The following is a 57,671-nucleotide window of genomic DNA, read 5'->3' as shown; positions in this document are numbered from 1 at the left end:
AGGTTGACATTGATCACCGCATCCCATTGCTGCTCGCTCATCCGCATCATCAACCCGTCTTTAGTGATACCGGCATTGTTGATCAGGATATCTATACGGCCAAAATCCTGCATCACCTGATCCACCACCTTGTGTGTTTCTTCAAAATTAGCAGCATTGGAGGCATAGCCTTTACACTTCACTCCCAAAGAAGCGATTTCGTGCTCGGTAGCTGCACCGACCTCGTCTATAGTTAAATCCGTAAATGCGATATTCGCTCCTTCCAAAGCAAACTTCAATGCAATTGCTTTCCCAATACCACGGGCAGCTCCGGTAACTAACGCTGTTTTTCCTTCTAATAACTTCATTTTTAATTATAAATTATAAGTTATGAATTATGAATTGATTATCCTTCTTTTCACCTTCCCTTCTTCACTTCCCACTTCTAACTTCTTATTTCCCAATTTTTCACTTTTAGTTTTTCACTTTTCACTTCTCCTATACAATCCCTTAAAAAGAATATCAGAGATAATCTCCCTGTCTTCTTTTTTGTTATAGTCAAGTCCTAATGTCCCCCGGATGGAAGGTACTTCCAATCCTTTAAAAGCATAATGCAATATTACCGCAGTCTGTTTCACATTCTTCAACACGAAGATACCTTTATTACAACCATCCTGGATAATTCCTTCAAGGTAGCTGATCTCTTTCCTGTCGAACTCCTTGCGGACGTTTTCCACCTGCCAGATATCCCTAAAGAAATTGGCACGTAGCGTACCATTGCGTGTAACCACCTCCTTGACGGCACTCAAGCGTGTAAAAGCCAGCAGGATGAGTTTCTCATCAGCCGGAATATCACGTTTGATTACTTCCTCAAGCCTGTGGTACAGCACATTGAGTTCCGACTCAATAACTGCCTTATAAATATCGTATTTGCTATTGAAATAGGTATAGAGAGTGCGGCGGCCACGTTGCGATGCTTCGGCAATATCATTCATCGTTGTGTTCTCAACACCTTTTTTGGCGAAAAGCTGCTGCGCTACATCGATTAAATCTTTCTTTGTTTTGGAAATTGCAGAAACCATACTATTATGCACATTTTACTTATGTATGTGCAAAAATAGCACAAGATTCTAAATTGAGAAAGCAAATAGGATAAAAAATCAAGAAATTACTCCTCTCCTTTCAGCAATTTGGCGGCTTCACACACTTCATTATACCACTCTTCCCCAAATTTTCTGGTCAACGGTTCTCTCAGGAAGCGGTAAAGGGGTATTCCTTCTTTCCTCCCAAGTCTTACGGCCGGCTCACATATTGACCAACGGTGATAATTGACTGCAGTGAAATCGCTGTATTCTGTCAACCTTATTGGGTAAAGATGGCACGAGACCGGTTTACGGACAGATATCCGGCCTTCACGGTAAGCATTGTCAATGGCACATTTGCAAATTCCATCTGCATCGAAGTAGGTGAATACACACTCTTTTCCATTTACAAGTGAGGTAACCAGTTCCCCATCATAATCGGTATAGGCGATACCCTGCTTATTAATCACCTCCTGTGCCTTCGGGGAAAGATCATTCCAGATTTCAGACAGAATTCCTTCTATCTCCTGGAACTCCTCTTTTGTAATAGGTGCTCCCGACTCCCCCTCTACACAACATTCTCCCTTGCATTTGCAGAGGTCACAGATAAATCGTTCTTCGAATATATCGTCTGACAAAAGCGTATTTTGAATTTGTATCATTATTTCTAATTTTTCACTTTTAATGTTTCAATCCTAACTTCCCAACCACTCAGCCACTTCATCCACTTAAGCACCTAACCACTTCTTTCTATATCCCCGAAACAGCAGCACGGTACATAAGGCGCTCCCAACAGCGACAAAGGCAAACCACCTGTCGACCGGCATCTCGTCTAACTGCTGAATCCATTTACTGTCACCCCAGAAATAATGTAACACGACTATGAAAGCATTATTTATAAAGTGGAACAGGATGGGTACCCATAGATTCCGCGTGTAAAGGAACAGATATCCCAACAGGGCACCCAACAGGAGTCTGGGCAAAAATCCATAAAACTGGAAATGAACCAGACTGAATACCAGTGCCGTGATCCAGACAGCCACATGTCCGTTCGGAAACTTCTCCTGAATAAATTGTTGTAAGGCTCCACGGAAAAACATCTCTTCCGACACTGCTGCAAACCCTGCTACAATAATCAGGTTCAGGATAAGACTTCCGATGGTCTTACCCGATAGCAACAAACCGGTGGTCTCGAGTGCAGCATCTTCCATGGAGCGTAATACCTGCTCCACTTCATGCATAGATGCGGGGAGTTCCATCCCTTTGTTCCATTGTGACAGAAACGAAGCTAAACAGTAAGAGAAAATAAAAGCCAGGACGGCGAATATCATTTTTTCTCCCATCCGGCCGTTGGCGGTCATCTTCAGGTAGCGTACCGGGGCAGTGTGAGTCAAAACAGCAATAAAATATGCCGGCAAAGCAGTGCCCAACACCGATTGCATTACCGAGCCCACATAAATTGCAGTCACTCCGTCTCCGCCGTCCACTCCCGGTATCATCAGAATAAGATTTGTCAGGATACCGGCTGTGATTACACCAATCAGCAGAAACAAAAAAAGCCAGGCTATCTTATAGCCGGGTGTGAAGGACGAAAAAAAAGGTTTCATTGCTGCTGTCATTTAAAGTGCAAAGGTAGTACAATAATCCGGTAACAGAATTGCAGCGGGTTCAATAAAATATTTTTTGCAGATTAAAAGAATAACACTAATTTTGCAATCTTATTTTTAAAAATGTTTCAAACGGTTGAATTTTACGCACTTTCAACAAAAAACAATCATTTTCATATATTATAATGAAGTCAACACTGAACAAAACGAACGATGTGAATGGAACCATCGTCATTGAACTGGAAAAAGCAGATTATCAGGAAAAGGTAGATAAATCACTGAATCAATACCGTCAAAGGGCCAATATTCCCGGATTCCGTCAGGGAAAAGTACCCAAAAGCCTGATCCGGAAATTATATGGAAAAGCTATATTGGTCGACGAAATCAATAAAATTGTTTCCGACGAAATAGGGAATTTCATTCGTGACAATAAACTTAAAGTACTGGGAGAACCTCTGCCGGCTGATAACCTGGACGAAGAAATTGATCTGGAAAAAGATGAGATACTCAAATTCTCGTTCGATGTGGCGCTTACTCCCGAATTCGACCTGAAGCTCGACAAAAGTGTTGAACTGACCTCCTACAAGATACAACTGGAACCGGAACTGTTCGAACGGCAGATGGATGCCTACAAACAGAATTACGGCACTTATGCATCTGTGGAAGAGGAAGCAAAAGATACCGATCTGATCAAAGGCACCCTTGTCGAAATGGATGGTGACAAGGAAAAAGAGAACGGCCAGGTAATAGAAAACGCTATCCTGATGCCGTCCTATATTAAGGATGAAGAGACTAAAAACAGCTTTATCGGAGCCAAAGTAGGTGACAGCGTGGTACTCAATCCCAGAAAAGCCTACGACAATAACGAAGCCGAAATAGCATCGCTGCTGCAAACCACTAAAGAAAACGTAGCGGAGATAAATTCTGATTTCCGGTTCGACATTAAAGAGGTGACCCGCTATAAAGAAGCAGAAATGAACCAGGAACTTTTCGACAAAGTATTGGGTGAAGGAGTAGCCACTACGGAAGAAGAGTTCAGAACAAAGGTGGGAGAAGAACTGGTGAAACAATTTAAACCGGACGTCGATCATCTGTTCATTCATGAAGCACGGGATCTCATTGTAAAGATGATGGAAGAAGTAACATTCCCCGACGAACTGTTGAAACGTTGGCTACTCGAAGCGGATGAAAAACGTACAGCCGAAGAGATAGAAGAAGATTTTCCAAAAATTCTGGAAGACCTGAAATTCCATGTGGCAAGACAGAAAATCGTGGAAGAAAATGAGATCAAAGTCGACTTCACAGATATTGAAGCGCTTGCAACAGAAGTGGCAAGAGCACAGTTTGCCCAATATGGAATGACCAACCTGCCGGCAGATGTGCTGCAAAATTATACCAAGAGCCTGCTCGAAAAAGAAGAAACAGTCCGTAACCTGTTCGACAGGGCTACCGAAAACAAACTTATCGACTGGCTAAAAGAAAATGTGACCGTAATTGAAAAAGAGATCTCATCGAAAGATTTCAGCGAATTAATGAGCGGACATATGCATCAACACGGTGAACATACAGAAGAGCACGGTCATGATGAAGATATTGTAGAAGAAATCGTTTCCGACAATAGCGTAACAGAAGAGGCGGCCGACACAGAGCAACCTGTTTCTAACGACACACCTGACACGGAAGAGGGGATGGAGTCAACCGAAAAACCGGCAAAAAAAAGAAAAACATCGACAAAAAAATAAATATCTGCTGAGCAACCTATCGATTGTTTATCAGGATTTTATTTTGTAATTCGATAATTCGTTATAAATTTGTTGTATAATTCTAACACCGGTAAGTGTAGCTGACTGTAAATTTGGCACTCTGTTTGCAGTTGCTTTATTGGTAATAATTAGAATTATAAACATCAAACCAAATTTTATGCATAACGATTTTAGAAAATATGCGGTGAAACATCTGGGCATGAACGGCTCCAGATTGGACAGTTACATGAATATCACCAGCCAGGGAGGATACATCTCCCCCACCATCATCGAGGAACGCCAGCTCAACGTAGCACAGATGGATGTTTTTTCCCGTTTGATGATGGATCGTATTATCTTCCTCGGTACCGCAGTCGACGATTATACAGCCAATGTGATCCAGGCTCAGTTACTCTATCTCGATTCTTCCGACCCGGGAAAAGATATCTCTATCTACATTAACTCACCCGGCGGGTCAGTCTATGCAGGATTGGGTATCTACGACACCATGCAATTCATCTCAAGCGATATATCTACCATTTGTACCGGTATTGCGGCTTCAATGTCAGCCGTATTACTGGTAGCCGGTACCGAGAAAAAACGGTTCGCCCTCAACCATTCACGCGTGATGATCCATCAACCGTTGGGAGGTGTGCAGGGACAAGCCTCGGACATAGAAATTACCGCCCGTGAAATAGCAAAGATCAAACAGGAACTCTACGGCATCATATCTACTCATTCGGGTAAACCTATTGAAGATGTGGCCAGAGACTCCGACCGCGATTTCTGGATGACGGCATCCGAAGCCAAAGAGTATGGTATGGTAGATGACGTCCTGACAAAAAAGAAATAAACAATGGCAAAAAAGGCGAATAGCAGCAATCATTGCAGTTTTTGTGGAAGAAGTGAACAGGAAGTAAATCTGCTCATTTCGGGTATGACCGGCTTTATCTGTGACATGTGCGCCGAACAGGCACACGAAATTGTGAACGACTCGTTCCAAAGCAACAAGAAATCAGACATCGGACTTTCCCTCTCCTCGCTCCCCAAACCGGCACAGATCAAGGAGTTTTTAGATCAGTATGTGATCAAACAGGAGAGTGCAAAGCGTTTTCTGTCGGTATCGGTCTATAACCACTATAAACGAATCCTGCAGAAGAATACCAAAGATGAGGTGGAGATTGAAAAATCGAACATCATTATGGTAGGAGCAACAGGTACAGGAAAAACATTGCTGGCCAGAACCATTGCAAAGATGCTGCAGGTTCCCTTTACTATTGTGGATGCAACTGTGCTTACTGAAGCCGGCTACGTGGGAGAGGATATAGAGAGTATTCTCACCCGTCTGCTTCAGGTCGCTGACTATAACGTAAACGCCGCGGAAAGAGGGATTGTTTTTATCGATGAAATCGATAAGATTGCCCGTAAGAGCGACAACCCCTCTATCACCCGCGATGTGAGTGGTGAAGGAGTACAGCAGGGATTACTGAAATTACTCGAGGGCTCGGTGGTAAATGTCCCGCCCCAGGGTGGCAGAAAACATCCGGAACAGAGGATGATCGCCGTAAATACCAAAAATATATTGTTTATTTGCGGAGGTGCCTTCGACGGGATAGAGAAAAAAATCGCCCAACGCCTCAACACACGTGTGGTAGGTTATGCCGCCAGCAATCAAAGTTCGGTAATCGACCGGAATAACCTGATGAAATATATCACTCCGCTCGACCTGAAATCATTCGGGCTGATCCCGGAGATCATCGGGCGACTTCCAGTCCTCACCTATTTAGAGCCGCTCGACCGGGATGCACTGCTGCGCATATTGGTGGAGCCTAAAAATTCGATCATCAAACAATATCAGAAGTTATTTGAGATGGATAACGTAACACTCACTTTCGACCATGAAGCTTACGAATATATCGTCGATAAGGCGATTGAATTTAAACTGGGAGCGCGCGGATTGCGTTCTATCGTAGAAGCAATCATGATCGAAGCTATGTTCACTCTCCCCTCTTCAGGTGAGAAGAAAAAAATGCACGTTACCCGCGAATATGCTGCTCAACAGTTGGAGAATTCAGATCTCCACCATTTAAGAGTCGCCTGAAACATATTCCATTCACGACATATAGGAATCCCCGGCCGGTGAAAGCCGGTTGCGTGTGAATCAAAAAAAACGCATGTTCAGCTTGCGTTTTTTTTAATGCAGTCACTTATCCGTTTATCACTGAATATGCACGGGTTGATAACACAATTGAATATATTCGTTTTGTATTACAAATCTTATTTGGAAATATAAAATACTTTCTTAATTTTGTGTTTGCCTTTCGGAAAAGGCAGATTTGATTACAGAGTGATTTGCTCAATGGAAAAACAAGATTTATTATACAAAGGGTTAAAGAAATATTTCGGATTCGATACTTTTAAAGGTAACCAGGAGGCTATAATCAGAAGTATCTTGTCCGGAAAAGACACTTTTGTATTAATGCCAACCGGTGGCGGAAAATCACTCTGCTACCAACTCCCTGCGCTACTGATGGAGGGAACGGCGATTGTCATTTCTCCGCTTATCGCACTGATGAAAAATCAGGTGGACGCCATGCGTAACCACAGTGAAGAAAACGGTATTGCCCACTTTCTCAACTCCTCCCTCAATAAGCAGGAAATAGAAGAGGTAAAAAGAGATGTGCTCTCCGGCAGGACAAAGATGCTGTATGTAGCGCCCGAGTCGCTCACCAAAACTGAAAACGTGGAATTCCTCCGGAATATCCCTATATCATTTTATGCTGTGGATGAGGCGCATTGTATTTCGGAATGGGGTCATGATTTCCGACCGGAATACCGGCGCATCAGGCCAATCATCAGTGAGATCAGCGTACGCCCTATCATCACTTTAACTGCAACAGCCACACCAAAGGTACAGCACGATATCCAGAAGAATCTCGGGATGACTGACGCGGTGGTATTTAAATCATCTTTTAACCGCCCCAACCTCTATTACGAGATTCGTAATAAGACTGAACAAATAGACAGGGAGATCATTAAGTATATTCTCTCCCAGGGCAAAAAATCAGGAATTATCTATTGTCTGAGCCGAAAGAAAGTGGACGATTTTGCAGAGATCCTGCAAGCAAACGATATCAGGGCATTACCTTACCACGCCGGAATGGATGCCGCCACGCGCAGCAATAATCAGGATGCTTTCCTTATGGAGAAGGTGGATGTAATTGTAGCGACTATTGCCTTTGGTATGGGAATCGATAAACCTGATGTACGTTATGTGATCCATTATGATATTCCCAAGAGCCTTGAAGGTTATTATCAGGAAACCGGCCGTGCCGGACGCGATGGGGGTGAGGGAAAATGCATCGCATTCTATTCAGAAAAAGACCTGCAGAAACTGGAGCGTTTCATGCAGGGTAAACCGGTCTCGGAACAGGAGATCGGAAAACAACTGCTGCTGGAAACAGCCGCTTATGCAGAAACATCCGTATGCCGGAGGAAAGTGCTGCTGCACTACTTTGGCGAAGAGTATAACGAACCGAATTGTGAACATTGTGACAATTGTTTAAATCCCAAGAAGAAAGTGGAAGCGAAAGAGTTACTTATTACTGTGTTGGAAGCGATTACCGCTCTCAAAGAAAAACAAAAGGCCGATTATCTTATAAATTTCCTTATAGGAAAAGAATCATCTGATATAGAGACGTACGGGCATAATGAATTGGAGGAATTCGGATCGGGTGCCGATGAAGAAGAAAGCACCTGGGAAGTAGTTATCCGTCAGGCACTACTCGATAACTATCTGAAAAAAGATATCGAAAACTACGGTATTCTCAAGATTACCAAGAAGGGGAAAGACTTCTTGAAAAGTCCTGTCTCATTTAAGATAACGAAAGATGATGAAGATGAGGACAACATGACCGATCCGGAAAGTGATGATTCAGATGTGATCTCTGCCGGTGGAAGCGGTGGTGCTGCCGACCCCGTGCTTTTCTCCATGATGAAGGACCTGAGGAAAAAACTGTCGAAAAAACTGAACGTTCCTCCTTATGTTATTTTCCAGCCTTCGTCACTCGAAGCCATGGCCACCTCCTATCCCATTACACTTGAGGAATTGCAAAATATTCCCGGAGTGGGTGCCGGAAAAGCAAAACGTTATGGCAAAGAATTCGTCGATCTGATAAAGAAACACGTGGAGGAAAACGACATTACCCGTCCCGAAGATCTCCGTGTGAAGACGGTCGCCAATAAATCGAAACTCAAAGTATCTATCGTACAGGCCATTGACAGAAAGGTGGCACTTGACGATTTAGCGGAATCAAAAGGTATTGATTTTAACGAAATGCTGTCGGAAGTAGAAGCCATTGTATATTCGGGTACCAAGATCAATATCGATTATTTCCTCAATGAAGTGATGGATCAGGATGTACTGCAGGATATTTACTCCTACTTCAAAGAGACCGAGACAGATGATCTGGAGAAGGCACAGGAAGAATTGTCAGATTATACAGAAACCGAAATACGCCTGGTTCGCATCAAGTTCTTCTCCGATATGGCGAATTAAGGTAGAAAAGTGGGAAGGTGGAAAAATGGAAAGGTCTATGAATGATTAGGATAATTATAAACTATTTTATACCTAAACCCGTTATTAAAGAAGAAAACTATGTGCAGAATTATGAAGCGAGCAGTAAATCTAAACATTGTCTTTTCTCTTTATTCTTTACCCCTTATTCTAAATAAAACAAGCGTATGCAATATTTACAACATATAAACAGCCCCGACGATCTGAAAAAACTCAGCATAGAACAACTGGAAACAGTTTGCAGCGAACTGAGGGAATTCATCATCGAGCAGCTTTCCAATAACCCCGGACATTTTGGATCGAGCCTGGGAACTGTAGAGTTGACTGTGGCGCTCCATTACCTCTATAATACTCCCTACGACCGACTCGTATGGGATGTAGGGCATCAGGCCTATAGCCATAAGATACTGACCGGCCGCCGCGACCGGTTTTCAACCAATCGTAAGCTGGGAGGGCTTTCCGGGTTCACCAACCCCAATGAGAGCGAATACGATACTTTTGCCGCCGGCCATGCGTCCACCTCCATCTCGGCGGCGTTGGGTATGGCTGTGGCAGCCAATCTCAGGAAGGAAATGAACCGGCATATCGTTGCCATCATCGGCGATGGATCCATGACCGGCGGATTGGCCTACGAAGGGATCAACAACGCCTGCTCGCAACCCAATAACCTGTTGATCATCCTTAACGACAATGATATGTCGATCGACAACAACGTGGGTGGAATGCAGGATTACCTGGTGAAACTGACCACTTCTGCAAAATACAATAAGGTACGGAACAATATCTACCAGGGTTTCAAAAAACGAAATCTGATTTCGGAAAAAGAAAAGAACCTCGTCTTGCGGTTCAATAACAGCGTCAAATCCCTGATAACCAAAGAGCAAAATCTGTTCGAAGGATTTAATATACGATATTTCGGGCCGGTCGATGGGCATGACCTGCCGGGATTGATCCGTATACTCCGCAATATCAAAGATATGCAGGGGCCGAAGTTACTTCACATCAAAACCGTCAAAGGCAAAGGATTCAGGCCGGCTGAAAAATCGGCCACCATCTGGCATTCACCGGGTCTTTTCAATAAAGAGACCGGCGAGCGGATCCTGAAGGATAATGCAAACCAACCCCAGCTTTATCAGGATGTGTTCGGACATACCCTTGTGGCGATGGCTGAGAAAAATGAGAAAATCGTGGGAGTGACTCCGGCCATGCCCACCGGCTGTTCCATGACTTTTATGGCAGACAGATTCCCCGACAGGTCATTCGATGTGGGCATTGCCGAAGCACATGCCGTAACCTTTTCCGCCGGCATGGCAAAAGAAGGATTGATCCCGTTTTGTAATATTTACTCATCGTTTATGCAACGGGCATACGACCAGGTAATCCACGATGTGGCACTACAAAAACTGAAAGTGATCTTCTGTCTTGACAGGGCAGGTTTAGTGGGTCCCGATGGCCCTACGCATCATGGTGTATTTGACCTTGCCTATCTTCGTCCCATACCCAACCTGATTATCTCATCGCCCTACAACGAACATGAACTGCGCAACCTGATGCACACAGCCGTATATGGAAACGAAGGACCTTTCGCGATCAGGTACCCCCGTGGCCAGGGTGAGATGACCGAATGGAAAAACGAACCCCATATCCTTCCTATCGGTAAAGGGAGGAAACTAAGAAAAGGGAAAGATATAGCCCTCCTCTCCATTGGTGCTATCGGCAATAATGCAGCAAGAGCAATCGACGAAGCGGAGAAATCGGGCATCAGCGTAGCCCATTATGATATGGTCTTCCTGAAGCCCGTCGATGAGGAGTTGCTGCATAAGGTGGCAAGGAAATTCAGATATATCATCACCGTGGAAGATGGGGTCATTAAAGGAGGTTTGGGGAGCGCCGTCCTCGAGTTCCTTGCGGAAAACGACTATACTGATGTTCATCTGCTCCGCGTAGGTATCCCCGATGAATTTGTTACCCACGGATCAGTCAGAGAACTTCAGCAGATCACCGGAATCGATGAAAAGGGTATTCTGGAACATATTACGCGTATGTATAAGGAAACCCGGGGAATTCATGCACATCTACAGCCACCGCATAACAGGATAAACCCTGTTGTACAGATACATAACCGTTGAGATAGAGAATCATTAACTGCAAAGGATGCAATGAAGATTTTAATAGCAGGTGCGGGCGCCGTCGGAACCCATCTGGCGAAACTTCTCGGACAGGAAAATCACGACATAACACTTATCGATGCCGATAAAGATCGGCTTGCCATCATACGTGACAACACCGATATACTCACCTATATCGGCAACTGCATGTCGCTCAAAGATCTTACGGAAGTAGGTGCTGCCAATACCGACCTCTATATCGGCGTAACTCCCGAAGAGTCCAAAAACATCACCTCCTGTATGCTTGCCTCCAATTTAGGGGCGAAGAGGACACTTGCCCGTATAGATAATTACGAATACCTGTTACCCAAGAACAAAGAATTCTTTGAAAAGTTGGGGATTCATTCCATGATCTATCCCGAACTGATCGCGGCCCGGGAGATCGCAATGTCGCTTAAAACGCCGTGGGCACGCTTCTGGTGGGAATTATGCAACGGAACCGTAATCCTTGCCGCCGCCAAAGTAAGGGAGAATGCCCCCATTGTGAATACATACCTGTACGACCTTCCACAGACAAACAAACGGTTCCACATGGTGGCCATCAAGCGCAATTCGCACACCCTGATACCTAAAGGGAGCGATCAGATCCTTCCTGATGATATTCTTTATTTCACCACCCTCAGAAAACATATCGATTCATTGCCCGAACTGTTCGGTAAAAAATCGTTCGAGACCAGAAAAATCATGTTTATGGGTGGCAGCCGCATCACCATGCGTACCATACAACAACTCCCGTCGAACATCAATATAAAGATCATTGAACAGGACAGGGAACGTGCGGAAAAGCTGGTGGAGATGGCCCCGCCCAACGTCACCGTTTTTGTGGAAGACGGCCGGAACGCTGAATTTCTCCTGCGGGAGGGTATCACTGAGTCCGATGCATTTCTTGCCCTTACCGGTAACTCCGAAGCCAATATCCTGGGATGTATGATGGCAAAACAGTATGGCGTGAAGAGGACGGTGGCAGAAGTCGAGAATATCGATTACATCTCGATGGCAGAACGTTTCAATATTGGAACTGTGATCAACAAAAAACTGATCGCCGCCAGCAAGATCTACGAACTGTTGCTGAAAGCCGATGCTTCCAATATAAAGAGCCTTACCATTGCCGATGCCAATGTAGGGGAAGTCATCGCCAAACCCAACTCCAAAGTGACGAAAAAGCTGATCAGGAACCTGAATCTACCGCCCGACATCACTTTCGGGGCTATCATCCGAAACGGGGAACCCATGCTGGTGGACGGAGACACATTGATTGAGCCCTATGATCAGGTAGTGGTATTTTTCCTCAATAAATCACTGAAAAGTATCGAAAAACTATTTAATTAAATTTGTGCCAGGGCAGATTTTGCATACCGTACATGCATATGCCTCCGGACAAACTACGACGCATGCAGAGATTTAACTATCAGTTTGTATTGAATACCATAGGTCTGCTCCTGATAATTGAAGCGATCTTCATGCTCTTTTCCGCATTCGTAGGTGAGTATTACAACGAAACGGCCGTAAGGAGTATTTATCTTTCGGCACTCGCTAGCTTCGGTTCCGGAGTGCTTCTCTCATTTCTGGGAAGAAAACGGAAGCGTGCAGCGGGTAACCTTACCAAACGGGAAGTTTTCTTTACCGTCACGCTCTCATGGTTGATGATGACGCTGTTCGGCACATTCCCTTACTTGTTCAGCGGCGCCATTCCCTCTTTTACAAACGCATTTTTTGAGAGCATGTGTGGTTTCACCACTACCGGCAGTTCTACCCTGGTCAATATTGAAGCATTTCCCAAATCACTCCATTTCTGGCGCAGTTTCACGCAATGGATCGGAGGGATCGGGATCATCATCTTCGTCCTCTCGTTTATGCCTATTTTCGGAGGAATCTCAAGCCAGTTCTATGAGGCGGAAGCCACCGGTATAGCCGAAGACCAGTTCCGTCCCCGCATCAGAGAGATTACCAAACAGATGGCACTTACTTATCTCGGCCTTACGATCCTTGGATTTTTCTTTCTTTGGGCAGGCCCGATGGATGCGTTCGATGCAGCTTGCCATACACTCACAGCCATTTCCACAGGGGGCTTTTCCACCAAGCAGACAAGCATCGCCTTTTTCAATTCTCCCTATACAGAATATGTGATCACCCTGCTTATGTTCTTGGGTGCTACCAATTTCCTTCTCATATCGGTACTTGTCACCCGGTTCAAGGCCACTATCTTCAGGGATGAAGAGTTCAAATGGTATCTGTTGATTACCGTCCTTTTCACCTTGGGGATCACAGTGGCTCTTTTGGCCTCAGGACGGATGAACGATACAGAACAAACTTTCCGGATAGTGCTTTTCCAGGTCGTGGCGGCAATCACCACCACAGGATTTGCCACAACTGATTTCCAGTTGTGGGGTTCCGGCTACTGGCTTCTTTTCCTCACGATGATCCTCTTCTGTGGCAGTGAAGGGTCCACTTCGGGCGGGATGAAAATCTCGCGCTTGATAGTGCTTTCCAAAAATGCACTGTTGGTTTTCAAGCGCCAGGTACATCCCAACGCACTTTATGTGGTGAAGATGAATCGGAAAGTGATCACTGGTGAAACCCTGTCACGGCTATTCGCCTTTGTCTTCCTGTATGTCACCCTCACGGTGGTTAGTGCCGTAATATTGGGTCTTACGGGGATGAATTTCGAAGAATCAATCGGTGTTTCCCTTTCGTCCATCAGCAACTACGGCTTCGGATTAGGCTCTTACGGGCCCAGCGGCACGTTCGAATCAGCGACGCCTTTCATGAAATATTATCTCTGTTTCCTTATGCTGGTGGGGCGCCTTGAGATATTTACCGTACTCTCGTTGTTCATCCCCGGATTCTGGAAAAGGTGAAACTTCAATTTCGAATTTCCAATTACTAATTACTAATTACTAATTACCACATCATCACATTAGCACATTGCATATCCTTTCCACCTTTCCACTTTACAATTCAATTCCTGAAAAAGACCGTATCGTCGATGGCGTCGATAATGACCGGTTTTGTCTTATCCACCTTTCCTGCCAACAGGTCTTTCGAAAGCTGGTTCAGCACCTTGCGCTGGATCAACCGTTTCACGGGACGTGCTCCGAACTCAGGATCAAAACCGGCTACAGAAATGCTTCTGACCGCTTCGTCGGTGTACCTCAGTTCGATACCGTTCTCCGACAACATTTTTCCTACAGCACCGAGTTGGATACGGACAATCTGTTCGATTTCATCCTCCTTTAGCGGAGCAAACATAATAATATCGTCGATCCGGTTCAAAAATTCCGGGCGGATAGTTCTTTTCAGCATATCCATCACCAGATTCCGGGTATTTTCGATAATCTCTTCACGGTTCGAAGGAGTGATCCTTTCAAAATTCTCACGGATCAGGTTCGACCCCATGTTAGAGGTCATGATGATAATGGTATTTTTGAAATTCACCACCCTACCCTTGTTATCGGTCAACCGGCCGTCATCCAGCACCTGCAACAGGATATTGAACACATCCGGATGGGCCTTTTCAATCTCATCAAACAATACCACTGAATAGGGTTTACGACGGATCGCTTCAGTGAGTTGTCCACCTTCATCATACCCCACATATCCCGGAGGTGCTCCAATCAGCCGGGTAGCACTGAATTTCTCCTGATACTCGCTCATATCGATACGGGTCATCATATTCTCATCATCGAAGAGGTATTCTGCCAGCGCTTTCGCCAACTCCGTCTTACCAACACCCGTTGTACCCAAGAAGATGAAAGAACCGACAGGACGTTTCGGGTCGCTCAATCCGGCACGGTTACGCCGCACTGCGTCAGCTACGGCAGAGATAGCTTCCTCCTGGCCGACAACACGTTTATGAAGTTCTTCTTCGAGATGAAGCAGTTTCTCTCGTTCGCTCTGCAGCATCTTACTCACCGGAATACCGGTCCACCGCGATACTACATCGGCAATATCTTCAGCATCCACCTCTTCTTTAATCATCGCACGTCCACCCTGGCGTTCATGCAACTGTTTTTGCAGTTCTTCGATCTCAGTCTCTTTCTCCTTGATCGTACCATAACGTAATTCAGCGACCTTACCGTAATCACCTTCGCGCTCGGCCCGTTCTGCTTCAAACTTGGCATTTTCAATGTCGATCTTGTCCTGCTGGATCTTGTTGATAATTTCTTTTTCAGACTGCCATTTGGCTTTATATTCCGACTCTTCGGCACGTAAATCTTCAATCTGCCTGGTAAGTAACTCCTCTTTCTGGGTATCATTTTCACGACGTATTGCTTCACGTTCGATCTCCAACTGCTTGATTTTCCGCATGATCTCGTCCAGCTCTTCAGGAACAGAATCGACTTCCATACGCAGTTTGGCGGCCGCCTCGTCCATCAGGTCGATCGCCTTGTCAGGCAGGAAACGATCCGTAATATAGCGGCTCGACAGTTGTACGGCAGCAATAATCGCTTCGTCTTTGATACGTACCTTATGATGGTTTTCGTACCTTTCTTTCAACCCACGGAGGATCGAGATTGTATCCGATTCACTCGGTTCGTCCACCATCACTGTCTGGAAACGACGTTCCAATGCTTTATCCTTTTCAAAATACTTCTGGTATTCATCCAGCGTAGTAGCTCCGATAGCACGCAATTCACCACGCGCCAGGGCAGGTTTCAGGATATTGGCGGCATCCATTGCGCCTTCACTCTTTCCGGCACCGACCAGCGTATGAATTTCATCAATGAAAAGGATGATCTCTCCATCCGACTTCACCACTTCGTTGATTACTGACTTCAACCGTTCCTCGAACTCACCCTTATATTTTGCACCGGCAATCAGCGCTCCCATATCCAGAGAATATATCTGTTTGCTCTTGAGGTTCTCCGGTACATCACCCCGCACGATACGGTATGCCAATCCTTCGGCAATCGCAGTCTTCCCTGTTCCCGGTTCACCGATCAGGATAGGATTGTTCTTTGTGCGCCGGCTCAGGATCTGCAAAACACGACGGATCTCTTCATCACGTCCGATAACAGGGTCAAGTTTACCGTTACGGGCACGTTCGGTCAGATTCACAGCATATTTGCCCAGCGACTGGTAAGTATCTTCGGCCGACTGGCTTGTCACCTTTTGTCCTTTACGTAAATCCTGAATAGCTGCCTGCAACTGGTTCAGTGAAATGCCCGCATCTTTCATCATCTGAGATGCACTGTTCTTTTCATCCAGGATTGCTAACAGCAGATGTTCCAGCGATACGAACTGGTCACCCATCTTGCTGGTGAAATCGTTCGCTTTCTGGAAAACGGCATTAGTCTCCCGGCTTAACATCGGGTCGCCACCTGATACACGGGGAAAAGACTCAATTTCCTTGTCGAGCACTCTCTCCAGATTTTGAGGATTTACACCCAGTTTCTGAAACAGAAAACTGGTTATATTTTCGCCTACCAGCATCACCCCTTTGAGCAGGTGTGCCGGCTCAATCATCTGCTGATTGTTTCCCTGTGCCAGTTCGATAGCCTTCTGTACCGCCTCCTGGGCTTTTATTGTAAAATTATTAAAGTTCATATATTTTCTCCTTTCTTCAAATCGTGTCATGCAAGTGCTCCGGACTATATTAAAAACAAACGTCAAGAGACAAAGTTCTTACAATGGAGCCATTCAAGACTATGAGTATTAGAAAGTATACTCACGCCTGAATGCACAACACCAATCGGTCAAAATCTTTGCCAAAGCATAGTATCTGACTTTTTGGCAGGAATTTTCTGATCGGTCACTCACATGTGTATAGATTTCGCGGTTGTCTTGTAGGAATCAACTGTCTCAAAACGAGGGAGACTTATTTTAATTGAATGATCATCCGTAAAACGTCAGATTCACATAATATGGTCATTACATTTGCAAACCTAACGCAAGCTGGATTCACATAAAAAAACAGACATTTAGGAGTATTTACGGATCATCTTAATTTATATTGCAATTTTCAAATATTCTATTCATAGAATTGCGTATATTTGTGCGTTACCGGCAATGGTAACATAACTATCGCAATTCCCTCGCCACCCGACCTAAAAATAATCCGCACATTGCTTTCAAGGTCGAAAATCTAATGACAGCAATTCAAGGTCAGGAAACCCTTTTAGGTCCTTACGAGCCCATTGAAGGATATGAAGTTGCCATTATAAACGATGGAGGAATGCCCATTGAATTGGTCGAGACCAATCTTACAGATGAAGAACTTTGGGGAAAAGCTAAAGAACAAAACGATTTAAATACAGACGGACTAAATCAACCGGGCAGCAGATAAAGTAGATGAAGATAATGAGGGCAAAATCTGCGAAGCCGTTAGAGCAGAGAAAAACAAAAAAAATGATAAGTTTAAAAAATAACTCCATATGTGGAATAAAGTTTTGGAGTTGCAGGAAAAATAGTATTATGCTTGGTAATTATTTTGAGTATGACTACTTGGCGTCATGCCATCGATTTTTTTGTATCTTTACCACGGCAAAAAAGGAATTTGTCCATACCGTTTTTCATCTGTTTGTGTTACTCGGTCTGGCAAGCCATATTTATGCAGCCTGGCTTATTCCGCTATAAATATTCTTACAAGGAATCGAGCGGACTTTTTATTTTTGACTTCGACAGATCGGTAACGTGTGTATAGATTTCGGTCGTTTTAACGGATTGGTGCCCAAGCAAATCCTTGATAAAACGTATATCAGTACCGGTTTCCAACAGGTGTGTGGCATAACTGTGGCGCAGCCCATGTATGCCGATTTGTTTTTTGATTCCAGCCTTTTTTAATCCCGATTTAAAAACTTGTTGGGCACTCCGGATGGAATATTGCCCTTCATGCTGTCCTTCGAAGAGATATATTTTAGGACGATAGTCCTTGTAATAACTTCGCATATCTTCAAGTCGTACTGATTCCGGGAGGGGAACTACACGGTCTTTTTTTCCTTTACCCTGTTCTATACGGACTAACATGGCGGTACTGTCGATATCCGAAATTTTCAGGCTGACCAGTTCGCTGACACGTAATCCCATACCATAAGCAAGTTTCAACATCAGTCTATGTTTCGGATTTTGGGTAACTTCAATAATTTTTTGCACTTCCTTCTTATTGAGCATTTTTGGAAGTGTCTGCGGTTTTTTGGGACGTGGAATATCAAAGAACATTTTCTCACGGTGTAACACTTGTTCATAGTAGAATTTTATTGCGTTGATACGGCTATGGATTTCACTTTCCGACAACTTCAGCGTCCGGTGGCAATAAAGAAAATAACCACGTAACCGATCAGGAGTAAGCTCATCAACCGGATACGATTTAAGGATGTACAGCAATTGAGCAAATTCCAGCGTATAGGTTCGAAGCGTATTTTCGCTGTACCCTTTCAGTATTATCTGTTCCTGAAACCGTTTTAGAGCTGGTAGGTTTTTAGCATGAATTTTTCTCAGGACTTCTTTACCGGCAATCACCGGCTTCAAACCAAACAACTCACGATAATATCGGTTATCGGTAATATACCATGATTTCTCCGATGCTGACCATCTTGCTTTTGTATGATTGCGCAGATAGGAAATAAGTTGGTTGTCTTTTTCGAACCTAATCCAAATCACCCGCTTGCCATTATATTCACCCGGCTCAAAATGATATCTTTTATCTCTAAAATCCATAACTGCGTATTTCAGATATGTTAAATATGTACTCTCAAACCTCTTTTGGAGTCGAAAGATAGTATAATAATTCGAAATACGCAACAAAATATCTGTTTTCAATCAACTGATTCACATAGAGGTATGACTTATTTTAATTTTTATTGAAACAAATGATTGTTTTTTAATATTATTGCGTATATTTGTGCGTTAGGGCACATAATAGAAAAAGAAACCGACAGCATTTAACTGAATAAATATGAGAAAAATAGTATTAGGACTTTTACTTTTAATTTCGCTAACTGGATTTAGCCAAAAGAATCAAATTAATGTATTGAGTAATGAGAAAACATTAGGCAAAAGCCTTATCGATAGCTCTGAAATAAAAGGTTTAGAATACGTATTTCCTGAAAGAATTCATGAAACATTTATTGATACAACAAATGGATTTTTAACTGTTCAATTGCGTGGACTTAGAAAAGAAAAATGGCTTAGCAATACTGGAAATATTATCCAATATGACATTAAAAATCAAAAAGTATTATGGAGTAAAAAGATTGCTTACCAGTCAAGCAATCTACAGCAATTCAGTAACACAATGATTTATACCGTTGCTAATAAAAGTTATTGTCTTGATATTATTACTGGAAATGAACTTTGGGAAGTTAAAAACAACATATACTTTGTTGACCCAATTGATAATATTGGCATCGGATACAAATTCAAAAGCTCAACTGGATATTCCAATGAACTTGAAGGAATTGATTTAAAAAATGGCAATGTACTTTGGAAAAGAGATTTAAATAGAGAATATGGTTGGAATGATGTTTTTTACACAAATGATTCAACAATGATTGTTGTTGCTGCTGGATTACATTCAATAGATATAAAAACGGGAAAAGGCTGGGATTACAACACGATTACAGGAAAAAAAGATTACACAGGAACAGCTGCTGCAAATGCGGTTGGAGTTGGTTTAGGTTTGCTTACAGGCACATTCGTTATGTCTACTGGACATGATTTAGTAAGAGATTTGGTATCTAATACTATAACTGACAGTTCCAGTATATATTTGGCTTCAAAAGAACAACTTGTAAAAATCGACAAACAATCAGGTGAAACAATATGGAAGTTCCCATTTTCAAACGACTTAGCAAGTAAATCTTCTATCTTCATGAATGATAGCGTAATATTTATGATTAATAAGGGAATGGCATTTATGGGTTACAGACAATTAGATTTTGGTAAGCCCTTCTTTGCGGCATTTGATAGACAGACTGGTAAACAGAAATACTTATCATTAATAAATGTAAAAGACGACCCTATTCTCAGTTATCAGATACAAAACAGAGAAATCTTTTTAGTATTTAAAAACAGAATTTCAAAGTATTCAATGGAAACTGGGAATTTGATTGCTGAAAAAGACTTTCCGAAAGACAATGTTGGAGAACTAAAATATTTTGTAGGTAATCAAGTATTTATTACAAATCAAAATGGAGATTTAATGAGTCTTCCACAATCTGATTCCACCAAAGTATTTGTTTTTACAAGTCAAGGTAAAACATTATCCATTGACAGCGAATTAAATATTTCAAAAACAATAGAATACGATGATTTAAGTATTTATTATTTGAGAACAAAGAATTTTAAGTTTATTGCAAAAGATAAAAAGACTTTGGTTATTAATAATACTGGACAAAGAATTGCTGAAATTGATGCGACCTCAAATGCCTTCCTGATTGGTAATACTTTATATGACACACAAGACAAGAGTTTTGTAACAATTGATTTGAGTGAAATGATTAAAAATGAATAAATTACGTGCCCTAACACGCGGTATAAAAAATTGCCGGGACAGTAGGTTATTCAAGGGTTGTAGCCCGCTTCAACTTTTGTGTAGCTTGATAGGTAATCGCCCGCAATCGGCAACTTTTCATACCGCCAACGTTGGCAGCAATATGAAAAAAGAAGTAACTAAATGAAAATATCACCTTACGCTATTGAAAAAATAGCTCCATTCATTGTAAGTAACTTAACCGGGCGAGAGATTGTGAACCTATTCAATAATTATGGAATAAGGGATATTTACGATGAACTAGGATTACCAGATATAGGAAAAAGAAATGGACAGAGACCATCAAAAACAGAATATGTTAAAAAGAGATTGTCTGAGCTAAATGACAGCAACAATTTAAGAGAACTATTGAATAAAGTTGTGAATGACAATCCTGAAATAGTGGACAATTTGACTGAAATACTTGATCCAGAAAGCTTTGGAATCGAAAATTTGAACGGAAATCTAAAAGTGCAGGGAGGAATAGTTCATAACGCACAACCAGTATTTAATGAAGCTCATTTTCAAGATATTCAAAATAGAATATTAAAAGCTCTTGATGCCGCAGAAGTTTCAATAATAGTTGTAATGGCTTGGTTTACAAATAACGTTCTATTTGAAAAATTGGTTGAAAAACACCAACAAGGTCTTGATGTGAAGCTTGCAATTTATTATGACGGAATAAACAAAAAACACGGGGTGGATATTACACAATTACCACATGTTAAAATAAAAAAAGGACAACGAGGCGGACTAATGCATAATAAATTCTGTGTAGTTGACAATCAAATTGTAATTACAGGTTCTTATAACTGGTCTGATAATGCTGAATTTCGAAATGATGAAAATATAACCGTTGAGAACGATCCAAAACAAGCAACTAAGTATTCAATAGAATATAGGAGATTAACGAAGTAAAAAATTCCTCACCAGGTTTAATTAGCAGGAATACATAGCGAATGGAGACAGAACAACAAAAAATAGACAAACTAAGACAAGAATGCTGGAATGGTGCTTTACATACGTTCGGCAAAGGCTACATTTTTGACAACAGATCTAAGAAATATGGGAGGTGGGTAAACCTATTGAAAGCTTCAGGAATTGTTGTCCCAACAGCAATTGGTGGAACTGCTCTCGCCTATGGGTATAACTCGGATTATTTAGCTTTAGCAATTTCTTTAGCCGTACCATTGACGATTGCCCAGTTAATTATCTCAGTTTTTGCAGTAGTTTTTAAATGGGATGATGAATTTGCTTATTCAATTGAAGCTTCTCAGCAATACAGCGTTTTAGCGGACAACTTTAAAAAATTGGGACAGTTCCCTCCCAGCACATTCGATGAACTTGAAAAAGAGTACAACATTGAGAACACAAAACATAAGTCAAGAATAGAGCAAGACTCTAAGCATTACCTCAAGGAGTGGGAATTAAGAAAAGGAATGCGATATGCACTAAGAGAATTTAAACGAGAGTGTTACGGTTGTGAAGAAGTCCCTAAATCAATGAAATCCACGGACTGCGACATTTGCGGGCAATTTAAATGGTATAACTTAAAATAATCAAAATGGACAAAAAGACATTTAAAGTAATCAAGGGATATTCCGAGCTTGGATATTCTGAACGTAAGGAAGTAAGAGAGTTTATCGAAAAATTCGAAAAGGAAGAATTTGGAAGTAGAAAGCCTTTGGTTGAAAATCTAAGCAAGAGTTTGGGACCAACAAGTGATAACAATTGCCCTTGTTGCGGAAAATAAAAAGTACTGCTGCCAACATTGGCTAAGAAAACATAGGGCAGACAAGGGTTTCCGAAGGGCTTATGCATTTAGCAAGCTACGGTTCCGGTGGACAGTAAATCGCTTTGAAACGCCCTACGTTTCTTAGCCGAGACCGTTAGCGTTCATTGTAAAAAGACGACAGCATGAATAAAACTTACAATTTCCCATTTGGACAAGAACTCAAAAAAGTTGAGCAAAAGGACAAAACTCCCAAAAAAGCTTTTGTTTTGGGAGTTTATGCCAGTGCTGTTCATGCCCGTTGGTTAGACAAAGACGGTAAGCAAAAAGTATCAGCTTTAGCAGTAGCAAGTGAACCCGAAATATTTTGGACAGGAAATTATGCTGAAGAAATTATTTCAAAAATATGGGTTCCAGAGCAATTAGGTCAACTGACAATTCCAAAAGACAAAAGATTAAATGGTCCATCAGGTAGGGCACTTGACAATCTGTTTTTAGAACCGCTTGGACTAGATAGAAACACTTCGTGGCTATGCGACTTGCTTCCTGAATCAAGAGTTAACGAACATCAGCGAAATGCCATCAACAAACACTATTCTGACAGCATCATAAGTGAGTACGGACTTTCTAAAGCTTCAATTCCAGACTTTGACAAATCGGAGTTAAATTCTAAATCCAGACGAGATGAGATATTAGAAGAACTTGAAACTTCGCAAGCCGAAAACTTAATATTATTAGGAGATTTGCCTATTTATTGGTTTCTGCGTTTCTATGACAATCGCTTTTCTAGATTAGCGCAATTTGGTGAGAGTGAAAATACTTATGGTGGACAGCATGAGATTAAAATAAACGACAAAATTTATAATGTAATTCCTCTTTGTCATCCAAGACAGGCAGACAGGTTGGGAAGTTCAACTGACAAATGGGGAAATTTACATGACGCTTGGATAAAGAAAAAAACAACGAAACGCTAACAAAAACTATATGTCAATTGGGGTTTCGGTGCGGACAATAAAGTTCGCAGCCCGCAACAACGGCATCGGGGTTCGACAGGAAAGCAACCCGCAATCCCCAACTGCATATAGTTCCATCCGTTGGCGGTAATTTTTTCGGAACATCTCGTTATAAAATGAACATATAAAAACAGAATTAATATGAAGTTTGTAGAAAAAAAGATACCGATTGATAAATTATTCCTTTGGGATGAAAATGCTCGGTTTCCAGACCAATATTATAATTCCGATGAGAAAGAACTTATAAGATACTTTCTATCCAAACCAAACTTCAAGATTAAAGAATTTATAGAAGAAATTGCAAATGACATTGACCTGCCACATTTAGAGAAAGTTGTAGTTTGGGATACATCTGATAAGTTAATCGTTTTAGAGGGTAACAGAAGGCTGGCAGGATATAAATTATTAGTTAATCCTGAAATTGTACAAGATATTGATAAGAAACTTCATTCATTTCTTATTGAAAAAAAAGCTGTTGTAAATATAGATAGTGGATTTTTACTTGATTGCTTAGTATCAGAAGATAAAGACCAGTGTTATCGTTATATTGACAGAAAACATGCAAAAGGAAATAATCAAGTTAATTGGCTTGTAATTAGCAAATTTACAATGTACAAAAAATGGCAATGTTGAGTGTACAACTTTTGGCAATATCCAATGTACAGGTTTAACATTACATTAACTATCTCTTTTTTATTGTATTCAACTGTTTTTTTATTCTTTCTCAAGGAAAGTTTTCCGGTTGTCCATACGGTAACCGTTTCCCTCGAACCTGATCACCTCGCAACGATATAGCAGTCGATCCAGGATGGCTGTGGCTAACACTTCATCATCCAGTGTCTCCGCCCACTGGCTGGGTGACTTGTTAGTGGTGATGATGATCGAGCACTGCTCATGCAGGTGATTGATCAGATTGAACAGAGCCACCGCTTCACTCTTTTGCACCGGGAACATCATGATGTCATCTATGGCAATCAGGTGTGCCTTGGTGTATCGCTTGTAGGTGCTCATTGCCGATGAGATGATTTCTTTCCTGTTGAGCACGCCTATCAGGTCAGCCATGGTGGTAAAATAGGCCCTATAACCTTTCTTGATGGCATCATTGACCAGTCCCCCGGCCAGGTATGTTTTGCCCGTACCGCTTGGCCCCATCAGCACCAGGTTGTATAGCTGATCGACCCAGAGCAGCTCCCTGAGCTGTGTCATCTGCCTTATGCCGATGCTGCTCGAGGCCTTGTAATCGTACTCGTCAAGCTCGTGTGCACGTGGCAGACGGGCCAGTTTAGTCCTGCGCCGGTAATCATTCAGCTGTCGCTGCTCTAGCTCTTTTATAAGCATGTTCTCCAGGAAGTCCGCGTATCCCGGTGTATCTATGCTCGCCTGGTGAAGCATCGGCTGCAAGTTTTTGCTCAGGTATCCCAAACGAAGTATGCCGGCATATTGCTTCATGTTTTCTATCTGCTTCATAGCTCCATGATTTGATCGTACCGGTTTATCTTGCTTCTCTCGGGGATGTATGCATCCGTGTCATACTGACTTGTTTGAACACCGTCATGCAACACGCTTACAACAGGCAAGGGCTTCTTCTCCCGGCGTTTTAACTCCCGGTAATGTGATGCGGCTTCTTTCAGGTAAAGGGCGTTGTAGAGCCCATTGTCGAGGCAGTAATCAAGTGCACTGCCAACGATCTCCTCACCATATTCGCCCATCACCTCCCTTATCATTTTCAGATTGTCTCTCAGATAACGGGGCTTATACTTGTGTATCTCCTCTTACCTTGCCTTTTTCAAGACTGACGGGGTGCTCGGCCAGAAGGATGCCTTGCCGGTTGGAAAGCGAAAGGGTGCCATCCTTGACCTTGAGTAATACCTCCGGTCCCTTCCCGTTATAGGTGCCATATGGGACCCTGTAGAAGTTCCCCTTGTAACTGATTGTGTTATCTTTTCTCACCGTGTAGGTGGGAATCTCATCCCGGGGGATTGCCGGTGAGGGGCGAAAAAAGGAGAGATGCTCCTTTTCAATCAACCACACGTCATGGGGCAGGCGCTTCGTCGTGGCATGTTTGGTGCCGTTCGCCTTGCGCTCCAACCAGCTCAGGACTTCCTCGTTGAGGCGATCTATATCGTGAAAGGTACGCGCGCGAAGAAAGTTGTTTTTCACGTATCCTACCACGTTCTCGACCCGGCCTTTGCTCTGGGGATCGGCCTTGCGGCAGAACTCAACGCTGATACCGCGTTCATCCCTGTAGCGACGAAAATCATCAGCCAGGAGATAATCGCCAAGGTTCTCACTTTTCAGAAACACCGAGTCCTGATCATAGAGAAGCTTCCCGGGGATACCCTCTATATACTTGAAGGCCTGCTCGTGAGCCTGGACGGCTGTTTTCCCGGTGAAGGGAGTTGTTTGGAAAAACACATATTTGTAGCGACTGCGTGACAGGACAAGGGCAAAAAAATAAACCCTGCGCCTACTGCCGTCCAAACGTCGCATCTGTGCTGTACCGAAGTCAACCTGCGCCTGGCTGCCATATGCAAACTCTTCCAGGGCTTCCGTCTGGCGGATCTTCTCCGGTACAGGGATCTTCTCCTGACGCCGCACGTGCTGGACAAAGTTGTATACAGTCTTGCTGTTCACCTTCGGCAAGTCGGCGTATTTCTCCTTCAGCCGGTCTTCTATCACTGCCGCCGGCAAACCATTGTCTATACTCAATAAGGAAAGAACGTCCGGGTAATATGGCGACAAAACAAGTTCGTATACACGTTGTTTCATTGAAAACTCATGAAACTCATCTTCACTCATCTTCTTGTACCTGGAAACTGTTCTGCGATCAATACCCAACTTTTTTGCAATTTTACTATCCGAATTGCCCGGATTACTGGAAAGTTCTTTAACTTCGTACCACATACGTACCTTTCTAAGGTCATGTATCTGAGTCTTCATAGTGTTTGTATTTTCGTGAATTACAAATATATGAAGACTCTTCTTTAACCCTTTTTATGTACATTGCATATTGCCAATTTCTGTACATTCAATCTTGCCGAAAATTGTACATGCGAAGTTACTGATTACATTTTTCCAATATTGCGATTAAACCACAATCGTTTGATGATAAATACATATTGAATTATGTAGAAGAATGTATTGTTATGGAAATACCCAATATAAATGGACATATTTACAATCTAAAATCAAGGGCTTCAACTAAAAATTTTAGCAAAAATAAAATTTTCTGGTGAATTTCCTTTATTCGAACATAGCAAATATCTGAAATAGAATGAAAAGTTCTTATCCGAAGGATTAAATTAACAAACAATAAACAAAATGCCAGCGCACAACAAGCGGTTTGGCGCAAGGCGGGGTGTACGCCCGCAGAAAGTTTTGTCGGAATTTGAAAGTTTTGCGCCCGCGCGAACATTTGTGAAACCCCGCCCTGTCGCCAAGCGCCCACTCGTTTGCGGCAACCATAAAGAACCGTGCGATGAAGAAATTGACGACTATAATATTGAATGAATTGAAAGAATTCAACCATTTCTTTAAAGAGCAGGAAATTCCAGCCAAGACTATCCTTCTACATGAAGGACAAATCTCAAAAACAATGTTTTTTATTGAAAAAGGTTGTTTGCGGACTTGGATAAATAATGACGGTAAAGAAATTACAACTCAATTTTTCTTCGAAGGAGACGGGGTTTCTTCAATTGAGAGTTTTAGGACAAATCAACCGAGTTTATACAGTATCGAAAGTTTAGAACCTTGTATTTTAAAAACTTTATCACAAAAGGATTTTCAGATTATTTTGGAGAGTTCCCCTGAATTAAGAAAGAAATTAGAAGACCACTTATTCAGACGGCTTTTTCAATCTCAACAACTTTTACATTCATTTCTAAAAAACAAACCAAAAAAACGATACGAAGAGTTAATAAAACAACATCCTCTTATTATTCAGCGAGTTCCGCAACATTATATTGCTTCCTATTTAGGCATTACACCTGTTTCACTAAGCAGAATACGAAACAGACAATAAAACTCATTTCTTTACAATTGTTATCGTTCAATGGTTTACAACTTCTTAACTTTGCACTAAATTTAAACAGTAAAAGATGAGAACCGTAATAGTATTCAATCATCCCTACGAGGGAAGTTATTGCAACGCAATCCTAAACGCAGTAACAAAAGGACTTCAAAAGGCTGGTCACGAAGTGGATCTTATGCACCTTGACAATGACAGGTTTAATCCCGTAATGACACAATACGACTTACAAGCTTTCGTTGCACATCAACCCATCGACCCACAGGTAATTGATTACAACGAGCGTTTAAAAAAAGCTGACCACTTAATTTTCATTTTTCCTATTTGGTGGGATATTATGCCTGCAACTACCAAAGGTTTTATAGACCGTGTACTATTCCCTGGCGTGGTATATGACCATCATCCCCGAGGCTTCGGCTTAGTGCCACTTTTAAAAAAAATGAGAAGTGTAACAATTATCACTACAATGAATAAGCCCCAAATAATGTATTCCTTACTAATAGGTAATTTGATTAGAAAAGTGATGTTACGAAGCGTTTTTAAGACAATGGGATATAAGCGACTGAAATGGATTAGTTTTACTTCTGTTAAATCTGTAAGTCAAGATAAAAGGAAAAATTGGCTTAGCAACCTTGAAACACGATTTTCGTCATTCAATTAAATAAGATGTATTATGAAGTTGAGCAGAAGTTTTATCACCCCATTAATAACTATAATTTTCCTAGCTGTTGCCCTCTCAGGTTTACTAATGTTTTTTCATATATTTGATGGATATACAGAGGTTGTACATGAAATTCTGGGTGTTTTCTTTGTCGTGTTTTCAGTATTACATGTCATACTCAACTGGAAAGCCTTGAAAATTCATTTCAAAAAGCGTGTTTTTATTCTATCGACAATAGTTGTTGCTGTTATATCAATTTTATTAGTCATTCAGCAACAAAAGAGTCCAAAATTTGACACCATCCTTATTGAAAGAATAACTAATGCTCCAATTGAGGATGTTCTAAAAGTATTACAGGTTGATTCTATTGTAGTTGTCAAAAGGCTGGAAGCAAACGGAATTTCCTTTATAGAAGGGGCGTCGATGGAAGAAATCTGGATTAACAATAAAGTAAACCCCAAAAAATTATTTGATTTGATAATGGAATAATTGATTATTTTTGGTAGGAAAAAATGGCAGCCGCTAACACGCGGTATAGTTAATTGCCGGGGCAGTGCGTATTCGAGCGGCACAGCCCGTATCAAAAGTAGTTGTAACTTGATAGGAAAGAGCTTCGAAATCGGCAACTAACCATACCGCCATCCGTTATCGCTCAGTGTAAAAAGACAGCCAACGCACATTCAAGCACATTTGGTTTTGCCCGACACACAAAGCCGACCCTTCGCAAAACCAAAAGAGCTTGAAATAAGCGAAGCGATTCACGAACACCAATAAAATAATAGAAGTAACGTGAGTAATTTTCCCCACCGCACGGACGACAACTTTAAAAAAAAATCGTACTTTTGACGAATTAGTCCAAACAAATACGACAAGATGAATTCTTTTGGAGAATATTTGAGAAACAGGCGAGAACAACTGGGACTTCCATTAAGGAAAGTTGCAGCCGAACTCGACATTGACACTTCCATTCTAAGCAAAATTGAAAGAAGTGAACGTGCAGCGACAAAAGAAATGCTGCCGACACTGGCTAAGACTTTGCAAGTGCAAGAGAAAGAAATAGAAATTGAATTTATCAAAGCATTTATCTTATCGGACTTAGGAGAATTAAAATTTTTGAAAAGCGGCTTGGAAGAAACGCTGAACACCATTAAAAGCCGCAAGTAAATATGACTATAGACAATAAAATAGACCAAACAGACTTGACTTTCTTCACCAATGAAGAAGGACATACTTTATTAAGTAGGTTCAAATCAACGCTTAAAGACACGCAACTTTTTGACGTGTTGGTTGGGTATTTCAGAGCAAGTGGTTTTCATCAACTCTATGATGCACTTGAACCCGTTGAGAAAATCAGAATTCTTGTTGGGCTAAGTGTTGACAGAGACTCTTATGATATGATGCAATACCATCAACAAAATGGTACAATTGACTTTGAATCGCATCAACGAACCAAGAAACGCTACCAACAAAACTTAAAAGAAGAAATTGAAAACAGTGATGAAAACGACAACCGACTTGAAATAGGAATACGCAAGTTTATTGAGTTTCTGAAAGCCGATTGCCAAGACCCTGCAATGGACAAAGCATATAACGGCAATGGAAAGAAACTTGAAATACGTGCCTATCCTTCAAAAAACATTCACGCAAAGGTTTACATCGGAAAATTCAAACCCGAAGACCGAGATTATGGATTTGTAATTACGGGTTCGAGTAATTTTTCAGAATCAGGATTTATAGCAAACCGTGAATTTAACGTTGAGTTGCGAAATAAAAGAGATGTTCTTTTTGCTGAAGACCAATTCAATGCCCTTTGGAAAGAATCGGTTGACATTTCAGAAGACTTTGTTGATACCATCCAAAACAAGACTTGGCTCAATGACCAAATTAAACCCTACGAACTATATCTAAAACTGATTTACGAGTATTTGGAAGAAGATATTAATTTGGCTGATGAATTCGAGCCATTTCTTCCAGATGGATTTATGAAATTGAAATACCAAAATCAGGCAGCCATTCAAGCAAAAAAGATTTTGGAAACCTACAACGGTGTTTTCTTGGCAGACGTGGTTGGTCTTGGCAAAACCTTCATCACGGCTTTATTACTTCAACAATTGCAAGGCAGAACCTTGGTGATTTGTCCGCCAGTATTGAAAGACTACTGGAAAGATTCACTTTTTGATTTTGGTATCAGAAGTTTTGAAGTGGAATCGTTGGGAAAACTCGAACACATCATCAAAAAAGGCTTAGAGCGCTACGATTATATTGTGGTGGACGAAGCTCACCGCTTCCGTAATGAAAACACACAATCTTACGCCAACTTATTGGACATATGCCGTGGCAAGAAAGTGATTTTGGTAACGGCAACGCCGCTGAACAATACCGTTGATGATATTTTCGCTCAATTAAAATTGTTTCAAGCTCCAAAGAATTCAACAATTCCTGGCATTCCGAATTTAGAAAAGTACTTTTCCAATTTTAGAACACGATTATCCAAACTGGAAAAGACCGACCCTGAGTACAAAAAACTCATTAAGGAAATTTCAGACGACATTAGAAATAGTATCCTTCGTTATGTGATGGTTCGCAGAACCCGAACAGACGTAATGACCTATTTCAAACAGGATATGAAAATGCAGGGATTGACTTTCCCCAACTTAGACAATCCGCAAAAAATCGTCTACAAATACGAAGGTGAGTTAGAAACCATTTTCAACAACACCATCAAAAAACTGCAAGAGTTTACCTATGCCCGATACACGCCTTTGCTTTACTACATTGGAAATAAAGCTTTGAGCGAATTTGAAATGCAGCAACAACGGAACGTTGGTGGCTTTATGAAAGGTATTTTGGTAAAACGACTGGAAAGTAGTTTTCACGCCTTTCGCCAGAGTGTTGACCGCTTCATTACTTCCTATGAGAAGTTCATTGCTATGTACAAAAACGGCACGGTGTACATCAGTAAAAAAGTGGATGTGTACGACCTGATTGAAAGCGATAATATTGAACGTCTTGAAGAATTTGTTGATGAAGAAAAGGCTCACAAATACGATTCACAGGATTTCAAAAAAGAATTCATTGACAAACTGGAGTTTGACCTTGCCATTTTGAAAGAAGTGAAAAAGCTTTGGCAAACAGTAAACTCAGACCCCAAATTAGAAACCTTCATAAAGGAGCTTAAATCCAAAGCAGCACTAAAAAGCAACAAATTGGTCATCTTCACGGAATCTAAAGAAACGGGAGATTACATCTACGAAGCTCTGCAAGATGAATTTAAAGGCAAAGTGATGTTCTATTCCAGCACGGGCGGACGACACACAGACAACAAACTCACTTCAAATCATACGGTTTCAAGAGACATCATTACATCAAATTTTGACCCGAAACACAAAGAGAAAAGAGACGACCTGAAAATATTAATTGCTACAGATGTGTTGGCGGAAGGTATCAACTTACACCGTTCCAATGTGCTTATCAATTACGATTTGCCTTGGAACCCGACACGGGTCTTGCAGCGTGCTGGACGTGTAAATCGTTTGGGTAGCAACTTCCCGAAGATCCATATTTTCAACTTCTTCCCTACTACCCAATCAGATGAACATCTAGGTTTGGAAGTAAACATCACCAACAAAATCCAGATGTTTCACGACATTTTGGGAGAAGATGCTAAATATTTGAGTGATGGAGAAGAGTTTGGAAGTCAGGAACTATTCAACACTTTGAACAGCAAAACCGCTTACACGGGTGAAGATGGCGAAGGTGATTCGGAATTGAAGTATCTGGAGCTAATGCGAAAAATACGTGATGACAATCCCGACTTGTTTGAAAAAATCAAAAACCTACCGAAGAAAGCCCGTTCAGGTTTCAAAAAAGAAAATTTGGAAGATGATGCCTTGGTCACCTTTTTCCGCATTGGTAAACTCAAAAAGTTCTACATCAACCAAAGTGGCAAATCAGGTGAGATTACCTTTTTTGATGCCGTGAAAGAATTGGAATGTAAGCCCGAAACACCACGTGCTAACATTCCAAACGATTACTTTCATTTATTGCAAACCAACAAAACACGTTTTGAATTAGACACCACCGTTGGTGATGAACCCACAAAAGGCAGTGGCGGACGCTCAAACGCCAAATACATTGAAACCCGATTGAAAGACAAGTCTTTCAAAAACTTCAAAGGTTTTACCGATTCCAATGACGAATTTTTGAATGGTGTCCGTGAAATGTTGGCTCAGGGAACCATTGCCAAGAAAACAGCACAATTAATCAAAACAGAATTGGAGAAAACCACCGACCCGCTTCAAATATTGCACATCCTGGAAAAGCATATCCGATATGTAGCAATTGAAGGAGCACAGAACGCTAAGAAATTTCAAAAACGTGAAGTTATCCTTTCAGGGTACTTAATCAAGTAAGCAGTATGGATAAGAAAACAGCACAAGAACTAATAGAAAAAACGTTTAACAATGCTTTCAGCGAAGAGCAGTTCACTGTTTTTGCTAAAAACCTGTTGAATGACCTTGAAGACAAGGACAATAGATATAGCGGCAATTTGATTTGGGACGACTACAAAGAACATATCAATACCTACAAACGCATTGGTAAATATATTGACCCTGATGGCGAAGCATTAGACGTATTGATTGTAGAAATAAAAAGCGTTACCAAATTAGAACGTGCAAGAACCGCGCTACGAAATTTCGTCATCAAGCACCTGAGCAAGTTTGAGAAAGACTATGCCTTGGTGGCTTTTTACAGTAAGGAAGATAATGGAAACGATTGGCGATTTTCCTTCATCAAATTAGAATACCGTTCTGAACTGGACGAAGAAAAAGGCAAAGTAAAAACCAAGAAAGAATTTACCCCTGCCAAACGCTATTCGTTTTTGGTGGGCAAATACGAAAAAGCCCATACCGCCAAAAATCAGTTGTTGCCCCTGCTACAAAACATTTCTAACAACCCCACCATTGAAGAATTAGAAGCCGCCTTTAGCATTGAAAAAGTAACGGACGAATTCTTCAATCAATACAAAGACCTGTACATCAAACTGTATGAGCATTTTGAAAACGATAACAAGGTAAAAGCAGCAATTAATGATGCAGGAATAGACAATGCCCGATTTACCAAAAAACTTTTGGGGCAAATTGTTTTCTTGTATTTTTTACAGAAAAAAGGTTGGTTGGGTGTAGCTCAAAATGCAAGATGGGGAACGGGTAAAAAGCGATTTGTGCAAGAACTGTTTGAGCAGGCACAAAACCAGAAAATCAACTTCTTTAAAGACAAACTGCAATACTTGTTTTATGAAGCTCTTGCCAAAGAACGTGATAATGTAAACTCTTACTACAAACGCTTCGATTGCCGTATTCCATTTTTGAATGGTGGATTGTTTGAAGCCGATTACAACTGGCAGGAAGCCAATATCAGCATTCCTTCTACCCTGTTTAGAAACGAAGAAAAAAACAAAGCGGGTGATGTAGGCACTGGCATTTTAGATGTGTTTGACCGCTACAACTTTACCATTAAGGAAGATGAGCCGCTGGATAAGGAAGTAGCCGTTGACCCTGAAATGTTGGGAAAAGTATTTGAAAATATGCTCGACATCACGGAGCGTAAAAGCAAAGGTGCTTTTTATACGCCCCGTGAAATTGTGCATTATATGTGTCAGGAAAGTTTGATTCATTATTTGGACAATGCCTTAGAAGGAAAGGTAGAGAAAGAAGATATTGAAGTCTTTATACGTGAAGGGCATTTTGCCTTAGAAAATGATGAACGGGTAGCCAACAAAGGCGAAACCAAAACCTACCAATACCAACTTCCCGAAAGCATCCGCAAAAATGCTGACCTGATAGACCAAAAACTGAGCAGCATCAAAATTTGTGACCCTGCTATTGGTTCGGGGGCTTTCCCTGTGGGGTTGTTGCACGAATTGGTAAACGCTATGCTGGTGCTAAAACCGCATTTGAGTTACGATTACCTGACTGAAAAACTGAAAGGCTTTGGTTTTACCCACCGTGAAAGCATCAGCGACAGCCGCTATATCTACCGACTGAAACGCCACATCATACAGGAAAGTATTTATGGCGTGGATATAGACAGCTCTGCCATAGACATTGCCCGACTACGGTTGTGGCTCTCCTTAGTGGTGGATGAAGACGACCTCGACCCGATTGAAACACTACCTAACTTGGATTACAAGATTGTATGTGGCAATTCATTGATTGGATTGCCTGAAACCGCAATGAAAAGCTACGAGGTAGAAGCTGAATTAGAAAAGCTGAAAGAAAAATTTTATGGTATTACAGACGAAAAAGAAAAGAAAGCCCTACGCCAACAGATAAACACCAAAATCAGGGAACTCTTAGACTCTGCCGAACAATTTGCAGGCTACACAATCGACTTCGATTTTAAGCTATTTTTCTCAGAAGTATGGCGAGAAAAAGCCGGTTTTGATGTGGTGATTGGGAATCCACCTTATGATGTTTATGAAGGAAAGAAATCTGATGAAATACCTACAATAAAGAAAATTGATATTTATGATATTGCCAAGTCGGGAAAACTCAATGCATATAAACTCTTTCTAGCTAAATCGATAAAGATTTTAAACAAAGGGGGAATTTTTAATCAAATCTTTCAAAATTCATTCTTAGGTGACAATTCCGCAAAACTTCTACGCAAACACTTTTTAACCGAACAAAAAATCATCAGAATTGACTCGTTTCCTGAACGAGACGATTTAAATAAAAGGGTCTTCGTCTCTGCAAAAATGAGTGTTTGTATTCTATTCTCTCAGAACAAAAAAAGTAGTGAATATGACTTCCCATTATTTGTTTGGAGTGAAAGATGGATGGAGACTTCATATTCCTCAATATTTAGCAATACAGAACTACTAGCTTTTGATAAAGAATCATATGTTATCCCTTCAGTTTCTCAACCTGAAAAAGATATTTTGAACAAAGTTTCTAAATTAAAAAGATTTGGAAGTGCTGTAAACTGCTATCAAGGTGAAATAAATCTCTCGACAAACAAGTCTATAATTGTTCAAGAGCCTAACTCAAATACAATGCCTTTAATAAAAGGAGCCGGGGTTCAAAAATGGTACTTACCTGAAAAAATGAGCCAAGGTGTAGTTGAGTATTTAATTCACAATGAATATTTAGGCCAAAACAAAGGAGAAAAGAGTACTCATTTTAATTTTCCAAGAATTGTTATGCAAGGAATCACAGGAGTGGATGAAAAGCATAGAATTAAATCAACAGTTTTAGAAAAGGGATTCTTTTGTGGGCACTCAATCAATTACATCTCACTAAAGGATGTTTCAGATTTATTAGCAAAATATTACTTATCAATTTTAAATTCAGAATTTTCAAATTGGTTTTTCAAAAGGTTTAGCACTAACAGCAATGTAAATAGCTATGAAATTCATAATCTCCCATTGCCAACTTACTCTGCTAATCTTTTACCTCTTTCAATTGTTGCATCATATTTATTGAACAATAAAAAGCGTATTAACGAAGTAATATTTAATTTTTACGAGCACCTAATTAATTCTATAGTATATGAATTGGTGTTTCCCGAAGAAATCAAATCGGCAGGCAAAGAAATCCTCAAGCATTTGGGCGACCTGAAACCCATAACAGATGATATGAGTGAAGAAAAGAAGCTGGCCATCATCCAAAGTGAGTTTGAGCGTTTGTACGACCCCAACCACCCTGTTCGCTTTGCCATAGAAACGCTGGATAGTGTGGAAGAAGTAAGGATTATTAAGGAAGCGTTGAAATAATTTATTAAGTATGACAGCAGATGGAAAAATAGAAGTGATGGTAGCATCTTCGGTGATTGGCTATGAAGACCAGGTGGAACGGGTTTGCGGTCTGTTTGAACAAATGGGCTATCATCCCATCAGTTCTCATTACAAAACAATGCCTGTTGACCCATCCAAATCAAATCTTGAAAATTGCCTGACTGCTGTTGAAAATTGTGATGTGTTCTTCGGTATAATACGGCCCTTCTATGGAACAGGTGTTATTGGTGCCACATCTATTACACACGAAGAAATGAAAAAAGCCATTGAGCTGAAAAAGCCGAGATGGTTTGTTGCCCATCGGGATATTCGGGTAGCTCGTGTCCTTTTGAAACAATACAGGTACTTAGCAGATGGAAGTTTAAATCCTGACTTTACCTATCGAGAAACCAAATTACTGGATGACATTCGGGTTATTGATATGTACAACGATACTATTTTGAATGATGTTCCGCCCGAAGAGCGGGTTGGGCATTGGACAGATGAATATTTCAATATCAAAGACATTGAAAAGGTCATCGAAACACAATTTGGTAAAATGGACAGAATTTTTGACATCATCGAAAAAATGAAAACAGTATGAAAACAGGTGATGTAAACTATATACAAGACATATTGCAGAAAAAGGAATCTGCCACTTTGGAGTTTAAGGCTCGCTTTGATAAAGTAGAATGTGCCAAAGTGATTTGCTCATTTCTTAATCGTGATGGTGGGCAATTGGTTATTGGAGCAGAAGAATCTGAAAAGATTACAGGAGTTCAAAATGCGGAGAAGCTAGCCGTAGAATTTCAAAATTTTCTGATTTCTGAGATTGTGCCTGAGCCTGCAATTTCGGTGGACATTCAAAAAGTTGGCAACAATAAATTAATTGTTGTTTCGGTTTGGAAAGGAACAAATCAGCCTTACATATTCAATGGAGGTGTTTATTACCGTGTTGGTTCTTCAACCGTACAAGCCAATTCCAAACAATTGGCTGAGTTAATTCATAAAGAAACAGATCGCAATCAACGTTGGGAAACAAAATCTGCCATTGAGGTAGAAGTTGAGGATATTGACTTGAATGAAGTTTTAGACTGCATTAAGGATGCAAATAAATCAGGGCGTGAACAAAGTTTGCCAGATAATCCGCTTCAATTCTTAAATAAATACGGGTTGTACAAAAACGGTGATTTCACCAATGCAGCTGTAGTTTTATTTGGGAAAAATCCCGTGAAGTTTTTTCCGCAAGTTCGGGTTCGACTATCTGTTTTCAAAACCGACAAAACGGGTGAAAAGCTTTTGTATGACAAGATATTTGACCACAATCTATTCAAGTCTATTCGGCAAATAACTGACTTCTTTGATTTGGCTTACGGTGTTTCCAGTTCTTTCCAATCTACTAAATGGACGAGAACAGACAAGGTTTCCTTTCCAAGGTTAGCAATTCGTGAAGCTATTCTAAACGCTTTTGTTCATAGGGATTACTCTTCTTTTTCAAGCAGCATCGCCATCAATATTTATCCTGACAAACTTCAAGTAAATAGCTACGGAAGTTTACCAAAGGGAATTAGTGTGAAGTCTTTATCCGAAGACCATTTGTCCATTCCTGTTAATCCTGATATAGCCCACATTTTCTTTTTGAGGGGTTGGATTGAAAAGATTGGCATTGGCACAGTAAAGATGATTGCTCACTGTAAAGACCTTGGCTTCAAACCGCCAGTTTGGAAAGTAAAAGACAATACTGTTTCGGTTACATTTCCTGATGTTGCTGTTCCTTTCAATTTTAATGAGGGAATAACTGAGGGAATAACTGAGGGAATAACAAAAATGATAGATGAGGGAATAACTGAGGGATTAATTGAGGGAATAACCGAGGGAGTAAAAGAATCTATGATTCAAATAGTTTCTCTGATCCTGACAGAAAAGAGCATCAGAGCATCTGAAATAGCTGAAAAGCTGAATAAGCCTTATAAAACTTTAGAACGTCATATATCTCTGCTCAAGCAAATTGGAGCAATTGAGTATATAGGGTCAAAAAGAGCTGGAGGTTACGAAGTGTCTGAAGATTTCAAAAAGTTAAGTGGCAAATAACTTTAGGGATGAAAATTAAGAAAGTCGAAATAAAAGATTATAAGGCATTCTACGGCTTGAATGAATTTAAGGTAGAAGGCAAAAACCTTTTCATCTATGGGGAAAACGGAAGCGGTAAAAGTTCCTTTTATTATGCCTTGAAGGACTTCTTTCAATCATCCACCGAAACATTGAGCTATGATGAAACCGAAAATATTTTCTTGACCAAAGCCCAACAAGGCAAAGGTTTCATAAAAGTAACTTTCAATCCTGACCGAAGCGGAGCAGCCAATGACAAAACCTATACGGTTAAGAAAACATCAAAAGACACCTATACCGTATCCCGTCTGTCATGGGCGTATTTATCCATCTATTTTGTTTGCCGATCTTTGTTGTAAAAACAGTTTATGGCAACACCAACCAGGGAGCTCAGCCGCCCTTTGTGCACCTGTCACCAGGACGTTCTCCGCCCGCTCGAGGTAATTGCAGTCCACCAGCCGGAGCACTTGGTTCCTGTCCAGGTTACGCGGATGCGAGTAGTCTATTTCTTCAAGGGATGCCGGGTAGCGGAACCCCGCATTTTTTATCAGCCGGTCCGTTTTCCGGTTCTCCTGTTCTTCCCATTCGGCCTCGACCAGGGTCGCCAGCATCTGGTCGATCGTGAACTGCCCCGATGTTTTACTCTCCAGGATAGCCCTGAACGAGGACTGCATGCCGTACGTAGGGTGAAACCTGTTTCCTCCAACTTGCTGCTGATATCGGGGAAAAGTTGTCGCAATTGGGTCAACTTATCCCGGCCTCGCGTATTATCCTCCAATAAGATATGTTCCAGCGCCTCGTTGCTGTGGGAGGAAACTGCCTCCGGTGCCAATCCCCTGGACTCTGCCTGGCGCAAATAGCGCTTGACCGTGTTTTTGGATACCCCAAGCTCACGGGAGATCGTCTTGATCCCGTAACCAAGGCCATGTAAATGTAGTATCTGTTTTACCATGCTGATGCTTTTAGGTGTTCCTGCCATTTTGATTATCGTTTATGTTTACACTTGTAGCCATAAACAATTCAAAGTGGAAAACCTTCAGCGCCCGGGAGGGGTCAGTATGCCGGAACGGCAGGTTGAGGACATTCCGGCATGTTGACCCCTGCATTCATTTAATAAAAAATGCGTGTCCCGAGGAGTTTTGCAGAGGGGGCAGGATCCCGGAACAGGGGTCAGCTTGTTCCGGAATGAGGGGTCAGGATAAAACGGAATTTGCAAGACTCCCAATATCTTAAAATTCCTCTACTTAGCCAGCTGCTCAACAGCCTCGACCAACCGGATAAACTCCCGGCGATAGCCGTTCGGATCATCATTCAACCCTTTACGGGCAAGTTCAAGGACTTTCGCATAGGATGCATCGCCTTTGAAGTCTGAATCACGCAGTAGCTGTCCGAACATGGCGACCGACATAATGAAGCTCAATTCATCCGATGCATTTTTATTCACCATATTTGCCAATACCGGAATTTCTAATTTGCGGCTCACATCTTCGTCCGGTTTTTTGTAGCGAAGTTTTACGGTCAATAATTCTTTACTGTTCGTATACCCAGGTGCGGTAGTTTCTTTCCCCGAAGATTGGTACTTCAAAGGATCTATACTACCCACAGGCGATTTAACTCCTACAGGAACAATTTCATAAAGCGCTGTCACAGTATGACCGGGACCCAGTTCACCTGCATCTTTCAGATCATCATTGAAATCCTCGTCATTAAGCAACCTGCTTTCGTAACCGATCAGACGGTAAACATTGACGAATGCCGGGTTGAATTCTACCTGAATCTTCACATCTTTTGCCACAGTGTACATTGTACTTCCGAATTCGTTCACAACTACTTTGTTGGCTTCCTGCAAATTATCGATGTAGGCATGATTTCCGTTTCCTTTCTGTGCCAAGATCTGCAGTTTATTGTCTTTATAGTTCCCCATTCCATACCCGAGGACTGTCAGGAAAATACCGCTTTTCCGTTTGGACTCGATCAATGACTCCAATCCCCCAGTAGTCGAAACACCCACGTTAAAATCTCCATCGGTACACAAAATCACCCGGTTATTCCCGTCTTTTACGAAATTCTTCTCGGCAATCTTATACGCCAGTTGAATACCTGCACCTCCTGCGGTAGAGCCTCCAGCCTGCAAACCCTCCAAGGCATCCATGATCTTCTGCTTGTCGGCTCCGCTTGTCGATGGCAACACTTCACCTGCTGCTCCGGCATAAGTAACGATCGCAACCCTGTCCTGCGGGCGCAAATTATTCACCAACAGCTTCATCGATGATTTCACGAGTGGTAATTTATCAGCACTATACATCGAGCCCGACACATCGATCAGGAAAACAAAATTGGTTGCCGGTAAAGCTTTGGATGGTATTTCCTTTGCTTTTACACCGATACGTAGCAACTGATGATCTTTGTTCCACGGACAAATAGTTGTTTCTGTGACAATATTCACCGGATGTCCATCCGTAGGCTGTGGATAATTATAACTGAAATAGTTGATCATCTCCTCCACACGTACTGCATCTTTTGGCGGCATCTGTCCCTGGTTGATCATACGGCGGATATTGGCATAAGACGCAACATCCACATCAAGCGAGAAAGTGGAAAGTGGTTGCTTCAAGGCCGGAAGAAAGTGGTTTTCCTTTAATGATTCATACTCTTCAGTATTGGACTCCCTCCCTATGAAAGGATACATTGGAGGCACGGCCATGTCATATTGAACCATTCCCTGCGTATGGACACCTGAAGCCCTGCCCTGGAATAATGACGTAACTGCTCCGGTTATGTTTCTCAATTTATTAGGCTTTCCGTACCCGATGATAATCTCCTCTTCGAGTACCACGAAATCCGGTTCCAAATAAATTTCCATCCTTTCACCCTTTACCTTTACCTCTTTTGGTTTATACCCGATATACTGAACTTGCAGTATTTTTCCTTTTCGGGTTTTAATACTGAATTCACCGCTCTCATCAGTAATCACACTATTGTTTGTATTTTTTTCCATAACGGTCGCACCGATCAATGGCGATTTATCCTGACCATCCGATACTTTACCCTTCACTACTATTTCCTGCGCGGAAACCGATAATGACATTACCATCACAAGAAACATCAAACTGATTTTTTGAATTGTTGTCTTCATAATCTTATTAATTTACTGATTTATTGACTATTATTTTTACTATTCGGATTCTGAAAAAATTCATTACATAGATTTTCTGTCGCCACATTTAATCTTTCACTTCTAGTTTTCAGCTTTTAGTTTTATATATAGATACAATTATGCCTTGGAATCCATAAACAAATGAATAATTTTTTAATTTTGTATGGGATTTTCTCACGAATGAATTGCTAAGGGATTGAAAAACAGAAGAGATATAACTACACTATCAAACGATGAACTGTTTGCTCTTTGTAAAAAGGAAAAGCAATCAGATTATTTCGGTGAGTTGTTTCGTCGTTATATCCCGATGATATATGGGTTATGCCTGAAATACCTTGGTAATGAGAACGAGGCGCAGGATGCCGTGATGGACCTGTTTGAGGAGGTTTCACAAAAGGTTAAACGATATGATATACAGAATTTTCATACGTGGCTTTACAGTGTATCCAGGAACCACTGCTTATTACGTTTACGGAAAACAAAACAAACATTTTTTGTAAATATCGATGATATAGTTATGGAAAATGGCGACTTCTTCACTCTATTAGATAAAGAGAAGTCGAGTGAAGAAGAGTCGGCATTAATGTTCTGCATGAAGGAACTGGGAGAAGAACAGCGAAAGAGTATCGAATATTTTTATTACGAAAACAGATCGTATGCCGACATCGTTTCCATTACAGGATATACGCTCGAAAAGGTAAAAAGTTATATCCAGAACGGAAAGCGGAATTTGAAGAACTGCATTATACGGATTCTAAAAGTAGAATAGTTTTCTATCGGCATACAAATTATAGTTGTGATACGAAAATAAAATCTAAAGGAGGCAACGATAAACAGAGTGAATCTAAAAGATTACATAAGGGGACAACGACGAGGGAAGGAAGCCAACCAATTGGAACGCAAAGCCATGGGAGATTCCTTCCTCCAGGACGCTATCGATGGATACGATTCGGTGGAAGGGAACCATATATCCGCTATTGACGATTTGGAAAAACGTCTCTCTGCACCGGAGAAACGTTTCAATAAACGGATATGGATATGGGCTGTAGCGGCAGCAGTCGTATTACTTATCGGCACTCCTCTCCTGCTGAATAAACCTTATATGGCAGAGGAATCAACCGTTGTATCCGATATTATTCAAACCGAAGAAGAAATTATTCCTTCTTTGATACAGAAAGATACGATATTGGTTGCCGATCATCATGAACTAAACAGAAACCAGGATACTGCCTCCAAAGTAAAAGAAACATCCTCACCTTCCTTACCGGTAGAAGCATCTTCTGATAATATTCAACTGATCGCGGAAAATATCGCAAAAGACACTGAAATTGCAAACGATATTAAAAATGTCCCGGATAAAGAGATCCGGTCATTAACAATTCAGCAGATAGGGGAAAAAACGGTTATGGAAGAACGACAAAAAGAAATTTCTGAAACATTGGCTGGTCGTGTATCCGGCATATCTACAACCATCACTCCGGCGGATAAATTATTCGTTTCCGGGCGGATAGTAGATGAAACCGGTGAACCTCTCGTGGGTGTTATAATTCAACTCTCAGATACCCGTACGGGAACCATTTCCGATACAGCGGGCAATTTCCAGTTAATTGTTCCAAACGACAAACAGGAAAGGCTTATTGCCTCATATGTCGGAATGACGAACGTCGAAATTCCATTGAAAGAGAATGCAGGAGATATTATGATGAGAGCTGATGATATGGCACTCAACGAAACGGTTGTAATAGGATACGGCGTACCGAAAAAGAGATTATTTGCCAGGTCCACCTCATCGGTAAATGAGAAGGAAACATTCGGAGAAAAAGAATTCAAGGATTATTTTATCGAGAACTATGACAAGGGAATCTGTGAGGGACAAAAACTTATAATTACAGCTGATTTTTTTATAGATCCCATGGGAAGGCCGGCACATATTGATATCAAAGAAAATTCGTGTCCTGCATTGGAAAGTGAAATAAAAAGGCTTCTACTGGGTTCTCCTCACTGGTCGAGTAAAAACAGAAAAGTAACCTTACGGATTGAATTACCTTAAGCAATAATCTTTCAGTCACAGAAGACTGTAACTACGTTAAAACCTGTTCTTTTCACAAACATTTTCCCATAAGCAATTGTTAAGCTGAAAGATGTAACGATAGGATTATCTCCCGACAAACGATTGAACTTCAAGCTGACTAACGTTATACCTGTTCTTCCATATCATTAATCATCCAAACTGATTGACATGATCAGATTCCCATTCCTCGTGCTTTCGGTTTTACTTATCCTTTCGTGTAATAACAAGAAGGAGGAAGTAAAAGAAAAAACATCCGTAATGACCGGTTGTCATAGCACCCAAACAACCGACAATGAATGGTACACCTCAGGCAAAAAAGCGCCGATGTTCAAAGGATTAGAAGGTATCAACTTCAAAATATCAACTAGCAGCGAAGAGGCTCAGGCTTATTTTAACCAGGGAATGATGCTCTCGTATTCATTCAACCATGCGGAAGCTGCAAGGTCATTTTATGAAGCCAGCCGCTTATATTCCACCTGCGCCATGGGCTATTGGGGTTATGCCTATGTCCTGGGACCCAACTATAACGCCCCAATAATGGCAGAGGATAATTACCAACCTGCTTACGAAGCTACCCTTAAAGCGCTATCCCTATCCAAAAACTGCACTCCTATGGAGATTGCCCTGATCAATGCTCTGGCAACCCGGTACGAGGCAAAAGCGCCGGACGACAGATCCCATTTGGATATTGCTTACGCAGAAGCGATGAAAAAAGTGTATGAGCAATACTCTTCCAACCCTGATATCGGTGCTCTTTACGCCGAATCATTGAAACTTGCATCTTCTTCAAGTATTATCCACTAATATATCTGATTCAGCATTTCCGACAGCCGGATTTTCACCTTTTACAGAAAACAAATATATATTTCGACATAAATAATGACCCCCAAAAGTTAGCTCAAAAAACTTTTGGAGGTCAATTTATTATTGTTATTTCGCCCTTTTCACCTTTCACTTCGCGCAGATTTCCTACTATTTCCGGATATTTGGTGATTCCAGTCCGTACCCCTTTTTCTTATCCAACACTTTGAGATAGAAAGCCAGTGCCAATGCGGCCACTCCAAATGCGGCAAAAATAAGCATCGGAACCGTGTAGTTGTATTTTATATCTTCTCCTGCCAGAATTCGTTCTGCCACACCGGGATTGGATACTTTTAACGACCATCCGATCAGGATTGGCGTTAGCATCAAGCCTATATTCTGTATCCAGAAAATGATGGAGTAAGCCGATCCCAATACTTTGTTATCTACCAGTTTGGGTACTGAAGGCCACAAAGCGGCCGGTACCAGGGAGAATGAAATACCCAACAGAATAATAGCCCCCAAAGCTACAGCAAACGTAAAATTCTCTACCGGAGTTATGGCAAAAATCAGATGGCAGATAATTACCAGCAATGAACCGGCGAACAGCATTGTTGCAGCTTTACCTTTATGGTCGATAAACCAACCCAGGAAAGGAGTTAGAATCATCGCTCCGATGGGAAAATAGGAAAATAAATTTCCAGCTTCCACGGTCGTCATACCCAACCGGCTCTCCAGCATACCCGTAGCAAATTTCTGGAACGGGAAAATGGCTGAATAAAAGAGAACACATAATCCGGCTACCACCATAAATGTCTTGGAGGTAAAGATAGCTTTCAAATCGCTTACCTTAAATTCTTCTTCCGGATCTGAAGCGGTTCTAAGGCTATCCGTCTGGGAATCGAGTTTTTTATCGAAGAAGAAATAAACGGAAAACGACAGCAATCCTATCAATAGCAACAACGTACCTACTCCAACCGAAAGAGTTATGCCCCCTTGTTCGGCTAAATAAGGCGACAGACGGAATACGGAAAATACACCTAATCGGGCAATAGCCATTTCCAACCCCATTGCCAGGGCCAATTCCTTTCCGGCAAACCATTTGACAATTCCTTTCGAAACCGTGATTCCGGCCATTTCAACTCCACAGCCGAAAATAGCAAAACCCATACACGCCACTTTTGCTGAAGCAGGGAAACCGGTCCAGAATGAATTAAAGAAATCATATCCGAATCCTCCGGCATTGAAGTGATCACTGATACCATACAGTTTTATGGAAGCACCTATCACCATAAGTATTCCCGAGAGGATTGCTGACCGCCTTACCCCGATCCGGTCCAGAATAATTCCTGCAAAGATTAGAAACGCCACGAATACATTTAAAAAGTATTCCGACCCGGCGACTGCCCCAAACGTGTCGGGAGACCATTTAAGAGAAGTTTCAAGCTGGGTGCTCAACGGTGCCAACACATCAATGAACATATAAGCAAAAAACATCGTAAGGGCAAGCAGGATCAATGCAGTCCATCTGGCCACAGGCGAATCACGAAGCGTGTTATGAATTTTTTCCACGATCTAAATATATGTTTAGTTTATTAAAGTATTCTTCGTTATATTTTTAAAAGTTGCAAAGATACGAAATCCGAAAATAATATACCATAAAGGGATGATTTAATCTCATTTTATAGCCCCTCTACCTCCAGCCGGTTAAGGAATGAAGTTGTTTTACGTATTTCTTTATACATCACAATATCTTCATCGATGAAGGGAACCTCTTTGCGATAGAATTTCAGTATCCTTTCAATTAACGGAGATGATTTAAGGGGACGCCTGAATTCCATCGCCTGCGCTGCATTCATCAGCTCTATGGAAAGGATGATATCAAGATTATCCATTACTTTAAGCAATTTGACAGCCGACGTAGCTCCCATGCTCACATGATCTTCCTGGCCGTTGGACGAAACGATCGAGTCGGTACTTGCCGGAGCACAATACATCTTATTCTGGCTTACCACCGAGGCCGCCACATATTGAGGGATCATAAAACCTGAGTTAAGACCGGGATTGGCTACCAGAAATTCCGGGAGTTCCCGCTTGCCGAGGATAAGCTGGGCAGTACGCCGTTCGGAGATATTCCCCAGTTCCGCCAGGGCAATGGCCAGGAAATCGAAAGCCACGGCAAGGGGTTGTCCATGGAAATTACCACCTGAAATGATCTCGTCATCATCCGGGAAAATGGTAGGATTGTCGGTCACAGAATTGACCTCCGTCATCACCACCGATTTCACATAATTAATAGCATCTTTGGTCGCGCCATGCACCTGTGGCACGCAACGGAAAGAATAAGGATCTTGCAAATGTTTCTTTTCTCCTGAGATGATGTCGCTTCCTTCCAGGAATCTGCGTATATTCCTTCCTGTTTCCAGTTGTCCCTGATGAGGTCGTATAAGTTGTAGTTTCTCTTCAAACGGTTCGATATGGCCGTCGTATGCATCAAGCGACATGGCAGCGATCAGGTCGGCCCGTTTGGATAACCGCTCCGCTTTCATAATGGCATAGACTCCGTGAGCCGACATAAACTGTGTACCGTTCAACAGAGCCAGTCCTTCTTTACTCTTCAACCGGATCGGTTTCCATCCGAATTCATCGAGCACCACGCCTATATCCTGTTTCTTTCCTTTGTAAAAAACATCACCTACACCGATCAAAGGGAGGAAGAGATTAGCCAGCGGTGCGAGGTCACCTGAAGCGCCCAGTGAACCTTTATCGTACACGATGGGTAGGATATCGTTGTTAAACAGGTCAAGCATCCGTTGCACCGTCACCGCCTGCACTCCGCTATAACCCAATGAGAGGGCATATGCTTTAAGCAGGAACATCAGCTTGACGATCAATGGAGGCACCTCTTCACCCACGCTGCAAGCATGTGATTTCACCAGATTTTCCTGAAGTGTGCTTAGGTCGTCATTCGAAATCGTGCGGTTGTACAATGAACCAAATCCGGTAGTGATGCCATAGATCGGTCCTGTTTGATTTTCCATTTTCTTATCAAGGTAATCTCGGCATTTTTGTATCCGCTCCTTGGCCTCAGGAGACAGTTCCAGCTTTATATTCTCGGTAATGATCCATTTCAGGTCATCCAATGTAAGTTCTTTTTCCCCTATATAGTAGATATTTTTCATATGACTAAAACTATTATTTTCAATGGTGTCATATGGAACTCGCTTTTAATCATGTTCTTATGTGAGAACAATTATCATGCTCGTTTCATAGGATTATTTTACTTTATTCGATATATGAAATCTTTATTTTCCGGTTCGTTCCACTCCATTAAATTATAGATTTCACCCAATCAGTCATTTCGTTCTCCCTGGTAATAGTATCTTTTTCAATCCTTTCACATTTTTCTTTTAGTTCTTCGACAAACACCGTATCGTTGATACCACCCAGGTTGATACGGACATTGAGCAACGCTCCCATAATGGCAGTACGACAAGCCATCAGGCCGACCATCCCGTCAGTCACGGCATTCTTATTTCCCTTTCGGATCGTTTCAATGATGGTATCTAACATTTTATGTGCCCGTTCTGCTACTTCCATCGGGACGAGCGAAGCAACCTTCATGGCTTCCTGAATTTTTTCGCTACGCAGTTTTTTTTGTTCATCCGTCTCCTTGGGCAGTTTGTAGGCATCCATCACCAAACTGTATGCATCGGCGTCACGATCGATGTCGTTGATGAAATGTAGCCTGTTCTCCTCCATCTCTTCCACGATTTTTTTCATTTGCTCCTCCACACCGGCATAATTTTTCTTACCGACGGTCAGGTTGGCCATCATCCCTGTCAATGCCGAAGCGATAGCGGCATTCAATGCCGAAGAACTGCCGCCGCCTGGAAGAGCTTCATTAGCCGCGGTTTTTTCAAGAAATTCTTTTAAAGTTAAATCCTGTAGTTTCATAAATTAAGAATTGAAAGTTGAAAATTGAAAATTAATAGTGAAAAGTGGTGAATGAATTAGCACATTGGCATATTAGCACATTGAAAAGACAATCTCTCCTCTTTTTATTACCGTTTCCACGATATTCATCCCCACATGATAAGGCAGGAACTTATAGGAAGGGAATTGCAGCAATATCAGGTCTCCCTGCTTACCGACATCGATGCTGCCGATATAGTCAGCCCGGTTGATGGCTGCCGCACTGTTGATGGTAAAAGCAGTGACTGCTTCTTCGGGCGATAACTGCATATAAATACAAGCAATGGCGAAGAGCAACGGTACCGACGCAGTGAATGAGCTTCCGGGATTGAGATCGGTAGCCAGCGCTACCACCATACAATCGGTATCGATCATCTCCCTGCCCCGGGCATATTTCTCCCGCAATGAAAAGGCAGTAAGGGGTAATAGTGTGGCTACTACATCTGCTTCGGCCATGGCCCGAATTCCTTCGTCCGATGCCTGCAACAGGTGGTCGGCAGAGAGACAACGAAGTTCTGCTGCCAATTCAGCTCCTCCCATCGGCACTATTTCATCAGCATGCATCTTCAACAGGAATCCATGCTCCCGCGCCGCTGCCAGGTAGCGGCGCGATTGTTCCACGGAGAAAACACCTTTCTCGCAGAAGATATCGACCGCTTCGGCCAACTTTTCTCCTGCCACAAGAGGAAACATCTCACGGATATTGAAATCGATAAATTCATCTTCTTTCCCCTTCCACTCCTCCGGTATGGCATGAGCCCCCATAAAGGTTGGTATGATATCCATCGGATGGGTTTCATTCAGGCGGCGCATCACGCGGAGCTGTTTTAGTTCGGTATCCCTGTCGAGCCCGTATCCGCTCTTTCCTTCCACAGTGGTAATACCCAGCCGCATCATCGCATCGAGCCGCTGCCTGCCGGATTCTATCAACTCCTCTTCCGTCGCTTCACGTGTAGCACGGGCCGTATTTACAATGCCTCCTCCACGGTTCATAATATCCATATAGCTATCGCCCCGCATCCGCCAGGAGAACTCCTCCTCACGGTATCCGCCGAACACGAAATGGGTATGCGGATCGACAAACCCGGGAAGCAATGCCTTGCCGCTAGCATCGATCAGGGTGTAATCCCGTTCGCTTACAGGGATCCCTTCCCCGGGATGAAGCACATGAGATATGATACCGCCGGTCACGATCACCGTCCCGCCTTTAATCACCTGCAAGTCGGACATCTCCCTACCCCGTTTTCCTTCAAAACCGCTGCAAGTAACTACCTGGGCGGCATTTTTTACGATCAGGTTATTCATCTGTTCGTTTAAATTTATTCATCATCAAACCTCCGGTGAATGGAGCAAAACTTGCTATTTCAAACGATCTGCGATTCAGATCCATCTTGAAATAATAGGGCAATGACCCGCCATAACTTGATATTATATCTCGCAAATAGATACTATCTCCTGTGATCTCATACGTATAAATACCACTTCCTATTTTAGGAAGCTCGTAGCCATTTCTTTTTTCTTTTCCTCTTCTTAGTTCGAATGTTTTCTTTGAGGTAAACATCCTTGTATTAAAATCAATAGTATCTGTTTTTGTGTCCGTATGCACCCATACACCATTTAGATATTTGGTATTCAGTTCATCATTATTTTCCTTACTACAGGAAAATAGCAACAACACAGTGAAAATAGACATTAATTGTAGTACTGTTTTCATTTTAATCGGTATTTAGTTGTTTGTTATTATTTTTCAATATTGTTTTCATGTAGTCCTATTATTCCATTAAACGGGTTTCAAGTACCTGATTGACAGAGAAATTCTCGAGTCCCAGATAGTATGCGGCCGTATCAACCAATGCTTCCATCGGAACAAGTCCGATCACTTCGGCGCCCACCACAGGCACTCCGTAACGTTGCGCTTCGATGCGCACTAGCTCATGGGCCCGGTAGATCGCTGTTTTGGTGTAGTCGGTCAGGTTCATCGATACCTGTGTGATGCCACGATCTTCCAGCACCACACCCATCGCTTTGCAGAACCGCAATCCTCCGCCGACATGGCGTACTTTTTTGCTGATAGCGGTCGCGATCTCCAGATTATTAGTACCCAAGTTCACATTGTAAGCCACCAACGGCATGCGTGCGCCGATAGCAACGACCCCGGCCGTGGGATGCGGTTTAAAAGGGCCGAAATCGGGTGTCCATTCCGGCAGTTTCATCTTATCGGACAATCCCTCAAATTCGCCCTTACGTACGGCGGAGAGATTTTCGCGGTGCGTTGCCGAAGCCGATTTCTCGTAAAGATAGACCGGAAGGCCGAATCTCTCTCCCACCGTTTGTGCAACCTCCTTCGACAAAACCACCGCTTCTTCCATCGTCACGTTTTTAATCGGGATAAACGGCACCACATCCACCGCTCCCATGCGGGGATGCTGGCCGTGGTGTTGTGTAAGGTCAATCAACTCCACTGCTCGTCCTATCGCTTCAATCACTGCGTTTTTCAATGCTTCCGGTTCACCTGCTACGGTAATCACCGACCGGTTATGATCCGCATCTCCACTGTAATCCAACAGTTTTACACCCTCTTTACCGCGGAATGCATCCGCAATCTTCTCGATCTTTTGTTTGTCGCGTCCCTCACTGAAATTGGGCACACACTCCATGATTTTGTTCATATGAATATATTTTTGAAGGTCATTTACCGAAACTCTTTTGTTGATAAATTATATATTCTTGTTTCAGTATTGTCTTTATCATCTGAAAAACAGATTTCAATTTCGTCATTACTGATATACTTTGCTCCACATAACCACCATATTGAAGTGATTGATAAAGAATAATTGTTTATTGGAAACGGTGAAAATTCTTCTAAATTATATCTTTTAACCATATTTCCGGATTCATCATAAGTAACCATAACATCAACCCCATATCCTAGGGAACTCCAATTATCAAAAGTAACAATTGATTTTCCATCATTCGCAACAATTACAAAATTCGGGGCAAACCTATTTATCAATTTTTTATCCCATATCTTTATAGTATCGGAATTATAGATTTCATATAATATGGCATGGCAATGTACAATCGCAGTGTCTTCTGCTGAAAATTTACTCTTCTTTTTCGGTTTTGCCGAAAGCCATTTAGAATAATTTTCAGGAATTTCGGTAGGATATACTTTTAATAAAAACTGACCGTTTTCAGACTTGTAGCTTTTGATGGAAGGCGGATCCCATACATCTGAGTGAATTGTCCCGGCAAAAAAAACCAAAATAAACAGTAAAACAAATCTTACTTTCATATTTTTTTTAAGATTTTTTCGATATACTTCTACCATTCTCTCTTTTTTCTCAATCGTTCCACGTTCGGAATTTTCCAACTTCTAAAGGACATCTAACGCATCGAATACCTTTTCATCCACAAGATAAGGTTCGGTGATATGATAACCGTCTGCGTGTGACCGGTTAAACGCATTCACTGTACTTATAGCATTAGAGTTACGGGCCCATGAACGGCGTGCCACACCTCCCATCACATCCCACAACATGGCCGAACGTAGGATCTCATCCACCCGCCTGCTGCCGTCACATACCATACCAAAGCCGCCGTTAACTGCTTTCCCAATACCCACGCCGCCACCGTTATGCAGTGCCACCAGGCTCATTCCACGGGCAACATTGCCGGCAAAGCACTGCACTGCCATATCTGCCATCACGTTGCTGCCGTCCTTGATATTGGCAGTTTCCCTGAATGGTGAATCGGTACCACTCACATCGTGGTGATCACGTCCCAGCATCACGGGGCCAATCTCACCGTTACGCACCATCTCGTTAAATTTCAACGCGATCTTTAATCGTCCTTCCGCATCCTGATAGAGAATACGGGCTTGTGTACCGACTACCAACCGGTTCTTCTCCGCATCGCGGATCCATATCCAGTTGTCGCGATCCTGTCCCCGTCGGTTTGGGTCGATGCACTCCATCGCTGCCCGGTCGGTTCTGACCAGGTCTTCCTGCTTTCCGCTCAGGCATACCCAACGGAAAGGACCGTAGCCATAGTCGAACAGTTCAGGCCCCATAATATCCTCCACATACGAAGGCCAGATAAATCCCTCTTTCTCGTCCCTGCCGTTCTTCGATATCTCCTTCACTCCGGCATCATACACCGCTTTCATAAAAGAATTGCCATAGTCGAAGAAGTAAGTACCTTTGTCCACCAATTTCCGGATTACATCGAAATGGCGTCGGAGCGATGCATCGACCAGTTCCCTGAATGTCAACCGATCTTTATGTAATAGACGGGTACGCTCTTCAAAGGTGATGCCGGCAGGGCAATAACCACCTGTATAGGGTTCATGACACGAAGTCTGGTCGCTTAGCAGTTCTATATGGATATTGTGCTGTTCCGCATATTCCAGCAGATCGACAATATTTCCGTGGTAAGCGATAGAAAGTGGCTCTTTGCGTTTAATCGCTTCATCCGCCCAATGGAATGCCTCGGGCAAATTGCCGGTAATCCGTTGCACCCATCCTTGTGAATGACGTGTTTCAATACGCGAAACATCCACCTCGGCAATAAGCGAAACCGCACCGGCAATATCGGCCGCTTTGGGTTGCGCACCACTCATCCCGCCCAGACCGGAGGAAACAAACAACCGCCCCCGCAGATCACCGTCTTGCGGAATACCCAGCTTTAGCCGGCCCGCATTCAATAGCGTATTGAATGTCCCATGGACGATACCTTGCGGCCCGATATACATCCAACCGCCGGCGGTCATCTGTCCATAGTTAGCTACTCCCATCTGGGCAGCGACCTCCCAATCTGCCAGATTATCGAACATACCCACCATCATCGAGTTAGTGATAATCACCCTGGGGGCATCCGGCCTCGACCTGAACAGTCCCAGCGGATGCCCGCTCTCGATCACCAGTGTCTGTTCCCGCGTCAACTCTTCCAGATACATTTTGATCAGCCGGTATTGCATCCAGTTCTGGCATACCTGCCCGGTTTCACCATACGTGACCAATTCATAGGGATAGAGCGCGATATCGAAACAAAGGTTATTATCGATCATCACCTGAAAGGCTTTCCCCTCCACGCATTTTCCTTTATACTGATCGATGGATTTGGCTTTCAGGTCTCCTTCAGGACGATAGCGATAGCCGTAAATCCGGCCGCGCGTTTTCAGTTCTTCCAGAAATTCAGGTGCTAACTCTGCATGCAATTCCGTGGGAATATAACGCAGTGCATTTTCCAATGCTGTTTTTGTCTGGCGGCTTGTCAGGCTGAACCCACGATCAGGCGCACGACGGATTCCTTCGCGAAATGCAGGATATGAAGGCAATTGATTAGGTAAGGTTATTCGCATTGCTTTAAATTTTTAATGCTGGAAGTAGATCAACATACTTCTTTACAAAATTAGCAATTGATAGCATTTTAAACAAACTTTGATTTTGCTTAAATATTAAAAAACATTAAATAATTTGTAAACAGAAATACTTTATATATATTTGCAGACCAAACGGTCGGTTTACACAAAAAAGAACGATGAACAGTTCAAGAGAGCATATTTTAAAGACAGCCTTTATCCTCTTTATGCATAAAAGTTATAAAGAGGTAACGATGAAAGAGATAGTAGAAAAAAGCGGTCTCTCCAAAGGAGCGTTTTATCACTATTTTCCGAGTAAGGAGAAACTGTTTCACGAAATAGTGGACTCTTTTTATTTCATAGGAATGAAGATTGATTTTGATCGTTTCAGTAAAACTTCATTTTACGATTTTTATCATGACGTCCTTAAGTTTTCTATTACGAAGTTTCTGGAAATGAAAGATTTTCTGGAAGACACCTATGATCAAGACGATATCTCCTATTTTACTCTGGTGCTTGATGCGGTAAAGCTTTTTCCCGGATTTAAAGAAAAGATGAAGCAAATTCATACCACGGAATTGACCTCATGGGAAAACGCGGTACAATCGGCAATGGATCGTGGCGAAATCAAAAGCAGGATGACTGCACGTCAAATCGCACAATTATTTATTTACTCCAGTGACGGCATTACACCACATCTGGTTATGGACGGCAGAATCAGGGAAGTACATAGTGAAATTCAGGCTTTATGGGACGGACTATACGCTGAGGTGAAAGCGTAATTTTTTTTACAGTATAAAAGACCGACCGGTCGGTTTTAATATACAATAAATCGATTTGATGTCTTATCTGTAAGACTTTCTCACTAACAGAAACAGAAACAAATGATCCAGATGATAATATACTATCCACAATAACATACCGACTGGTCGGTACTAAATAAAAGAAAAGATGATGACGAAAAAAGAAATCCTCACAATGCTGTTTATTTTTTCCATAGTACAGCTATCGGGACAGGACACAAAGATGTCGCTGTCACTGAAACAATCCTGCCTATTGGGGATTGAACAAAATATGAACGTACAGAACGCTGCGTTGGAGCAGCAAAAGGCCCGCTTCCGTTTACGGGAAGCCGAAAGCAAGTTGTATCCACAATTGGAAGCGTATAGTAATTTCAGCTATTATTACGCTATACCGAAACTGATCATTCCCGGAGAGATATTCGGCCAAACAGGTCTAATCCCGGTGGAGATAGGTACTAAATTCGATTGGTCGAATGGTTTCAGGGCAACACAATTATTATACAGTCAAAGTTATTTTACTTCATTGAAGCTTGCCCGGCAGATGGGAACACTGAGTGAGTTGGATCTGCAACAGAAAAAAGAAGAGATCATTTTCCAGGTGTCACAGTTATATTATTTATGCCAGGCCACCCATGCACAGATTTCATTCTTGAAGGCAAGTAGAAAGAATATGGACCGTCTGCTTGAGATCACCGAATTGCAAAGCAGGAACGATCTTATCCGGAAAACAGATCATTCCAGGGTAGCCGTAGCCGCAGACAACCTGCAAACCCAGATCGACAATCTGGACCAGCTATATAGCAACCAATTAGGATTGTTGAAGTATCTTATCGGGTTACCCATGGAAACAGAAGTGGTTTTATCCGACACCTTTGCTTTTTCACAGGAGAATATGCTGGTTGATCTATTCAACAAGACCGGACTTCCGGAGAGGACGGAATTGCAGGTATTGGACAAACAGATCGAAATAACCGAACTTACCCGGAAATCGGCCCGACAATCCTATCTACCGACATTGACCGGCTTCGGACAATTATATTATCAGGGACAACGGAACGAATTTGATTTTCTCAAAGGAGGAGATGATAAATTTTACAAAGTCGGCGTTGTGGGGATCAATTTCACCATTCCCCTTTTCGACGGTTTTGAGAAACGCTCGAAAATAAAACAGTACGATCTGGAACTGATGCAATTGAAGAACAGACGGGAAAATATACTGGAATATTTCTCCAAAGAACTTGTCGACGCCCTGCACCGGTATAGGAACAACATGGAAATCCTACGCCGACAGGAAAAGAATATACAGGTTGCGGAAGAAATATACGATGTCAGTCTACAGGGGTACCGGCAACAAGTTGTTCCGCTTTCCGATCTGCTAATGTCGGAGAACGAACTCACCGAAGCACATCTCTCCTACTCCAATGCATTGATGCAACTGAAAAATGCCGGACTGGAGATGAGGAAAGTGAAAGGGGAAATGCTTTTGATAATTGACAATTGACAGTTGACAATTGAAAATGGATGGATAATGAAGTGTGAAAAATGAAAAGTAATTTATTGATTTAACGATTTTGGATTTTGGAATCTTGAATTTTGAATCTCAAATCTTGAATTACAAATAGACGTAGTCAAATCTTGAATTTTGAATCTTGAATTTTTTAATAAACAAACATATGAAACGAATTAAAAGGTATGCCGTGATAGGGATTATTATTGCTATAGCAGCTTTGGGAATCCTTCAACTGGTGAACAACAAGAAACGATTAGACAATGAACTGCAAGCCATGCAACAATACAGCATGGTTATCCCGGTGGAAGTTGTTGTCCCGAAAAAGCAAAGCATTTCACAACGTATTACGGAAAACGGTGTATTGACATCGGGGGCCGAAGTAACGATCCTTTCCGAAACATCCGGTAAAGTATTATCGGTCAACGGAAATACCGGGGATAAGGTGTATGCGGGACAAATCCTTATCACAGTTGAAAAAGAGTTGGCCGAAAGTCAGTTTCAACTGGCGAAAACCAATCTGGAACATGCGGAAAAAGACCTGGCACGTTATGACAATCTGGCGGGAGGAGAAGCCGTGACACAACAGCAACTTGAAGCCATAAAACTGAAATACCGGGATGCACAGGCTCAATTCACGGCATCGAAGAAACAACTGGAAAACACAACCATCCGTTCTCCGGTCAGCGGGATAATCACAAGCCGCTCGGTAGAAAAAGGCTCTTTCCTATTACCTTCCGCTCCGGTATTCACCATTGTGGAACAGGACCGGATGGTGTTCACGGTGAATATGGCAGAGGAAGATATTCTGGCGCTCGAAACGGAACAGAAAGCCGAAATATTCATTGATGCGTTTCCGGAAAATTCTTTCACGGCCCATATCCGGGGGATCAGTACCGTACCGGATCTGTCGGGACGATACAAAGTGGAAATGAAATTGAACAATCCCGGCGGCATGTTGCGGGCGGGAATGAACGGAAGAACCGTCTTCACGAACGAGACCGGTAACGACGGGCTTGTTATCCCCCGTAAATGCATCGTCGGCAGTGTCAGGGACGGAAAAGTATTCACCGTCAGCGGCGACACTGTGATCTCCGGGCAGGTAAAAGCCCGGACATTGAATGAGACCGAAGTCCTGGTGACGGAAGGCGTAACGGAAACCGACAGGATCGTCCTTTCCGGACAGATCAATCTGGAGGATGGCAGTAAAATAAGAATACTAAACCCATAAAAACGACCGCAATGAATCTATCGGAATTATCTGTAAAACGTCCCACGCTCGTGGTCGTTGTGTTTACCGTGCTCGCGTTTCTGGGTATCCTGAGCTACCGGTCATTGAAATATGAACTGATACCCGAATTCAGTTCACCGATCTTTACGGTGGTAACCGCCTATCCGGGTGCAGGTTCCGTTGAAGTGGAGAACAGCGTGTCCAAACCTATCGAGGAAGCCCTTTCGGGTTTACCCAGCATCGATGTCATCCGTGCTATCTCGCAGGAAGGTGTTTCCATCGTGATGGTTACGCTGCAAATCAATGCCGATGTCGATCCCATTGTGAACGATGCGGTACGGAAAATACAGGCCGCCCGGAGTGTATTACCACCGCAGGCGCTGGAACCTACCGTCACGAAACTATCGGTCAACGCCCTGCCCGTTATGGTGTTGAGTGTAAAGGCCGATATGCCTGCCACGGAATTGTTCGACGAACTGAATTACCGTATCAAACCGGCATTCGCAAAAATAGAAGGAGTAGCCGAAATCGATTTCCTGGGAGCAACCGAACGGGAAATACAGGTCAATGTGAATCACGATAAACTGGATAATTACAATTTATCAATCCTACAGGTAGTCAATGCAATACAAACATCCAATCTCGATTTTCCCGCGGGAAAGATCACGACTGACCTCAATCAGACTATGTTACGGATGTCGGCAAAATTCACGCAGATACGGGAAATCGCTGATCTGGTGATTACCGGACGGAGCGACGGCTCACTGGTAAAACTTAAAGATGTGGCCGAGATCATCGACACGGAAAAAGATGCCGGCACAC

The 57,671-nt window shown here is 42.2% G+C and carries 50 protein-coding genes (2 of these 50 only partly in view); 30 read left to right on the top strand and 20 right to left on the bottom strand.

The window, feature by feature from the left end:
- From fabG to PSM36_RS08110, 4 genes are all read right to left on the bottom strand, one after another.
- A protein-coding gene (fabG, locus tag PSM36_RS08125; protein WP_076930495.1) for a 3-oxoacyl-[acyl-carrier-protein] reductase crosses the window boundary here: on the bottom strand, positions 1-347 show its 5' portion. 400 nt of this gene lie to the left of the window's left edge; the window shows 347 of its 747 coding nt (coding positions 1-347); its start codon is at positions 345-347; the stop codon falls past the left edge of the window.
- 114 nt (positions 348-461) lie between these two features.
- Complete coding sequence (locus PSM36_RS08120; protein WP_076930494.1) at positions 462-1,061, bottom strand: TetR/AcrR family transcriptional regulator; 600 nt, start codon at positions 1,059-1,061, stop codon at positions 462-464.
- An 86-nt stretch (positions 1,062-1,147) separates the two neighbouring features.
- Entirely contained in the window at positions 1,148-1,723 is a 576-nt protein-coding gene (locus tag PSM36_RS08115) for a DUF3109 family protein (RefSeq protein WP_076930493.1), read from the bottom strand.
- 66 nt (positions 1,724-1,789) lie between these two features.
- Positions 1,790-2,668: a CPBP family intramembrane glutamic endopeptidase gene (locus PSM36_RS08110; protein WP_076930492.1), complete on the bottom strand. Its 879-nt coding sequence runs from the start codon at positions 2,666-2,668 to the stop codon at positions 1,790-1,792.
- 185 nt (positions 2,669-2,853) lie between these two features.
- Between PSM36_RS08110 and tig the strand changes: the two genes are divergently transcribed.
- From tig to PSM36_RS08075, 7 genes are all read left to right on the top strand, one after another.
- Positions 2,854-4,410, top strand: a complete 1,557-nt coding sequence (gene tig / locus PSM36_RS08105) for a trigger factor (protein WP_076930491.1) — start codon at positions 2,854-2,856, stop codon at positions 4,408-4,410.
- A gap of 178 nt (positions 4,411-4,588) precedes the next feature.
- A complete protein-coding gene (clpP, locus tag PSM36_RS08100; protein ID WP_019540791.1) occupies positions 4,589-5,263 on the top strand; it encodes an ATP-dependent Clp endopeptidase proteolytic subunit ClpP in 675 nt (224 codons plus the stop codon).
- 3 nt (positions 5,264-5,266) lie between these two features.
- A complete protein-coding gene (clpX, locus tag PSM36_RS08095; RefSeq protein ID WP_076930490.1) occupies positions 5,267-6,511 on the top strand; it encodes an ATP-dependent Clp protease ATP-binding subunit ClpX in 1,245 nt (414 codons plus the stop codon).
- Positions 6,512-6,769: 258 nt separating this feature from the next.
- Positions 6,770-8,968: a DNA helicase RecQ gene (gene recQ / locus PSM36_RS08090; protein ID WP_076930489.1), complete on the top strand. Its 2,199-nt coding sequence runs from the start codon at positions 6,770-6,772 to the stop codon at positions 8,966-8,968.
- A gap of 185 nt (positions 8,969-9,153) precedes the next feature.
- Positions 9,154-11,115, top strand: a complete 1,962-nt coding sequence (dxs, locus tag PSM36_RS08085) for a 1-deoxy-D-xylulose-5-phosphate synthase (RefSeq protein ID WP_076930488.1) — start codon at positions 9,154-9,156, stop codon at positions 11,113-11,115.
- Positions 11,116-11,145: 30 nt separating this feature from the next.
- Positions 11,146-12,483, top strand: a complete 1,338-nt coding sequence (gene trkA, locus PSM36_RS08080; protein ID WP_076930487.1) for a Trk system potassium transporter TrkA — start codon at positions 11,146-11,148, stop codon at positions 12,481-12,483.
- 62 nt (positions 12,484-12,545) lie between these two features.
- Positions 12,546-14,012, top strand: coding sequence for a TrkH family potassium uptake protein (locus PSM36_RS08075; RefSeq protein ID WP_076930486.1), 1,467 nt, complete (start codon positions 12,546-12,548; stop codon positions 14,010-14,012).
- A 100-nt stretch (positions 14,013-14,112) separates the two neighbouring features.
- Here PSM36_RS08075 and clpB read toward each other — a convergent pair whose 3' ends face one another.
- A complete protein-coding gene (gene clpB, locus PSM36_RS08070; RefSeq protein WP_076930485.1) occupies positions 14,113-16,701 on the bottom strand; it encodes an ATP-dependent chaperone ClpB in 2,589 nt (862 codons plus the stop codon).
- 541 nt (positions 16,702-17,242) lie between these two features.
- On the opposite strand from clpB, the gene PSM36_RS17220 reads away from it, so the two are divergent.
- Positions 17,243-17,440: a hypothetical protein gene (locus PSM36_RS17220; RefSeq protein ID WP_083710981.1), complete on the top strand. Its 198-nt coding sequence runs from the start codon at positions 17,243-17,245 to the stop codon at positions 17,438-17,440.
- A 296-nt stretch (positions 17,441-17,736) separates the two neighbouring features.
- Here PSM36_RS17220 and PSM36_RS08055 read toward each other — a convergent pair whose 3' ends face one another.
- Complete coding sequence (locus tag PSM36_RS08055) at positions 17,737-18,810, bottom strand: tyrosine-type recombinase/integrase (RefSeq protein WP_076932132.1); 1,074 nt, start codon at positions 18,808-18,810, stop codon at positions 17,737-17,739.
- A 238-nt stretch (positions 18,811-19,048) separates the two neighbouring features.
- Between PSM36_RS08055 and PSM36_RS08050 the strand changes: the two genes are divergently transcribed.
- From PSM36_RS08050 to PSM36_RS08025, 6 genes are all read left to right on the top strand, one after another.
- Entirely contained in the window at positions 19,049-20,605 is a 1,557-nt protein-coding gene (locus PSM36_RS08050; RefSeq protein WP_076930483.1) for an outer membrane protein assembly factor BamB family protein, read from the top strand.
- A gap of 162 nt (positions 20,606-20,767) precedes the next feature.
- Positions 20,768-21,541, top strand: coding sequence for a phospholipase D-like domain-containing protein (locus tag PSM36_RS08045; RefSeq protein WP_083710980.1), 774 nt, complete (start codon positions 20,768-20,770; stop codon positions 21,539-21,541).
- A gap of 41 nt (positions 21,542-21,582) precedes the next feature.
- Positions 21,583-22,182, top strand: coding sequence for a mobilome CxxCx(11)CxxC protein (locus tag PSM36_RS08040; RefSeq protein WP_076930482.1), 600 nt, complete (start codon positions 21,583-21,585; stop codon positions 22,180-22,182).
- Between the two features lie 5 nt (positions 22,183-22,187).
- Positions 22,188-22,376, top strand: coding sequence for a hypothetical protein (locus tag PSM36_RS08035; RefSeq protein ID WP_076930481.1), 189 nt, complete (start codon positions 22,188-22,190; stop codon positions 22,374-22,376).
- Positions 22,377-22,540: 164 nt separating this feature from the next.
- Complete coding sequence (locus tag PSM36_RS17600; RefSeq protein ID WP_076930480.1) at positions 22,541-23,329, top strand: hypothetical protein; 789 nt, start codon at positions 22,541-22,543, stop codon at positions 23,327-23,329.
- 180 nt (positions 23,330-23,509) lie between these two features.
- Positions 23,510-24,001, top strand: coding sequence for a hypothetical protein (locus PSM36_RS08025; protein ID WP_076930479.1), 492 nt, complete (start codon positions 23,510-23,512; stop codon positions 23,999-24,001).
- Positions 24,002-24,082: 81 nt separating this feature from the next.
- On the opposite strand, the gene istB is transcribed toward PSM36_RS08025, so the two are convergent.
- From istB to istA, 3 genes are read right to left on the bottom strand one after another with little or no spacing between them, the layout of a single operon-like run.
- The gene (gene istB, locus PSM36_RS08020) at positions 24,083-24,835 is read right to left on the bottom strand and encodes an IS21-like element helper ATPase IstB (protein ID WP_076929577.1); all 753 of its coding nucleotides are present in this window, start codon (positions 24,833-24,835) and stop codon (positions 24,083-24,085) included.
- Positions 24,832-25,092, bottom strand: coding sequence for a hypothetical protein (locus tag PSM36_RS08015; RefSeq protein ID WP_076929580.1), 261 nt, complete (start codon positions 25,090-25,092; stop codon positions 24,832-24,834). The genes istB and PSM36_RS08015 overlap by 4 nt, the downstream gene beginning before the upstream one ends.
- Positions 25,093-25,120: 28 nt before the next feature.
- Positions 25,121-26,308 carry an IS21 family transposase gene (gene istA / locus PSM36_RS08010; protein ID WP_076930478.1) on the bottom strand — a complete coding sequence of 396 codons (1,188 nt, stop codon included), beginning with the start codon at positions 26,306-26,308 and terminating at the stop codon, positions 25,121-25,123.
- A 538-nt stretch (positions 26,309-26,846) separates the two neighbouring features.
- On the opposite strand from istA, the gene PSM36_RS08005 reads away from it, so the two are divergent.
- From PSM36_RS08005 to PSM36_RS07965, 9 genes are all read left to right on the top strand, one after another.
- The gene (locus tag PSM36_RS08005) at positions 26,847-27,389 is read left to right on the top strand and encodes a Crp/Fnr family transcriptional regulator (RefSeq protein WP_076930477.1); all 543 of its coding nucleotides are present in this window, start codon (positions 26,847-26,849) and stop codon (positions 27,387-27,389) included.
- Between the two features lie 76 nt (positions 27,390-27,465).
- Complete coding sequence (locus PSM36_RS08000; protein WP_076930476.1) at positions 27,466-28,056, top strand: NAD(P)H-dependent oxidoreductase; 591 nt, start codon at positions 27,466-27,468, stop codon at positions 28,054-28,056.
- 12 nt (positions 28,057-28,068) lie between these two features.
- Positions 28,069-28,545 carry a DUF4405 domain-containing protein gene (locus PSM36_RS07995; protein ID WP_076930475.1) on the top strand — a complete coding sequence of 159 codons (477 nt, stop codon included), beginning with the start codon at positions 28,069-28,071 and terminating at the stop codon, positions 28,543-28,545.
- Between the two features lie 384 nt (positions 28,546-28,929).
- Positions 28,930-29,220, top strand: a complete 291-nt coding sequence (locus tag PSM36_RS07990; protein ID WP_076930474.1) for a helix-turn-helix domain-containing protein — start codon at positions 28,930-28,932, stop codon at positions 29,218-29,220.
- A gap of 2 nt (positions 29,221-29,222) precedes the next feature.
- Complete coding sequence (locus PSM36_RS07985) at positions 29,223-32,468, top strand: helicase-related protein (RefSeq protein ID WP_076930473.1); 3,246 nt, start codon at positions 29,223-29,225, stop codon at positions 32,466-32,468.
- A 5-nt stretch (positions 32,469-32,473) separates the two neighbouring features.
- A complete protein-coding gene (locus PSM36_RS07980) occupies positions 32,474-35,833 on the top strand; it encodes an Eco57I restriction-modification methylase domain-containing protein (protein WP_076930472.1) in 3,360 nt (1,119 codons plus the stop codon).
- 10 nt (positions 35,834-35,843) lie between these two features.
- Positions 35,844-36,437 carry a DUF4062 domain-containing protein gene (locus tag PSM36_RS07975; protein ID WP_076930471.1) on the top strand — a complete coding sequence of 198 codons (594 nt, stop codon included), beginning with the start codon at positions 35,844-35,846 and terminating at the stop codon, positions 36,435-36,437.
- Complete coding sequence (locus PSM36_RS07970) at positions 36,434-37,924, top strand: RNA-binding domain-containing protein (RefSeq protein ID WP_076930470.1); 1,491 nt, start codon at positions 36,434-36,436, stop codon at positions 37,922-37,924. Before PSM36_RS07975 ends, PSM36_RS07970 begins: the two co-directional genes overlap by 4 nt.
- Positions 37,925-37,932: 8 nt before the next feature.
- The gene (locus tag PSM36_RS07965) at positions 37,933-38,301 is read left to right on the top strand and encodes an ATP-binding protein (protein WP_076930469.1); all 369 of its coding nucleotides are present in this window, start codon (positions 37,933-37,935) and stop codon (positions 38,299-38,301) included.
- Here PSM36_RS07965 and PSM36_RS07960 read toward each other — a convergent pair.
- From PSM36_RS07960 to PSM36_RS07950, 3 genes are all read right to left on the bottom strand, one after another.
- Positions 38,266-38,562, bottom strand: coding sequence for an ATP-binding protein (locus tag PSM36_RS07960; protein WP_232001559.1), 297 nt, complete (start codon positions 38,560-38,562; stop codon positions 38,266-38,268). The genes PSM36_RS07965 and PSM36_RS07960 overlap by 36 nt on opposite strands.
- Positions 38,490-38,921 (bottom strand): helix-turn-helix domain-containing protein, encoded by a 432-nt coding sequence (locus tag PSM36_RS07955; protein WP_076930467.1) that lies wholly within the window; start codon positions 38,919-38,921, stop codon positions 38,490-38,492. Before PSM36_RS07955 ends, PSM36_RS07960 begins: the two co-directional genes overlap by 73 nt.
- Positions 38,922-39,182: 261 nt before the next feature.
- On the bottom strand, positions 39,183-41,078 hold the full coding sequence (locus tag PSM36_RS07950; protein WP_076930466.1) for a vWA domain-containing protein: 1,896 nt from the start codon (positions 41,076-41,078) through the stop codon (positions 39,183-39,185).
- 217 nt (positions 41,079-41,295) lie between these two features.
- Here PSM36_RS07950 and PSM36_RS07945 point away from each other — a divergent pair, with 217 nt between their 5' ends.
- The 3 genes from PSM36_RS07945 (at position 41,296) to PSM36_RS07935 (ending at position 43,974) form a co-directional block, all read left to right on the top strand.
- Entirely contained in the window at positions 41,296-41,868 is a 573-nt protein-coding gene (locus PSM36_RS07945; RefSeq protein WP_076930465.1) for an RNA polymerase sigma factor, read from the top strand.
- 69 nt (positions 41,869-41,937) lie between these two features.
- A complete protein-coding gene (locus PSM36_RS07940; protein ID WP_076930464.1) occupies positions 41,938-43,149 on the top strand; it encodes a carboxypeptidase-like regulatory domain-containing protein in 1,212 nt (403 codons plus the stop codon).
- 189 nt (positions 43,150-43,338) lie between these two features.
- Entirely contained in the window at positions 43,339-43,974 is a 636-nt protein-coding gene (locus PSM36_RS07935; RefSeq protein WP_179947217.1) for a hypothetical protein, read from the top strand.
- Positions 43,975-44,142: 168 nt separating this feature from the next.
- Here PSM36_RS07935 and PSM36_RS07930 read toward each other — a convergent pair whose 3' ends face one another.
- From PSM36_RS07930 to PSM36_RS07895, 8 genes are all read right to left on the bottom strand, one after another.
- Complete coding sequence (locus PSM36_RS07930) at positions 44,143-45,546, bottom strand: MFS transporter (protein ID WP_076930463.1); 1,404 nt, start codon at positions 45,544-45,546, stop codon at positions 44,143-44,145.
- Positions 45,547-45,653: 107 nt separating this feature from the next.
- The gene (gene hutH, locus PSM36_RS07925; RefSeq protein ID WP_076930462.1) at positions 45,654-47,153 is read right to left on the bottom strand and encodes a histidine ammonia-lyase; all 1,500 of its coding nucleotides are present in this window, start codon (positions 47,151-47,153) and stop codon (positions 45,654-45,656) included.
- A 148-nt stretch (positions 47,154-47,301) separates the two neighbouring features.
- The gene (locus PSM36_RS07920; protein ID WP_076930461.1) at positions 47,302-47,928 is read right to left on the bottom strand and encodes a cyclodeaminase/cyclohydrolase family protein; all 627 of its coding nucleotides are present in this window, start codon (positions 47,926-47,928) and stop codon (positions 47,302-47,304) included.
- Positions 47,929-48,000: 72 nt separating this feature from the next.
- Positions 48,001-49,251 (bottom strand): imidazolonepropionase, encoded by a 1,251-nt coding sequence (gene hutI / locus PSM36_RS07915; protein WP_076930460.1) that lies wholly within the window; start codon positions 49,249-49,251, stop codon positions 48,001-48,003.
- Complete coding sequence (locus PSM36_RS07910; RefSeq protein WP_076930459.1) at positions 49,244-49,660, bottom strand: hypothetical protein; 417 nt, start codon at positions 49,658-49,660, stop codon at positions 49,244-49,246. Before PSM36_RS07910 ends, hutI begins: the two co-directional genes overlap by 8 nt.
- Before the next feature lie 58 nt (positions 49,661-49,718).
- Positions 49,719-50,615, bottom strand: coding sequence for a glutamate formimidoyltransferase (ftcD, locus tag PSM36_RS07905; protein WP_076930458.1), 897 nt, complete (start codon positions 50,613-50,615; stop codon positions 49,719-49,721).
- A gap of 23 nt (positions 50,616-50,638) precedes the next feature.
- Entirely contained in the window at positions 50,639-51,277 is a 639-nt protein-coding gene (locus PSM36_RS07900) for a hypothetical protein (RefSeq protein WP_154670986.1), read from the bottom strand.
- A 45-nt stretch (positions 51,278-51,322) separates the two neighbouring features.
- Complete coding sequence (locus PSM36_RS07895) at positions 51,323-53,308, bottom strand: urocanate hydratase (RefSeq protein WP_076930456.1); 1,986 nt, start codon at positions 53,306-53,308, stop codon at positions 51,323-51,325.
- A 179-nt stretch (positions 53,309-53,487) separates the two neighbouring features.
- Here PSM36_RS07895 and PSM36_RS07890 point away from each other — a divergent pair, with 179 nt between their 5' ends.
- The 4 genes from PSM36_RS07890 to PSM36_RS07875 all read left to right on the top strand — a co-directional run.
- Positions 53,488-54,090, top strand: coding sequence for a TetR/AcrR family transcriptional regulator (locus tag PSM36_RS07890; protein ID WP_076930455.1), 603 nt, complete (start codon positions 53,488-53,490; stop codon positions 54,088-54,090).
- Between the two features lie 169 nt (positions 54,091-54,259).
- Entirely contained in the window at positions 54,260-55,612 is a 1,353-nt protein-coding gene (locus PSM36_RS07885) for a TolC family protein (protein ID WP_083710978.1), read from the top strand.
- Between the two features lie 172 nt (positions 55,613-55,784).
- Entirely contained in the window at positions 55,785-56,849 is a 1,065-nt protein-coding gene (locus PSM36_RS07880) for an efflux RND transporter periplasmic adaptor subunit (RefSeq protein ID WP_076930453.1), read from the top strand.
- A gap of 11 nt (positions 56,850-56,860) precedes the next feature.
- Positions 56,861-57,671, top strand: the 5' end (the start) of a protein-coding gene (locus PSM36_RS07875; RefSeq protein WP_076930452.1) for an efflux RND transporter permease subunit. The gene runs 2,291 nt beyond the window's last position; only the first 811 of its 3,102 coding nucleotides appear in the window; it begins with the start codon at positions 56,861-56,863; its stop codon lies off the right edge, out of view.

It is taken from the genome of Proteiniphilum saccharofermentans (assembly GCF_900095135.1).
Lineage (GTDB): Bacteria > Bacteroidota > Bacteroidia > Bacteroidales > Dysgonomonadaceae > Proteiniphilum > Proteiniphilum saccharofermentans.
This window is presented reverse-complemented; position numbering and strand designations above follow the sequence as displayed.

What these genes read in the sequence shown, in the direction of transcription:
- PSM36_RS08120 (WP_076930494.1), bottom strand. Translation starts at nt 1,061, where the DNA reads ATGGTTTCTGCAATTTCCAAAACAAAGAAAGATTTAATCGATGTAGCG.
- PSM36_RS08115 (WP_076930493.1), bottom strand. Translation starts at nt 1,723, where the DNA reads ATGATACAAATTCAAAATACGCTTTTGTCAGACGATATATTCGAAGAA.
- PSM36_RS08110 (WP_076930492.1), bottom strand. Translation starts at nt 2,668, where the DNA reads ATGAAACCTTTTTTTTCGTCCTTCACACCCGGCTATAAGATAGCCTGG.
- tig (WP_076930491.1), top strand. Translation starts at nt 2,854, where the DNA reads ATGAAGTCAACACTGAACAAAACGAACGATGTGAATGGAACCATCGTC.
- clpP (WP_019540791.1), top strand. Translation starts at nt 4,589, where the DNA reads ATGCATAACGATTTTAGAAAATATGCGGTGAAACATCTGGGCATGAAC.
- clpX (WP_076930490.1), top strand. Translation starts at nt 5,267, where the DNA reads ATGGCAAAAAAGGCGAATAGCAGCAATCATTGCAGTTTTTGTGGAAGA.
- recQ (WP_076930489.1), top strand. Translation starts at nt 6,770, where the DNA reads ATGGAAAAACAAGATTTATTATACAAAGGGTTAAAGAAATATTTCGGA.
- dxs (WP_076930488.1), top strand. Translation starts at nt 9,154, where the DNA reads ATGCAATATTTACAACATATAAACAGCCCCGACGATCTGAAAAAACTC.
- trkA (WP_076930487.1), top strand. Translation starts at nt 11,146, where the DNA reads ATGAAGATTTTAATAGCAGGTGCGGGCGCCGTCGGAACCCATCTGGCG.
- PSM36_RS08075 (WP_076930486.1), top strand. Translation starts at nt 12,546, where the DNA reads ATGCAGAGATTTAACTATCAGTTTGTATTGAATACCATAGGTCTGCTC.
- clpB (WP_076930485.1), bottom strand. Translation starts at nt 16,701, where the DNA reads ATGAACTTTAATAATTTTACAATAAAAGCCCAGGAGGCGGTACAGAAG.
- PSM36_RS17220 (WP_083710981.1), top strand. Translation starts at nt 17,243, where the DNA reads ATGACAGCAATTCAAGGTCAGGAAACCCTTTTAGGTCCTTACGAGCCC.
- PSM36_RS08055 (WP_076932132.1), bottom strand. Translation starts at nt 18,810, where the DNA reads ATGGATTTTAGAGATAAAAGATATCATTTTGAGCCGGGTGAATATAAT.
- PSM36_RS08050 (WP_076930483.1), top strand. Translation starts at nt 19,049, where the DNA reads ATGAGAAAAATAGTATTAGGACTTTTACTTTTAATTTCGCTAACTGGA.
- PSM36_RS08045 (WP_083710980.1), top strand. Translation starts at nt 20,768, where the DNA reads ATGAAAATATCACCTTACGCTATTGAAAAAATAGCTCCATTCATTGTA.
- PSM36_RS08040 (WP_076930482.1), top strand. Translation starts at nt 21,583, where the DNA reads ATGGAGACAGAACAACAAAAAATAGACAAACTAAGACAAGAATGCTGG.
- PSM36_RS08035 (WP_076930481.1), top strand. Translation starts at nt 22,188, where the DNA reads ATGGACAAAAAGACATTTAAAGTAATCAAGGGATATTCCGAGCTTGGA.
- PSM36_RS17600 (WP_076930480.1), top strand. Translation starts at nt 22,541, where the DNA reads ATGAATAAAACTTACAATTTCCCATTTGGACAAGAACTCAAAAAAGTT.
- PSM36_RS08025 (WP_076930479.1), top strand. Translation starts at nt 23,510, where the DNA reads ATGAAGTTTGTAGAAAAAAAGATACCGATTGATAAATTATTCCTTTGG.
- istB (WP_076929577.1), bottom strand. Translation starts at nt 24,835, where the DNA reads ATGAAGCAGATAGAAAACATGAAGCAATATGCCGGCATACTTCGTTTG.
- PSM36_RS08015 (WP_076929580.1), bottom strand. Translation starts at nt 25,092, where the DNA reads ATGATAAGGGAGGTGATGGGCGAATATGGTGAGGAGATCGTTGGCAGT.
- istA (WP_076930478.1), bottom strand. Translation starts at nt 26,308, where the DNA reads ATGAAGACTCAGATACATGACCTTAGAAAGGTACGTATGTGGTACGAA.
- PSM36_RS08005 (WP_076930477.1), top strand. Translation starts at nt 26,847, where the DNA reads ATGAAGAAATTGACGACTATAATATTGAATGAATTGAAAGAATTCAAC.
- PSM36_RS08000 (WP_076930476.1), top strand. Translation starts at nt 27,466, where the DNA reads ATGAGAACCGTAATAGTATTCAATCATCCCTACGAGGGAAGTTATTGC.
- PSM36_RS07995 (WP_076930475.1), top strand. Translation starts at nt 28,069, where the DNA reads ATGAAGTTGAGCAGAAGTTTTATCACCCCATTAATAACTATAATTTTC.
- PSM36_RS07990 (WP_076930474.1), top strand. Translation starts at nt 28,930, where the DNA reads ATGAATTCTTTTGGAGAATATTTGAGAAACAGGCGAGAACAACTGGGA.
- PSM36_RS07985 (WP_076930473.1), top strand. Translation starts at nt 29,223, where the DNA reads ATGACTATAGACAATAAAATAGACCAAACAGACTTGACTTTCTTCACC.
- PSM36_RS07980 (WP_076930472.1), top strand. Translation starts at nt 32,474, where the DNA reads ATGGATAAGAAAACAGCACAAGAACTAATAGAAAAAACGTTTAACAAT.
- PSM36_RS07975 (WP_076930471.1), top strand. Translation starts at nt 35,844, where the DNA reads ATGACAGCAGATGGAAAAATAGAAGTGATGGTAGCATCTTCGGTGATT.
- PSM36_RS07970 (WP_076930470.1), top strand. Translation starts at nt 36,434, where the DNA reads ATGAAAACAGGTGATGTAAACTATATACAAGACATATTGCAGAAAAAG.
- PSM36_RS07965 (WP_076930469.1), top strand. Translation starts at nt 37,933, where the DNA reads ATGAAAATTAAGAAAGTCGAAATAAAAGATTATAAGGCATTCTACGGC.
- PSM36_RS07955 (WP_076930467.1), bottom strand. Translation starts at nt 38,921, where the DNA reads ATGGCAGGAACACCTAAAAGCATCAGCATGGTAAAACAGATACTACAT.
- PSM36_RS07950 (WP_076930466.1), bottom strand. Translation starts at nt 41,078, where the DNA reads ATGAAGACAACAATTCAAAAAATCAGTTTGATGTTTCTTGTGATGGTA.
- PSM36_RS07935 (WP_179947217.1), top strand. Translation starts at nt 43,339, where the DNA reads ATGATCAGATTCCCATTCCTCGTGCTTTCGGTTTTACTTATCCTTTCG.
- hutH (WP_076930462.1), bottom strand. Translation starts at nt 47,153, where the DNA reads ATGAAAAATATCTACTATATAGGGGAAAAAGAACTTACATTGGATGAC.
- PSM36_RS07920 (WP_076930461.1), bottom strand. Translation starts at nt 47,928, where the DNA reads ATGAAACTACAGGATTTAACTTTAAAAGAATTTCTTGAAAAAACCGCG.
- hutI (WP_076930460.1), bottom strand. Translation starts at nt 49,251, where the DNA reads ATGAATAACCTGATCGTAAAAAATGCCGCCCAGGTAGTTACTTGCAGC.
- PSM36_RS07910 (WP_076930459.1), bottom strand. Translation starts at nt 49,660, where the DNA reads ATGAAAACAGTACTACAATTAATGTCTATTTTCACTGTGTTGTTGCTA.
- ftcD (WP_076930458.1), bottom strand. Translation starts at nt 50,615, where the DNA reads ATGAACAAAATCATGGAGTGTGTGCCCAATTTCAGTGAGGGACGCGAC.
- PSM36_RS07900 (WP_154670986.1), bottom strand. Translation starts at nt 51,277, where the DNA reads ATGGTAGAAGTATATCGAAAAAATCTTAAAAAAAATATGAAAGTAAGA.
- PSM36_RS07895 (WP_076930456.1), bottom strand. Translation starts at nt 53,308, where the DNA reads ATGCGAATAACCTTACCTAATCAATTGCCTTCATATCCTGCATTTCGC.
- PSM36_RS07890 (WP_076930455.1), top strand. Translation starts at nt 53,488, where the DNA reads ATGAACAGTTCAAGAGAGCATATTTTAAAGACAGCCTTTATCCTCTTT.
- PSM36_RS07885 (WP_083710978.1), top strand. Translation starts at nt 54,260, where the DNA reads ATGATGACGAAAAAAGAAATCCTCACAATGCTGTTTATTTTTTCCATA.
- PSM36_RS07880 (WP_076930453.1), top strand. Translation starts at nt 55,785, where the DNA reads ATGAAACGAATTAAAAGGTATGCCGTGATAGGGATTATTATTGCTATA.